This is a genomic window from Rhizobium sp. P2_G9 (assembly GCF_056403475.1).
The window spans coordinates 1-54,968 of record NZ_JBFUFK010000021.1 but is presented as its reverse complement, the minus strand read 5'-3'; the positions used below and the strand labels follow the sequence as shown (position 1 = coordinate 54,968).

Here is a 54,968-nt window from a genome sequence, read left to right as displayed (position 1 = left end):
ATTGTGCAGAACGGCAGGACTTTTCGCATGCGCGAGCAAATCCTAGCGCGTTGCAGCAAGAAGCGCAATTTCGAATTTTGTCAGAATTGTGAATCCGCCTTCCGTCAGGAGATCAGGCCCTGACGGAGAGCCAGCGCCACCGCATGATTACGGTTGCGCGCCTTGAGCTTGGTTTGCAGGCTGGTCACGTACCAGTCGACCGTATTGGACGAAACATCGAGGATCGAGGCGATTTCCGGCGAGGTGCGGCCTTCGGCGAGATTGTTGAGCGCCTGGATCTCACGATGGGTCATGGTGATTTCCATGCCTGCGGCAACGCTGTCGGCATGCTTTTCGCCCATGAATTCCAGATAGCGGAGATAGGAACTGCGGAAGGCGGTTTCGAGCAGCGCGATTTCGACGGGGGCCAATTCGACTTCGGTCGGGCCGCCCACGGTCGTGGCGCCGATCAGGCCGTTGCGGCTGAAGACGGGGAAGATATAGCCCGATGTCAGCCCATGCGCCTTGCCATCGGCCATCATCGCCTTCATCCGGCGATAATGCGGGTTGTTGCGGTAGGCTTCGACGGCCTGCGCCCAGGAGAAACTGCGATTGGCGCGCAGGAGAAAACGGATCGTCGGGTCCATGACGATATATTTCTTCTCCACGTAACGCGCGACCCATTCCGGCGGCCAGTTGGCGGCGACGATCAGTTCGGCTGCGTTCTCGATCGGCTTGGGCTGATGAAAGACACAATAATATTTGAACCCGAACTCGTTGAGCAGGCGCTCGAGTTCGCTCGTCAGCACCTCTGTGGAAGGTGCTTCGCCAACGGCGACGAGAAAATGCATAATATCTTTGAAACGCAAATGTTGTCCCCACGACGCGAATATGGCGCCATACTGGCCCCTCGCAAATGGCGCGTCAATAACAACTTTTCATCTGACAAAATGAACTCCGGATTGCAGATTTAAAGCAACATCAGAGCATGCTCAGGACTTATTACAATTTTAACGGAATTCCAAGTTGTCGCTACGACTTGGACCTGGCTTTCCGTAAATATCGTGTTTTGCTGCGAGAAATTTAATTCACGATTCAAGATGTAAGCTTTGGATGTATATATTTATTCTGCGCTGCGATAGGAATTGCTGCAGAGATCGGGCCGCTCGCTTGCGGCGAAGCGGCCCGTTTTGAATGTCAGCCCATGCGCTCGGAGGCGTAGGAGCCGGGGCTCGCCGGGAAGACGATCGTCTTGTTGCCGTTCATGAAGACGCGATTGTGGATGTGCGCGTGGACGGCACGGGCGAGCACCTGGCTCTCGACATCACGGCCGATCGAGACATAGTCGCCGGCGGACTGGGCATGGGTGATGCGGGCGACGTCCTGTTCGATGATCGGGCCTTCGTCGAGGTCGGCGGTAACATAGTGCGCCGTGGCACCGATCAGCTTCACGCCGCGCTCATAGGCCTGCTTGTAGGGATTGGCGCCCTTGAACGACGGCAGGAAGGAGTGGTGGATGTTGATGATCTTGCCCGACATTTTCTTGCAGACTTCGTCCGACAGGACCTGCATGTAGCGGGCCAGCACGATCAGTTCGGCGCCGGAGCTGACGACGACGTCCATCAGGCGCGCCTCGGCCTCAGGCTTGTTGGCCTTGGTCACATTGATGTGGTGGAATGGAATGTCGGCATTGACCACCTGCTTCTGGTAGTCGAAATGGTTGGAAACGACGCCGACGATGTCGATCGGCAGCGCGCCGATCTTCCAACGGTAGAGCAGATCGTTGAGGCAGTGGCCGAAGCGCGACACCATCAGCAGCACTTTCATCCGATGGTCGCCATCATGGAATTGGCAATCCATGTCGAAGCGCTTCTTGACCGGTTCGAAAGCCTTGGTGATCTCTTCAAGGCTGGCCCCTTCCTGGCTGGTGAAGGTGACGCGCATGAAGAACAGGCCGGTTTCAAGGTCGTCGAACTGCGAGCTGTCGATAATGTAACAACCCTTCTCCGCCAGGACCCCGGAGATGGCGGCGACGATGCCGCGCGTGGATGTGCAGGAGACGGTCAGGACATAGCTTTTCATAGGGCGCCTGTTTCTGTTGCGTTGCAATGGGATCTCCGCCCGGCATTAGACCGCGCCGCGACATCTGACAAGTGGATGTCAACGAGGCTCATGAGGGGCGATCAATGTCTTGGAGAGCCCGGATCGAGCGACATCATAGGAAAATCCGCGTGTCGTTATTTTCTGATTGCGACATGACTTTGTGCGCAGCGGCTTTTATCTTGGCCCGGAGCAACGGCGGACAGGTCAACTCATTTGTTCGATCCGAAAGCGGACTGCTTCGACCGGGTCGGGTGGGTCCATCGGATAATGCAGCGATTCATAGGTTTCGATAAGGGTCGCAAGAGCATCGAGCCGGTCGCCGTCTGGCGTACTGATCGGTGCTCCCCATAGAAGGCCGAGCTCTGCAAGTGATGCCTGATACCCCGCCTCTGTGTGGATCGGCTTCAGATCGGTCGTCATGACATCACTCTCTCATCTCAACCCGGTTTGTCCCCATAGGCCTGGATTGCGGCGGCCAGCGTGCTGAAGTTTTCCCTCAGCCGCCGGTCGATGGCAATGGCCACCTCCGGGTATTCTTCCAGCATGCGTCGGAAAAGCAGGCGGCTGATGCGGATGACCTCGCTCTCGTCGACGGCGGTTGCGGTGAAATGCCGCTCCGCGTCGGCAATCATGGCGATCTCGGTGAGGATCGAACCAGGACCAGCCTCGCCCATCGTCCGCTCGCCGCCTGAGGGCGAATGCATGGTCAGTCGCAACCGCCCCATCGTCACGACGAAGGCGGAATCGGCTGCGGCGCCCTGGCGGAAGAGCACATGGCCCTTCTCCAGCCGGCGGCGTTCGGCCCCGAAAGCAAGCAGACGCAAATGCTCTTCCGAAAGGCCCTCGAAGATCGAAAGCTGCATGAAGAGCGTAATATCGTCCTTTAGGGCCATCTAGTCGCTTTCAGGGTATGATCTTGTAGCCGCCATTTTCGGTCACAAGGATTTCGGCGCTGGATGGGTCCTTCTCGATCTTCTGGCGAAGGCGGTAGACATGGGTTTCGAGCGTATGCGTGGTGACACCGGAATTGTAGCCCCAGACTTCTTCCAGGAGTTCGTCGCGGGTCACCGCCTTCTGGCCGGCGCGGAAGAGATAGCGGATGATGGCCGCTTCCTTCTCGGTCAACCGGATCTTCTTGCCTTCGGCATCGGTCAGGAGTTTTTGCGCCGGCTTGAACAGATAGGGGCCGACATTGAAGGTAGCGTCCTCGCTCTGCTCATATTGACGGAGCTGCGCGCGGATGCGGGCCAGCAGCACGGCAAAGCGGAACGGCTTGGTGACATAGTCATTGGCGCCGGCTTCGAGGCCAAGGATGGTGTCGGCATCGGTGTCATGGCCGGTCAGCATGATCACCGGGCTCTTGAAGCCGCCCTTGCGCAAAAGTTTTACCGCTTCGCGGCCGTCCATATCCGGCAGGCCGACATCCATGATCAGGAGGTCGATCTGGCCGCCGCGCGCCGCCTGTATGCCCTTCGTCGCGTTCGCCTCCTCGATCACCGAAAATTCTTCGTAAAGTCCGAGCTGTTCGACAAGGGTTTCGCGCAGGTCCTGATCGTCGTCGACCAGGAGGATTGTCCGGGCTGTCATGATGTTATTCTTCCCGTTCACATGGTGTGATGGTGATTGGTATGCCAGAATCGCCAATAAGAGCAAGGGCGTGGGCAGGTTCGGCCCCGGCTCATCAGGAAAAACGATCACATGCAAGGCAAAAGGCTGTGAAAACATGGCACTCACCGAAATTCTCGTTCGCGCAGCACCTGGAAATCCCCGCCAGGCGATCGTTCAGGCCGGCCCGTTGACATTCCGGGCGGCGCTCGGCCGTAGCGGCCGAGCAAGCCTCAAACGGGAAGGCGATGGCGCCACACCGATCGCGGCGATGCGGCTGATGTCAGGCTATTATCGCCGCGACCGAGGCGTCGCTGCCTTGATGGCCGGGCTGGCGATGCGGCCGATCCGTGAGAACATGCTGTGGTGTGACGAGAGCGGCAACGCCAACTACAATCGCCCGGTCGAGGCACCTTTTGCCCGGAGCCATGAGAAGATGATGCGCAAGGATCATCTCTACGACATCTGCCTCGTCATGGACTGGAACATATCCAGCCGGCGGCAGGGTTGCGGTTCGGCCATCTTCTTTCATCTCGCCAAGGCCGGCTATCAGTCGACGGAGGGCTGCGTGGCGATCCGCAAGCGAGACATGTTGCGGCTTCTGCCGCTTGTGGGTCCGAAGACGATCGTGAGGGTCCTGTAGGGCGCACTATTTCGCGCCAAATAAACAGACAAAAATTCGGGAACCTTTTGAGCGGATCTGCATCCAATGGCCAGTTCCGGTGCAAAGCGCGCCAGGAGCCCCCTCTGGAGGATAGGAGATCCGTCATGTTGAAAAAATTTCTCACCGCGACCGCCATGGTGGCTTCGCTGGCGACCGCAGCAATCGCCGCCGATAAGCCGACCGACCCGCAGATCGCCCATATCGCCTATACGGCCGGCGAAATTGACATTGCCGCCGCCAGGCAGGCGCTCAAGAAGAGCAAGAATGCCGAAGTGCGGGATTTTGCCAAGACCATGGAGCGTGACCACAAGGCGGTGAACGAACAGGCGCTCGCGCTGCTGAAGAAGCTGAAGGTCAAGCCGGAAGACAACGATACCAGCAAGTCTCTGTCGGCCGCTGCCAAGGCTGAACTGTCAAAGCTCGCCAAGCTTCACGGCGCCGCCTTCGACAAGGCCTATGTCGACAATGAAGTCGCCTATCACAAGCAGGTCAACGGTGCGCTGGAAACGCTTCTGATCCCTTCGGCTCAGAATACCGATTTGAAATCGTTGCTGCAGACCGGTCTGACGCTGTTCAGGGAGCACCAGCAGCATGCCGAACATCTGGCATCCATGGTCAAGTAGGTTTGCCATGCGCGCCCTCTTCCGCATCCTTCCGGCGCTGGTACTTGCGGGGCTCGTGGTTGGCGACCCGGTCGGTGCGCTGGCCGCCAGTTACGACATCACGATCGCCAAGATGAAATTCGGCCCGGTGCCGGCATTGCATGTCGGCGACGTGATCGTCTGGCACAATGATGATATATTCCGTCATACCGCGACCGCGCGCGACAAGAGTTTCGATGTCGACCTGCCGCCGAAATCGCAACACAGCATGACGGTCAAGCAGGCTGGAAAGGTGGACTTTTACTGCCGTTTTCATCCGATGATGAAGGGTACGCTGGATGTTCAGCCCTAAGCCGCCGCGACGGCGCATAAATGTGTGGAGTGATCATGGTTGCTAGCCCCGTCTCTGCATCGAGGCTCATGCCGGACATGGCGGCATTGCCTGATATCGATCTCGTCGTTCACGCCAGAACGGGCGATGAACTGGCGGTGCGCACGATCATTCGCCGGCACAATCAGCGGCTCTTCCGCTCGGCGCGCGCCATTGTCCGCAATGATACGGAGGCGGAGGATGTGGTCCAGGCGACCTATGTGCATGCCTTCACCCATCTCGCTGCCTTCCGCGGTGAGGCGCAGCTCTCCACCTGGCTCACCCGGATCGCGCTCAACGAGGCGCTGGCGCGCGTGCGACGCCGCCGCCCGACGACAGGACTTGAGGAAATCGATATGCAGGCGAAGCCGGGACATGGCGAAGTGTTGCAATTTCCCTCGTCGCTGTCGGTCGCCGATCCGGAAACCGAGCTGTCGCGCAGCGAGACGCGGCGGATGCTCGAAAACGCCGTCGATGAACTGCCGGACGATTTTCGTTCGATCTTCGTGCTGCGCGACGTCGAGGGCATGAGCACGGAAGAGGCCGCCTCGCATTTGGGCATCAAGCCGGAAACCGCCAAGACGCGGTTGCACCGTGCCCGCAAAATGATGCGGCTCGCGATCCAGAAGCAGCTTTCAGGCACTTTCTCGTCGTTGTTTCCTTTCGACGGCGCGCGATGTGTCGCCATGGCGGATCGTGTCATCGCACAGTTGCACGATAGAGGTATTTTAGCCGAGTGATTTCGGCGTCACGAAGCGATCGAGCGAACCGGTCTGCGGCGTGACGTCCTGCCAGCTGTCGACCTCGAAAGATAGCACCGCAATCGCTGCGGTGGGGAATTTCTCCCGCATCCGTGTGCCGGCTTCGCCGCCCAGATCCTTCATCAGCTTTTTCGCCAGTTCCTCCAGGCCGGGATTGTGGCCGACGACGATCAGTGTCCGGACCTCGGGGGCGGTGCTTTTGATGGCGTCAAGAATCTTATCCGGCTCAGCTTCATAGATATTGCGGGTGCTCAGGACAGGGACTGTTGCCTGCAGCGCCTTCGATGTCCGGGTCCAGGTCTCCTGGGCGCGGCGGGCGGTCGATACCAGAGCGAGGTCCGGCACCAGCTTCTGCTTCTGGAGGTAGACACCCATGACGGGCGCCGCCTTCCTGCCGCGATCGGACAGTGGCCGCTCATGATCGGCCACGCCATCAGGCCATTCCGACTTGGCATGCCGGAAGAGGATGAGGCGCTTGCGCCGTTTGAGCCTGTCTGCAATCAAGGAATCCGAGCTCCCAGAAGAATATGTGCCGAATTGGCGGAATTTGTCGACCCGAAGGTAAAAACCGCTCCGGCCTGCCCTATATGCGAAACGGGCGTTGCCGGTCGGCACCCACTCGCCGATAGTTTTCGTCCGCTTCCTTTCTGGCGCAGCTTGTGCGCTTTCGTCAACACCTGGAGAGTTTCCCGTGGCAGATCAACCGCAAATCCGCTTTCACGACGGTCATTCCATCCCGCAGGTCGGACTTGGCGTCTGGCAGACACCCAATGATGTGGCGGTGGTCGCCGTCGAGGCGGCGCTTGCAGCCGGTTATCGGCATATCGATACCGCTGCCGCCTATCGCAACGAAGACGGTGTCGGTCGCGGCATCAAAAATTCCGGCGTCGACCGCCGCGACATCTACATCACCACCAAGCTCTGGAACGAGGACCAGGGTTTCGATTCGACGCTCAGGGCTTTCGACCGCAGCCTGAAGGAACTCGGCACCGACTATATCGATCTCTATCTCATCCATTGGCCATCGCCGCACCGCAACCTCTATCTCGAAAGCTGGAAGGCCTTTCTGCGCATCAAGGAAGAGGGCAGGGCGCGCTCGATCGGCGTATCGAACTTCAATGCCGAACATCTGGAGCGGATCATCGGCGAAACCGGCGTCGTGCCCGTCATCAACCAGGTGGAACTGCATCCGGATTTCCAGCAGAAGGCGCTGCGGGCCGCGCATGAAAAACACGATATCCGCACCGAATCCTGGAGCCCTCTCGGCCAGGGCCATCTGCTGACCCATCCGGCGATCGATGAGATCGCCAAGCGGACCGGCCGCACGCCGGCACAGGTGATCATCCGCTGGCATATGCAGAACGGCCTTGTGGTGATCCCGAAATCGGTGACGCCGAGCCGGATCGCGGAGAATTTCCAGGTGTTCGATTTTGCGCTCGACGACGCCGATCTGAAGGCCCTGGACGCGCTCGATGCCGATGCCAACCGCATTGGCCCGAATCCAGCGACGGCGACGTTCTAACTTCGTCTCTACGGGATCGCGGTCACGAAATGTGCCCGGATCTTGCCTTCGATCGCACCGGAGCCGAAGTGCTTTTCCAGCGCTTCGGCTGCTTTCTCGGTGATTTCCCGCAACCGCCCCGGTGCTCGAGCTTCGATCTCGCCGCTGAGCGGGCTGCCTATGCAGTAGCCTATGGCCGCATCCGAAGCCGACGCGGCGCGGCTGAGATGATCGACGGTTTCGAACTCGACAGAGGAGAAGCCGGCCGCCGTTACGTCCGCGCTGATCTTTTCGAAATCGCAATAGCCATGCGGGGTCCGCTCCATGAAACGCGGCGGATTGTCCGGGAAAAGCTCGGCCAGCTTTGCGCCGAGGACCGAGACAAATTCATTGGTTTCAATTCTGTCCCAAACGGCGAAGACATAGCGCCCGTCCGGTCGAAGCACACGGCGGGCCTGGCCGAAACCCTTGACCTTGTCGGGGAAGAACATAACACCGAACTGGCAGACCACCACGTCGAACAGGCTGTCGCCGAAGGGCAGAGCCAGCCCATCGGCCTGCTTCCAGCTGACGCGGTCATCCACGCCCTCGCGTGCGATCGCTGTGTCCAGCATGGGCTGGCTAAGATCGGTGGCGGTGATCCGGGCATTGGGTCCGAGGACGGCGGCCATGGCGCGGGTAACGACCCCAGTTCCTGCAGCGATCTCCAGCACGTCCTTCGGGTTCAGCTGCGCTACGCGTTGCGCCACATCCTCGGCATAGGGCACGAAGATCATCGGCACCATATATCGCTCATAATTCGCCGGCGTGTTGCCGGCGAAAGTATTGTCTGCCATGGGTCCCTCCCAGGATCGGCGCGGATTGCACCGATCCTATAGCACGGGGGACAGAAGCTTGGCTCTGCTTTTCGCTCAGCGCAGCGGCGGACCGGTGAATTCTGCAAGATCTTTAGGCAGTTTGCTGTTGCGCTTGGCGACGACAGGGAAGAACGCCTCGAAACCGTCTGGCGTTACGATGCCCAGCAAACGGAGGCCAGCGCGTTGCCCAATTGTCTTGACGTTGTGTTTCCCGAATGGGTAGGCGCGTCCAACAAAAATGGCCGCTCTCGCGAGCGGCCATCCCGGTTCCAACTTGTCAGCAGGCTTATTGCCAGCTGCGGATATCGACGAAATGACCCGCGATCGCCGCCGCCGCCGCCATGGCCGGCGAGACCAGATGGGTGCGGCCCTTGAAGCCCTGGCGTCCTTCGAAATTGCGGTTCGAGGTCGAGGCGCAGCGTTCGCCCGGCTTCAGGCGGTCGTCATTCATGGCAAGGCACATGGAGCAGCCCGGCTCGCGCCAGTCGAAGCCGGCGGCCTTGAAAATCTTATCGAGGCCTTCGGCTTCCGCTTGTTCCTTGACGAGGCCGGAGCCCGGCACGATCATGGCCGAGACGGTCGAGGCGACCTGCTTGCCTTCGACGACCTTGGCGACTTCGCGCAGATCCTCGATACGGCCATTGGTGCAGGAGCCGATGAAGACGCGGTCGATATTGATCTCGGTGATCGGCGTGCCCGGCTTCAGGCCCATATAATCGAGCGCGCGCCATTTCGACGTCCGCTTGTTGTCGTCCTTGATGTCGTCCGGGTTCGGCACGGCGCCCTGCACGGAGATGACGTCTTCCGGCGATGAGCCCCAGGAGACGATCGGCGGCAGGCTGGCAGCGTCGAGCACGACGACGCGGTCGTAATGGGCGCCTTCGTCGGACTTCAGCGTCTGCCAATATTCGAGGGCGCGGTCCCAGGCCTCGCCCTTCGGGGCGCGCGGCTTGTCCTTGATATAGTCGAAGGTGGTGTCGTCCGGGGCGATCAGGCCGGCGCGGGCGCCGCCCTCGATCGTCATGTTGCAGACCGTCATGCGGCCTTCCATGGAGAGCGAGCGGATCGCTTCACCGGCGAATTCGATGACATGGCCGGTGCCGCCGGCAGTGCCGATCTCGCCGATGATTGCCAGGATGATATCCTTGGCGGTGACATGCGGCGGCAATTTGCCGTCGACGCGCACCAGCATGTTCTTGGCTTTTTTCTGGATCAGGGTCTGGGTAGCGAGCACATGCTCAACTTCCGACGTGCCGATGCCATGCGCCAGTGCGCCAAAGGCGCCGTGCGTGGACGTGTGACTATCGCCGCAGACGATGGTCATGCCCGGCAAGGTAAACCCCTGTTCAGGGCCGACGATGTGGACGATGCCCTGGCGCTTGTCGTGCTCGGAATAATATTCGACGCCGAAATCGGCGGCATTCTTGGCCAACGCCTCGACCTGGATGCGGCTTTCCTCGTTCTTGATGCCCTGATAGCGGTCGGGCGAGGTCGGCACGTTGTGGTCGACGACGGCCAGCGTCTTTTCCGGCGCGCGGACCTTGCGGTGGGTGACGCGCAGGCCTTCGAAGGCCTGCGGGCTGGTCACTTCGTGGACGAGGTGACGGTCGATATAGAGGAGACAGGTGCCATCGGCCTGCTGGTCGACCAGATGGTCGTCCCAGATCTTGTCATAGAGAGTACGCGGTGCGCTCATGGTCTTCACCCGGATATTGCGAAGGGATTTCTAAAAAACGACAGGAAACGGCGGGCCGCCGCAAACGAACGGTCAGCGAAGCTGCGCAGTCGCCAGGCCGGAAAGCTCGGCAAAAAACCGGGCCGGCAGGCGCTTGCGGTCCTGCAGCACGAAGATGTGGTTTTTTGCCGTTTCCTCAGTCATGCGGCGGGGATTAGCATTTTTTTGATGGGGCGGCAATGGCAGTCATTGAAGCTGCGAAAGCGGATTTAAGCAGGGGATGCCGACGACGGTCGCAGCGCCCAGCATGGCAAGATCCAGGGTACAAAGCATAAAACCGCGCGCCTCGATCTTTGCGAGATGCAGGGCGTCCCCGGCGCGGAGTTTCAGCTCTTCCCTTCCCGCTAACTGAGCGGCTCTCAAAAAGTCTGACCGCTCGACGGCGATGATCGCGAAATTTTCCTCGACATAACGCTTGAAAAGCGCTTCAGCCCCTCTTCGAAGATCAGCGGAAATCTGACCCGTGCGCAGCTTAAATGCAATTGCTGAATGAAATTCCGTGATGTTCCAGTCACTGGCGACGAGGTTTTGCGGATCCTGTTGGGAAAACCAGGTTGTGATTTGCGGTGTGGCGACTTCGTTCGTGACAAGGGAAACAAAGACCGATGTGTCGAAGTATAGTTTCAATACCGGTCCTCGTCTCGCATGCGCCTGATGAATTCACCTGCCGATTCTTTTTGCAGCGGCTGCGATTGCGTGAATTCCCTTAGGGCCGTCACGTCGATCTTTGTCGGCCTCGACTGGGAGGGCTCCGCCATCATCGGCACAATCCGCGCCACCGTCTGCCCATCCCTCTCAATCAGGATTGTTTCACCCGCCTGGACTCGGGTGACCAGTTCCTCGACCTGATCCTTGATGTCGTTGATCTTGACGATGCTCATGGCGATGACCTTTCCGTTGTCGGAAAGATAGCATGTCGCCGACAGGCGCTCAATTGCTCGGCAAAGGCTGCGGCGGCGCGGGGCGCTTGATCTGTTTCGACGCCTCGATCACCAGCGGCATCAGGCCCTCGCCGCCATGATCCACGATCTCGAAGAATTCGCGGCGCATGCGCGGTTCCCAGAACTTATTGATGTGGCCGGCAACGCCCTTCACTCGGTCGGCCTCAGGTTGCGAGATGAAGAAAGTGGCGATCTGGTTCGCCATGCGTATGATCTTGCTGCCGTCATGCTGCATCGGCTGCGTCTCCTGTGTCGATCCGGTCGAAACCGGTAAAAATTTCAAAATCCTCGCCGCGCGCCAGCGCAATGAGGGTCATGCCGGCGCGATTGGCCATGTCTATCGCCAGTGCCGTCGGCGCCGAAATGCCGATCAACACGGCACTGCCGAGCTTGGCGGTCTTCTGGATCAGTTCGACCGAGAGCCGCGACGTCATGATCATCGCGCCCTCGGAACCGACAACGCCGTTGCGGGCCAGATGGCCGATCAGTTTGTCGAGTGCATTGTGGCGGCCAACATCCTCGCGGACGGCGATCAGGCCTTGGCCAGGGATATAGAAGCCGGCGGCATGCACGGCGCGGGTCTCGGCATTCAGCGGCTGGCTGGCCGATAGCGACTGCATCGCCTGCGATATATCGCCGGCAGTGAGATGCAAGCTGATCCCTGAAACGTCGGCGGCCGGCTTCAGCGCTTCTTCGATCGATTCGACGCCGCAGAGGCCACAGCCAACGGGACCGGCCTTGGCGCGGCGGCGGACGCGTAGCGCCCGATCGACATTGTCTGTGAGGCTGATCTGCAGGTCGACGCCATCAAAGGCTTCCAATACTTCGATGCCGGTGACTTCATCAAGGTTTTCGACGATACCTTCGGAGAGGGAGAAGCCGATGGCGAAATCCTCGAGATCGGCCGGAGTCGCCATCATCACGGCTTCGGTCGAGCCGCCATAGGAAAGCGCAATCGCGGCTTCCTCCGCGACCACGCGATGTGTGGAGGAGAGAACGCGATTGCGGAATGAGATTTCCGGGACGCGGCGGGAGATTGAGGTCATAGCGACCTCACTCCGCCGCTTCCAGCTTGCCCATGATCCGGCGCGAGCGCTTCGCCAGCTCGTTATAATCTTCCTGCCATTCGGACGGCCCGTTCGACGGTGAAATCTGCACCGCCGTCACCTTGTATTCCGGGCAATTGGTCGCCCAGTCGGAGAAATCCGTGGTAATGACATTGGCTTGCGTGTCCGGATGGTGGAAGGTCGTGTAGACCACGCCGGTTGCGACCCTGTCAGTGAGCAGTGCACGCAGCGAGGTTTCGCCGGCACGGGATTGCAGCCGCACCCAGCTGCCGTCGCGGATGCCGCGCTGCTCAGCGTCGTGCGGATGGATTTCCAGCCGGTCTTCCGGATGCCAGGCGACATTGCCGGTGCGGCGTGTCTGGGCGCCGACATTATATTGGCTGAGCACGCGGCCGGTGGTGAGCAGCAGCGGGAAACGCGGGCCGGTCTTCTCGTCGGTGGCGACATATTCGGTGCGGATGAACTTGCCTTTGCCGCGCACGAAGCCGTCGATATGCATGATCGGCGAGCCTTCGGGATGCGCTTCGTTGCAGGGCCATTGCACCGAACCCATCTTTTCAAGGTAGTCGTAGCTTACCTTGGCGAAGCTCGGCGTGGTGGCGGCGATCTCGTCCATGATCTCTGACGGATGGGCGTAGTTCCAATCGAGGCCGAAGGCGCGCGCCAGTTCCTGCGTCACTTCCCAGTCGGCATAGCCGTTCTTCGGGGTCATGACCTTGCGGACGCGGTTGATGCGGCGCTCGGCATTGGTGAACGTACCGTCCTTTTCGAGGAAGGTCGAGCCGGGCAGGAAGACATGGGCGTAGTTCGCGGTCTCGTTGAGGAACAGGTCCTGGACGACGACGCATTCCATGGCTGCGAGACCGGCCGAAACATGCTTGGTGTCCGGGTCGGACTGCAGGATGTCTTCGCCCTGGACGTAGAGCGCCTTGAACGAGCCGTCGACGGCGGCATCCAGCATGTTGGGGATGCGCAGGCCCGGCTCGTTGTTGAGCTCGACGCCCCAGAGCTTTTCGAAGATGGCGCGGGTGGCGTCGTCGGAAATGTGGCGGTAGCCCGGCAGTTCGTGCGGGAAGGAGCCCATGTCGCAGGAGCCCTGGACATTGTTCTGGCCGCGCAGCGGGTTCACGCCGACACCGCGGCGGCCGATATTGCCGGTCGCCATGGCAAGGTTGGCGATGGCGATGACGGTGGTCGAACCCTGGCTGTGCTCGGTGACGCCGAGACCGTAATAGATCGAACCATTGCCGCCACGGGCGAAGAGGCGGGCGGCACCGCGGATCAGTTCGGGATCGACGCTGGTGTACTGCTGGATCGCTTCCGGGCTGTGACGCTCTTCGGAGACGAATTCCGCCCAGTCCTGGAATTCGCTCCAGTCGCAACGCTCGCGGATGAACGCTTCGTCATAGAGGCCTTCGGTGACAATGACATGGGCAAGTGCGGTGACGACGGCGACATTTGTGCCCGGCTTCAGCGGCAGGTGATAGTCGGCCTTCACATGCGCCGTCGAGACGATCTCGGTCTTGCGCGGGTCGACGACGATCAGCTTGGCGCCTTGGCGCAGCCGCTTCTTGAGACGCGAGGCGAAGACCGGGTGGCCCTCGGTGGGGTTGGCGCCGATGATGATGACGACATCCGTGTCCTCGACCGAATCGAAATCCTGCGTACCGGCGGAGGTGCCAAAGGTCTGGCCGAGGCCGTAGCCCGTCGGCGAATGGCAGACGCGGGCGCAGGTGTCGACATTGTTGTTGCGGAAGCCGGCGCGGATCAGCTTCTGCACCAGATAGGTTTCCTCATTGGTGCAGCGTGACGAGGTGATGCCGCCGACAGAGTCGCGGCCATATTGATACTGGATGCGGCGGAATTCGTTGGCCGTGTAAGTCAGCGCCTCTTCCCACGACACTTCCCGCCACGGATCTGAGATCTTTTCGCGGATCATCGGGTTGAGGATGCGATCCTTGTGGGTGGCATAGCCCCAGGCGAAGCGGCCCTTGACGCAGGAATGGCCGCGGTTGGCCTTGCCATCCTTCCATGGCACCATGCGCACCAGTTCCTCGCCGCGCATTTCTGCCTTGAACGAGCAGCCGACGCCGCAATAGGCGCAGGTGGTGACCGCGGAATGTTCCGGCTGGCCGATTTCGATCACCGATTTTTCCGTCAGTGTCGCAGTCGGGCAGGCCTGTACGCAGGCGCCGCAGGAGACGCATTCGGAAGCCAGGAACTCTTCATGCATGCCGGCCGAGACGCGCGAATCAAAGCCGCGGCCTTCGATCGTCAGCGCGAACGTGCCCTGCACTTCTTCGCAGGCGCGGACGCAACGCGAGCAGACGATGCACTTCGACGGATCATAGGTGAAGTACGGGTTGGACTCGTCCTTCGGTGCCCATTTGAGATTGGCTTCGCCATTGCTGCGCGCCTTGACGTGATTGTCGCCCTCATAGCCATAGCGCACGTCGCGCAGGCCGACGGCGCCGGCCATGTCCTGCAATTCGCAATCGCCATTGGCAGCGCAGGTCAGGCAGTCGAGCGGGTGGTCGGAGATATAGAGCTCCATCACGCCCTTGCGGATATCCTTGAGGCGACTTGTCTGGGTATGGACCTTGAGCCCTGCAGCGACCGGCGTGGTGCACGAGGCGGGCGTGCCGTTGCGGCCCTCGATCTCCACCAGACAGAGGCGGCAGGAGCCGAAGGCATCCATCATATCGGTGGCGCAGAGTTTCGGCACTTCGATGCCGGCTTCCATTGACGCACGCATGATCGACGTACCCTCCGGCACGGTGATCTCATTGCCGTCGATGGTGAGTGTCACCATTTTCTCGGATTTCGAAGCGGGCGTGCCGTAGTCGATTTCATGAATGAGAGACATGGGTTTACTCCGCTGCCTGAAGGGTGGCTGCCGGACGGAAATCATCCGGGAAGTGGGTGACGGCGCTCATGACCGGATAGGGCGTGAAACCACCCAGCGCACAGAGCGAGCCGAATTTCATCGTGTTCGACAGGTCCTTGACCAGCGCCAGATTCTTCTCCGGCTCGACGCCTTGCGAGATCTTGTCGATGGTCTCGACGCCGCGGATCGAGCCGATGCGGCAGGGCGTGCACTTGCCGCAGGATTCGACGGCGCAGAATTCGAAGGCAAACCGCGCCTGGGCCAGCATGTCGGCGGTGTCGTCGAACACGGTGATGCCGGCATGGCCGATCAGGCCGTCTTTGGCCGCGAAGGCCTCATAGTCGAACGGCGTATCGAACAGCGAGGTCGGGAAATAGGCACCAAGCGGCCCACCGACTTGAACGGCCTTGACCGGCCGGCCACTGGCAGTGCCGCCGCCGATATCGTTGACGATCTCGCCGAGCGTCAGACCAAAGGCCACTTCATAGAGGCCGGAATATCTGACATTGCCGGCGATCTGGATGGGGATCGTGCCGCGTGAGCGGCCCATGCCGAAATTCTTGTAGAACTCGGCACCCTTTTCCATAATCACGGGCACGGAGGCGAGCGAAATGACATTGTTGACCACAGTCGGCCGGCCGAGGAAGCCTTCCAGTGCCGGCAGCGGCGGCTTGGCGCGGACGATGCCGCGCTTGCCTTCGAGCGAATTGAGCAGCGAGGTTTCCTCGCCGCAGACATAGGCGCCGGCGCCGGAGCGGATTTCCATGTCGAAGGCCTTGCCCGACCCCAGCACGGAGGTGCCGAGCACGCCGGCTCGGCGCGCGACCTCGACCGCCTCGTTCATGATCAGAATGGCGTTCGGATATTCCGAGCGCAGGTAGACATAGCCCTTAGTCGCGCCAACCGCGATGCCGGYGATGGCCATGCCCTCGATCAGCACGAAGGGATCACCTTCCATGATCATCCGGTCGGCAAAGGTTGCCGAGTCGCCCTCATCGGCATTGCATACGATATATTTCTGCGGGCCAGCGGCATCGTGAACCGTCTTCCACTTAATGCCGGTCGGGAAGCCCGCGCCGCCGCGGCCGCGCAAGCCGGAATCGGTGACCTGCTTGACCACATCGACAGGCACCATGGCCAGCGCGGTTTCAAGACCTTTGAGCCCACCATACGCTCTGTAATCCTCGATCGATAGTGGATCGGTGATGCCGCAGCGGGCGAAGGTCAGGCGCGTCTGGTTCTTGAGCCAGCTGATTTCCTCAGTCGCACCATGACAGAGCGGATGGCTTTTGCCGTCGATAAAGCCGGCATCGAGCAGGCCGGCGATATCCTTCGCCTTGACCGGGCCATAGGCGACACGGCTTTGCGGTGTTTCCACCTCGACCAGCGTTTCCAGCCAATGCAGGCCGCGCGAGCCATTGCGGATGACTTTGGCATCGAGCTTGCGGGCGGCGATTTCCTGTTCGAAGGCCGCGGCCACCTTGTCGGCGCCGACGGAAAGGGCGGCGGAATCGCGCGGGACAAAAATCCTGACGGTCACTGGCGCACCTCCTTGATGAGAGCGGTCAGTTCCTCGGCGTCAAGGCGGCCATGCAACTGCCCGTCGATTTCAGCCGAGGGAGCGACGGAACAAAGGCCGAGGCAATAGACTGGCTCCAGTGTCACGCGGCCGTCCGGCGTCGTCTCGTTCCAGTCGAGGTCGAGCAACTTGCGGGCATGGTCGGCAATCTCGCGGCCTCCTCTGGACTGGCAGGCCTCGGCACGACAGAGGCGCACGACATGCTGACCGGCCGGATGTTCGCGGAATTCGTGGTAAAAGGTGACGACACCATGGACCTCGGCGCGCGACAGGTTGAGCTCGCGAGCGATCAGTGGCAGTGCAGCTTGCGGCACATGACCATATTCATGCTGGATCGCGTGCAGGATCGGCAGAAGCGGGCCTTCGAGGTTTTTCAATTCGGAAACGATGGCCAGCGTCCGCTCGGCGACATCGTCTTTCACATGGACATTCATCCGGGTCTCCACCCTTGTCTCCGGCATGACCTCCGCGTAACAGGCAAATTGCCGGCCATCCGCATCATACCGGATTTTTCCAGGAAATTTATGGCAAAATCGGAACCCTGTCGATTTCGCATCTGCGCCGGATGATGACGTTTGGCCGAAAGAAGGTCAATAAGGGGCGTTTTGTGGAGCGATAGGAAATTTCTATCAAACGCTGAACGCAGATATGCTGTTGTCGCTGTCGCCTGCAACCGGTATAATTCGAATTATTCGAAACTTTCGAGGATTTCGACCATGAAAGTCTCATCGGCAGAATTCATCAAGAACTACGGCACGCTGGCTGACAAGGCACTGCAGGAGCCGGTTACCATCACCCGAAATGGCCGCGATCGGCTCGTGCTGATTTCGAGCGAGGAATATGGAAGGTTGAGGGCAAGTTATCGCAGGGCTTTCCTGGCCGAGGAAATGTCCGACGAGGATCTCGCCTTGCTCGCCCAACAGCGCGTCCCAGAGGAATATGCTTACCTTGACGATCTGATTAAAGATTGGAAGCCTGAAAAATGAGGATCCCGGCACCGAAGGCGGGTATGGTGATCAGCTATTCCTATCTTTGGGCTCGAGAGGCCCGTGTTGGACGGGAAGAGGGTGCCAAGGATCGACCTTGCGCCATCATCCTTACGACCGAAAGCGGCGACAGAGGAACGCGGGTGCAGATAGTCCCCGTCACGCACTCGCCGCCTTCCAGGAATGATCTTGCCGTTGAAATACCKGCGGAAATCAAACGTTATTTGAAACTCGATGACGAACGGTCTTGGATCCTTATCAACGAATACAATCAATTTCTCTGGCCGGGATATGACCTGCGGGAAGCAAGCAACTCGGAGAGCCCGGTATATGGCTTCCTGCCACAGCGGTTCTTCCAGCATCTGATCGAGTGCTTTCGCTCTCAGGCCCGCCCCACGCAAGTGGATCGCACCTGAACTCAGGCCACATTGCGTGCCGCATTCAACAACGCCGACACCAGTGGCGTGTTCGGATCGCGTTCCAGCGCCACAACGCCAACCGAATGGCTGGCTTCCGGCTCAACGAGGGGGATGACAGCCACCTCCTCAGCGAAACCGAAGGAGCGCGCCGCATCAAGCGGCATGATCGAGGCCCAGCGGCCGGTCAGCACATGGGTGAAGAGCACGATCATCGAATTGGATTCGAGCCGTGGCTCGATTTTGGCACCGGCTTCGCTGATATGCCGGTTGATGATGCGTCGGTTCTGCATGTCGGCGGTCAGCAGACAGAGCGGCATACGGCTAGCTTCCGCCCAGGTGATCGAACTGCGCTCAGTTGGTACGGCACGCTTGGCGGTGACCAGGTAATAGCGTTCTTCGATCAGCGGCACGCTGACGACGCGGCCGAGCGGTTCGTTGTCGAGATAGGTGATGCCGATATCGGTCTCGAGGTTTTCGAGCTGGCTCATCACCTGCAGTGAAGTGGTGGACTGGATGGAGAAGGTGACGTTCGGATGCTTCTCCTGGAAAGGCGCGGTGATCTTCGGGATCAGCGACAACGCGGTCGGGATGGCGGCGATGCGTACATGCCCCGACAGGCCCGAGCGCGCGGCGCGCATCTCCTCCTTCATCGTGCGCGCGTCGCCGACGATGCGGCGAGCCCATTCCAGCACCCGCTGCCCTTCTGGCGTCAGGCCCTGGTAGCGCGAGCCGCGATTGACCAGCATCACCCCGAGCTCGCCTTCGAGCTGGCGGATCGCGGCGGAAAGCGTCGGCTGGGTGATGCCGCACTCTTCCGCCGCGCGACCGAAGTGTTTTTCGCGCGCCAGGGTCAGGAAGAATTGCAGTTTGTCGATCATCAGTGTGTGCCTGGCCTCTTCATGCGCCTGATCTTGGCATCAAACTGGCGGAATTGCACTCCAACGGCGTCATGTCGTCATAGGCAAAACGAATGCCTGACGCCGTGCTCACGACGACGCGATGCGGCGTGCGAAGAAAATCGTGCCATCACGCCAGCATGGGTGCTGTCCGCGATAATCCGGCAGAAGATTCCCCTTCATTTCTCGGCTGTCTTGGAGTAAACCGCAGCCCGCACGAAAAATCCGAAAGGTTGATCCATGGACAAGTTCACCACGCTGACCGGCATCGCCGCTCCGTATCCCGTCGTCAATATCGACACGGACATGATCATTCCGAAGGATTACCTCAAGACCATTAAGCGGACCGGTCTCGGCACGGGTCTGTTCGCCGAGGCGCGCTACAAGGAAGACGGCAGCGAAAATCCCGATTTCGTGCTCAACAAGCCGGCCTACCGGCATGCGCAGGTTCTTGTCGCCGGCGACAATTTCGGCTGTGGTTCCTCGCGCGAGCATGCGCCCTGGGCACTGCTTGATTTCGGCATCCGCTGCGTGATCTCAACCAGCTTTGCCGACATCTTCTACAACAACTGCTTCAAGAACGGCATCCTGCCGATCGTCGTGACACCGGACGAACTGGATAAGCTGCTCGACGACGCGAGCCGCGGCGCCAATGCGACGCTGACCATCGATCTCGAAGCACAGGAAATCCGCGGTCCCGACGGCGGCGTCATCAAGTTCGATCTCGATGCCTTCCGCAAGTATTGCCTGCTGAACGGCCTCGACGATATCGGCCTGACGCTGGAAAAGTCCGCGGCGATCGACGCTTTCGAGAAGACTGCGGCCGGCACTCGTCCCTGGGCCTGATCACAACTGCTTCCGGATCGGATGGTCATGGGCCATTCGATCCGCGCTCACCGTCACGGCGATCCGTTGCCGGAGAGGATTTGCGTAGCGCCATTGAGCGCAACCCTGAAGGCTTCGTCGAAATTGACGCCGCGCACGGTCCAGGCATAGGTCTTGCCATTTTCGGCCAGCCGCCATGTCGCGACCCAGCCGAGATCCTGGTCGCTCCAGGTGAGCGTTCCCGCCAAAGCTCTATCGCCCCCGGCTTTCCGAGCCACATCGGCGAGCTTGGGGGATGGGACATCCCCGTTCACATCAAGTTTGTCAACGATATCGGCAGTTGGAAATGCCAGCGCTAGCGCAAGCGGCGTTGCGGCAGTCGCAAAGGCTTCCCGCATTGCTTCATCGCGCGGATTGTCAGAAGACAGCCTAAATTTCTGTCCATTGCGCTCAACGGTGAGGAAAATGGTGAAGCGTGGACGCTTGCCAAGCCAGGGGCGACTGCCGAGTTGGGCGAGCGCCCCGTTGATCACTTGCGGGTCGTAGCGGCAGGTGAGGTCATGCGGGCGGTCATAGGTGCCCTGCTCGTCATGGATGGGGCGGCCGGCCAGACGGTCATGGTAGGAAAAGCTCCTGACGAAATCGCCGGCGTGACTGCGCAGCTTCGCCGCAGCCGGCAAGCCCGGCAGGCGGGGATCACCGGAAACACGGACAAGGACACGATCGAGGCAATCGCGGAAGCCCGGTTGCCGGTTCTCAACACCCTGGCCGGTGACGATGGCGACGGAGCTGTAGAGATCTTCGGTCTGCTCAGCCGCCGCCAGCCGCTCTGCCGGCAGCGAAAGCGCGGCGAACGCAATAAGAAACCTCAGCAAAACCATCGACACCTCCAGGATGACTGCTTGTCAAACAGTTTCGTAACCTGTTAATAGGTTACATGAAGATTTCGAGCAATTCAATCGATGAAGTCCGTGCCTATTTTTCCCATCTCGGCCGGATGCGGATGCTGGCCGGCGATCCGGCGCTCGATTTCGCCAATACTTTTCATTGGCGCGAGGGACGGCAGGCGGATTTCATTGGAGACTACCGATCACTGGTCGAGTGGTCCTTGCCAGCGGGTTTGCTGACACAGGCCGAGGTCGCGGCACTGCTTGCGGCTGCGGGGCCGGTGCCAGAAGCGGCAGAGGCCGTTCATGCCGAAGCGATTGCATTGAGGACGAGCTGGCGAGATTGCCTGTCCAGTCGCATGGTTCATCAGGAGACCAGGGGGAGAGAAGACGATTTGGAGCGCCGGCTTGCCAAGGCGCTTGCTGATCCGGTCCTATTGATCAATGGGCTGGAAACAATGCACGTCGCTCTGGCACGTTTGGTGTCGTTGCCTTTGGCCCGGATTGCACTGTCGATCGCGAGCCTTCAGCTGATTCCGGCCGAGCGCAGGATCGGTCGATGCGAGGGTGATCCCTGTGGTGGCTTTTTCCTCGACAACAGCCGCTCCAAGCCGAGGCGCTGGTGCTCGATGGATACCTGCGGCAACCGGGCAAAGGTGCGTGGTTTCCGCAGCCGGATGCAGGCTGAAGAGGTGAGCGCGAAGGGATGATGATCAGGCGGCGACGGTCGCTTCGATCGCCTCGATATCGTCGTCGGACAGGCCGAAATGATGGCCGATCTCGTGGATCAGCACATGGGTGATGATGTCGCCCAAAGTCTCTTCGTTTTCGGCCCAGTAGTCGAGGATCGGCCGGCGATAGAGCGAGACGCGGTTGGGCAGCTCTCCGTTCTCGACAGAGAACCGTTCGGTCACGCCACGCCCCTCGAACAGGCCGAGCAGGTCGAAAGGCGTTTCGAGCGCCATGTCCTCAAACACGTCGTCAGAAGGGAAGTCAGAGATCTCGATGATCAGGTCTTGGCAAAGTGCCCGAAAATCCTCGGGCAGATGTCCATAGGCCTCGCGCGCCAGCTGCTCAATCGCTTCCAGCGATGGCGAGAAGACGTCCCGCCACTTGTCTGTCTGGTCTATGCTCGCCATGGTCTCTCCTGTCGGGGCTTATATAAAGTGTCCGGGCGGGATTTGCGAGTGAATTTCAAGGCGTTTTCGGCAGGATGTTGAAATCGAACATCGTGCCGGCGAAAGGCTGGCGGGCATAAGTGAAGTGCCACCATTCGCGGCGATAGTTCTTGAAACCATGCACTTTCATAGCTGCGACGAGCCGTCGGCGGTTCGCCCCGGCAGCGGCGGAAACAGCGCGGGCATTGGTGAAGGCGAGTGGATCGAAGAGATCGAAGCCGGTGCCCATATCGACCGGCACGCCTTTATAGGTCATCGTCAGGTCGACCGTACTGCCGGCCGAATGCTCCGATTTGCGGCCGATATAGCCGTCGGCGATCAGGCGGTTACGCGCGACATGCGGATAGTGCGCCGGATCGGCCGGGCCGGCCTGCGACGCCCATTGAACGAAATGGCTGACCGCTTTTGCCGGGCGGTAACAATCATAGACAACGAGGCCATAACCCTCTGGCGCGAGGTCGGCCTGAACCGCCGCGAGTGCCCGCGCCGCTTTCTCGGTCAGCACGCATTCTGCGGCCTGATAGCCGGGCACAGGCGCATGGGTGAAGTTGTCGGGGCCGGCATAGCGGATGTCCTGGCGGATCGTCGGATCGATACCGGAGAGATAGACGAAGCCTTCATGCAGCTCCGCCGCGCTCGCATTCCAGACGAGCACGGCGGAAAATGTGAATGCGGTGGCCGTCCGAAGACACGCCATTACACTCTTCTGACAAGCCTTATCAGCAGGAGCAATATGATTGCGCCGATGGCGGCCGAAATAATGGAGCCGAGAATGCCGCCTCCCAGTGAAAGGCCGATGCGCGGGAAAAGAAATCCGGCGATGAAGGCGCCGACAATGCCGATGACGATATTGCCGATCAGGCCAAAGCCGTAGCCGCTCACGATCACACCGGCCAGCCAGCCGGCGATCGCACCAATGATGAGAAAGATGATAATGGCCTCAATGCCCATGATATGCTCCCTTTGCATGCCGCTCTCTTGATGCGGCGACTCCTAATGCAGGAATGGATTGTCCGTTCCCAAGCGGAAGACTACGCCAAACCGAATTGACCTGAAAGCTGGAATCCAGCGGCAATCTTATGTGCTGGTGGACACTCTTCAATCAATTGTGCCATGCCCCTGGGCCGCGCTATAGAGGATGAAGCGAAGCGGGATGCATGGGCATGGATGCGGAAAACATGAAGACGCTGGTCGTAAAGGGCCAGGAATTCGAATATTTCGAGGCCGGCACGGGCCGGCCGGTGATCTTCCTGCACGGTGCATTGGGCGATGCGCGGACGTTTGCGCCGCATGCCCAGATGCTGTCGCCGCATTATCGGGCGATCAGCTATACGCAGCGCCATTTCGGCACGCGGCCCTGGCCGGAGGCTGGTCCCTCGTTTGGAATCGAGACGCATGCCGAGGACCTGGTCGGCTTTGTCGAGGCGCTCGGCGCTGGTGCGGTTTTTCTCATCGCCTGGTCCTATGCAGGCCATGCGGCGCTGAGGGCCGCACAGCTGCGACCGGATCTCTTCCGGGCGATGTTCATCTACGAAACCGGCGTGCAGACCTTCCTGGCTGCCCCGACCGAGGTCGCCGCCTTCAAGGCTGATTCCGATGCGTTGATGGGCCCGGTGTTTGCGGCGGCTAGCGCCGGCCAGCTTGATGAGGCTGCCCGGTTGCTCGTCAATGGTTCGGCGCTGGACGACTGGTATTTCGACAGCCGCACCGAGCTGCAGATGCAGACCGAGCGCGAAAACGCGGCGATGCTGCCGAAGCTGATGGCGCAGATGCCGCCGCCCAGGATTTCCGCCGAGGACCTGGAGGCTTTGCAGGTGCCGATCACCATTGCCTGCGGCGCCAAGACCCGGCCGGCCTACAAGCTGGTCTCGGAGGTGGCAATGCGGCATGTGCCTGGCCAGCATTTCATGATACCCGGCGTCAACCATTTCTGGCCGGACGCCGAGCCGAGCGCATTCACGGATTTCCTCCGTGAATGGCTGAATGCGCAATAATCAGACGATGCCGCCGCCGAGGCCGGTAACGGCCGGYCGTTCGGCGCCAACCTTGCCGCGATAACCGGCGGCACGGTAGGTGGCGACCGGCTTGATCGCGCCGCCGCGCTCGTAGCGTGCCATGGCGAGGATCGGCTCGACATCGGTGCGGAAAGCCGTCTTCAGCGTCTCATAGGCCATCAGCGCGTCGCCGCCATTCTGGTAGCCGTCGAGCGCGCTTCTGTCGACGATCAAGGCCTGGGCATAGGCGCGGCAGACTTCCATGGCCGAGGTCATCAGGCTTTCGATCGGGTCGGTGACATTGTGGCTCTGGTCGAGCATATGGGCCGGATTGAAGCCATCCGCCTTCGACAGTTCGGCGTCTGCCAGTTCGTTGAAGACCAGGAACAGGCGGTAGGGATCGATCGAGCCGGTGTCGAGGTCGTCGTCGCCATATTTCGAATCGTTGAAATGGAAGCCGCCCAGCTTCTTGAACTGGATGAGGCGGGCGACGATCATCTCGATATTGACGTTCGGTGCATGGTGCCCGAGGTCGACAAGGCAGAAGGCTTTCGGACCGAGTTCCTGGGCAATCAGGTAGTTGCTGCCCCAGTCCTGTACCACGGTGGAATAGAAGGCCGGCTCATACATCTTGTGTTCGGTGAAGATACGCCAGTCATCCGGCAGGTGCTTGTAGATCGATTTCATCGCGTCGAGATAGCGCTCGAAGGCGCGGGCGAAATGGCTCTGGCCGGGGAAATTCGAACCGTCGCCGATCCACACCGTCAGTGCCTTGGAGCCCAGGACCTGGCCGATTTCGATGCATTCGATATTGTGGTCGATCGCCTGGCTGCGGGTGGCGCCATCGGCATGCGACAGCGAGCCGTTCTTATAGGAAAGGCGCTGCTGCGGCTGGTCCTGGAAGGTGTTGGAGTTCATGGCGTCGAAGCCGAGGCCGAGATCGTCGCCCTTCTGCTTCAGTTCCTTGAGGTCGTCGACCTTGTCCCAGGGAATGTGGAGGGAGACGGTCGGGGTGGCGCGGGTCAATTGCTGGATGACGGCGCAGTCTTCGAGCTTGTCGAAAATGTTGCGCGGTTCGCCCTGGCCGGGGAATCTCGCAAAGCGCGTGCCGCCGGTGCCGACACCCCAGGAGGGAACGGCGACGCCATAGGCCGCGACCTTGTTCTTCACCCAGTCGATATCGACGCCGCGGCGGGAGAGGACGTCGCCAAGATGGGCATAGTCGCTTTTGAGCGCCGCGATGGATTTTTCATTCTCGTCGTTGACGACGCTCTCGGAAATCATGGTCATGGTGTCCCTCCCAAATTTCTAATCGGCGCTCGGCGCCTCAACGTTGACACTCGCGTTCGGGATACCCTCTCTGGCCTGTCGGCCATCTCCCCCACAAGGGGGGAGAAGACTCGCGGCACCGCTCCTTACCTCAATTGGGGCGTAGCGGAGCGGCAAGTTAAGCCCCTCCCCCTTGTGGGGAGGAGTTGGGGAAGGGTGTTTCCCGCGCTCACTTACCGCGTAAACGCCTGCGCATTGCCCGCATCGACATTCAGAATATTACCCGTCGACTTCGCCGAGGCAGGCGAGGCGAAGAAGAAGATGCCTTCGGCGATATCTTCTGGATAGACCGACAGTTTCAGCATCGAGCGCGAACGGTAGTGTTCCTCGAGCTCGTCGGTCGACATCTTGTAGGCCGCGGCCCGCTGTTCCTTCCACTCGCCCGTCCAGATTTTCGAGCCGCGCAGCACGGCGTCCGGATTGACGGTGTTGACGCGGATGCCCTTTTCCGCGCCTTCGAGCGCCAGGCAGCGGGCGAGATGGATTTCTGCGGCCTTGCCGGTGCAATAGGCGGCGGCATTCGGCGAGGCGGCGAGGCCGTTCTTGGAGGCGACGAAGACGATGTTGCCGCCGATCTTCTGGGTCTCGAAGACGCGGAAGGCTTCGCGCGACACAAGGAAATAGCCTTTGGCAAGGATATCGATATTCTTGTCCCAGAGCGCCAGCGTCGTCTCGGTGACCGAGGCGGATGAGGCGAGGCCGGCATTGGAGACGAGGATGTCGAGGCCGCCAAATTCGACGACTGAATCGGCGAAACCGGCAATCACCGCATCCTCGCTGGTGACGTTGATCAGTGCTGTGCGCACCTGATCGGTGCCATAGCGCTTGGCGAAATCGCCGCTTGCCGCTTCGAGCGCGCCGGTGTCGATGTCGGCCAGCACGACGCAGGCGCCTTCCCTGAGGAAACGCTCGGCAGTGGCCTTGCCGATGCCGCCGGCGCCGCCGGTGATCAGCGCAACCTTGCCGGCCAATGTCTTCGGCTTCGGCATGCGCTGCAGTTTCGCCTCTTCGAGCAGCCAGTATTCGATGTCGAAGGCTTCCTGCTCCGGCAGGCCCATATAGGTAGAGACGGAGGAGGAGCCGCGCATGACGTTGATGGCGTTGATGTAGAATTCGCCGGAGATGCGGGCGGTGGCCTTGTCCTTGGCGAAGGTGATCATGCCGACGCCGGGGATCAGGTAAACGACGGCGTTAGGGTCGCGGATCGCGGGCGAATTCGAATGTTTGCAGCGCTCATAGTACGCAGCATAGTCGTCTCGATAGGCGGAGATCGCCGCGTCGAGCCCGGCAAGCGTGCCGGCGAGATCCGGATTGGCCGGGTCGAAGTCGACCACCAGCGGCCGGATCTTGGTGCGCAGGAAGTGGTCGGGGCAGGACGTGCCAAGTGCTGCCAGCGGCGCAAGATTGTTGGAGGAGACGAATTCCAGCACCGCGCTGCTGTCGTCGAAATGGCCGATCTTCGGTTCTGAGGCAGAAATCTTGCCGCGGATCACCGGCATCAGCGCGCCGGCAATGCGGCGGCGCTCGGCGGCGTCGAGCGGACGATGTTTTTCGCCGCCGAAAACCGGACCCTTGATGTTCTTTTCGAACCAGTCGATCGCCTTGTTGATGATCTCGACCGTCGTCAGATAGCTCTCTTCCGCCGTGTCGCCCCAGGTGAACAGACCGTGGCTTTCCAGCACGACGCCGCGCGCGGTCGGATTTTCCTCGCAGAACTTGCCGAGCCAGAGGCCCAATTCATAGCCGGGGCGCTTCCATGGCAGCCAGCCGATCTCGCCGCCGAAGATCTGCTGGGTCAATTCCTTGGAATTCTTGGAGGCAGCAATGGCAATGATCGCATCGGGATGCATGTGATCGACATGCGTCTTCGGCACATAGGCATGCAGCGGTGTGTCGATCGAGGCGGCGCGGGGATTGAGGTTGAACGTGCAGTGCGGCAGGTAATCGACCATCTCGTCTTCGAATTCGACGCCGCGATAGACATTCTTCAACGCTCGAAGCTTGTCCATGTAGAGGGTGGCGAAACCGTCGCGCTTGATCGAGCCGACATCGCCGCCCGAACCCTTGACCCACATGACCTCGACCGTCTGCCCGGTCAGCGGGTCCTTTTCCATGATCTTGGCCGAGGTGTTGCCGCCGCCGTAATTGGTGATGCGCTTGTCGGAGCCGAGCAGATTGGAGCGGTAGATCAGTCGCTCGGCCTCGCTCATGCTCTCGGCTTTCGTCCTGTCCCATAGGTTTGCGAGGCGCGAGCCCTTCGTTTCTTCCGCCATGATGTCCTCCCGGCACGTTCTCGTCTGCGCGATCAGCGCAATAGCATATTTGCGGCCAGATCACACGGATTAACCGCCTCTGTCAATCATAAATGATCATTTCCGATCATATTGCGCCGCACAATGAAATATTTTGATTAAACATGATTGACACTGCGCGAGTTTGATGGAAGCATGAAGGGCATTGGGAGGGATCATGCACGAGAAAGAGCGCCATCGGATCATCATGTCAGCGGTTCAGGAGAAGCCGGTCGTCACCGTGCCTGAACTTGTCGAGCTGACGGACAGTTCGGAAGCCACAATAAGGCGAGATATTGCCGCACTTCACGTGCAGAAGAAGTTGCGCCGGGTGCGCGGCGGCGCCGAGGCGCTGCATCCGCCGCAATTCGTCGGTCTGGCCGGCCGGCCGTTCTCGGTCAACGAAACGATCAATATCCGTCAGAAACAATCGATTGCGCGTGAAGCGGTGAAGCTCTGCAGCGATGGCGACGCGATCATCGTCAATGGCGGCACGACGACCTACCAGATGGTGCATTTCCTGGTGAACCGGCGCCTGCAGGTATTCACCAATTCATTCCCGATCGCCGAGCATTTGCTCAAGCACTCCAAGAACACGGTGATGCTGTCGGGCGGGGTGATCTATCGCGAGCAGAACATCATTCTGTCGCCGTTCGAAAACGACGTGACGCGCAATTTCTACGCCCAACGGATGTTCATGGGCGCGCAGGGCATCGGCGCGCTCGGCCTGATGGAGGCCGATCCGTTGTTGATCCAGGCCGAGCAGAAGCTGATCGACCAGGCCGACGACCTCGTCGTGCTGGTCGATTCGTCGAAATTCGCCAAGCGCTCCAGCCTCATTCTCTGCGGGCTGAAGCGCATTGCCACCATCATCACCGATTCCGGCATCGAGGACAGACATGCCTCGATGCTCGAAGCCGCCGGCGTCAACCTGATTGTCGCAGGCGTGGAAGACATGAAAAGCGAGAAATCGTCCGCCTGAACCTCGAGGGGAGGGGCGGGGAGTTTGTTTTACCCAAGGGAGGAAATCATGGGTGTTGCGAAGAAACTACTGTTTACAGCTGCAGTGTCGGTGGCGTTGATCGCCAACGTCGCGCATGCAGAGCACAAGAAGATCGCGCTGGTGGTCAAGGCGCTCGGCATCGGCTTCTTCGATGCAGCCCATAAGGGTGCCGAAGAAGCTGCCAAGCAACTCGGCGATGTCGACATCATCTATACCGGCCCGACCGACACGACGGCCGAAGGCCAGATCGAAGTGATCAATTCGCTGATCGCGCAGAAGGTCGACGCCATCGAAATCTCGGCCAATGACAAGGATGCGCTGGTGCCGGTGCTGAAGAAGGCGATGCAGCGCGGCATCATCGTCATCTCCTTCGACTCCGGCGTCGCCCCGGGCGGGCGGCTGATGCAGCTTAATCCGTCGTCGAACTCGCTGATCGGCAATATGTGCGTCAAGATGGCCGCCGATAACCTGCCGGGTGGTAAGGGCGATGTCGCCATTCTTTCGGCGACTGCGACCGCGACGAACCAGAACACCTGGATCGGGGAAATGAAGAAGGTTCTGYCGAAATATCCGGGCGTCAACATCGTCACGACCGTCTATGGCGACGACAAAACCGACAAGTCCTACACGGAAACGCAAGGCCTGATCAAAGCCTACCCGAACCTCAAGGCGATCATCGCGCCGACCTCCGTCGGTGTCGTGGCCGCGGCCCAGGCGGTTGAAGACGCCGGCCTGGTCGGCAAGATCAACGTCACCGGCCTCGGCCTGCCGTCCGAAATGGCCGGCCATGTGAAGACCGGTGCGTCCAAGTCGTTCGCTATCTGGAACCCGATCGACCTCGGCTATGCCGCGACGATGATCTCCTATAACCTGATGTCGAAGAAGGCCGAAGCCAAGCCGGGCGCCGAGATCGACATGGGCCGCATGGGCAAGGTCAAGCTTGACGACAATACCGAAGGCGCCATGGCCGATCCGTTCGTCTACGACAAGTCCAATGTCGAGAAGTTCGCCAAGATCTTCTGATCTGCTGGATCCGGCCATCGCCATGCCGCGGGGCCGGATCACTGTAACCTAGCACCCCCCTCTGCCCTACAGGGCATCTCCCCTCAAGGGGGGGAGATTGGCAAGACGCACGCTTCCCGCCTTACTTGAAACGTTGAGGTTGGAGCGAGCGGTTGCCACGATCCGATCTCCCCCCTTGAGGGGGAGATGGCTGGCAGGCCAGAGGGGGGTAGCCACACGCACAGGCTCTAAAGAACACCCATGGACGCAATGACCACCGAACAGGCATCCACGATCAGGCTCGAGGGGATTTCGAAATCCTTCCCCGGCGTGAAAGCGCTGTCGGGGGTCGCGCTCGGCCTTTATCCCGGCCAAGTGACGGCGCTTGTCGGTGAAAACGGCGCCGGCAAGTCGACGCTGGTCAAGGTGCTGACCGGCATCTACCAGCCTGATGAAGGCGCCATCTATCTCGGCCGTGAGCAGACTATATTTCCGAGCGCTTATGCGGCTCTGAAAGCCGGCATCACCGCCATCCATCAGGAAACTGTGCTGTTCGATGAGCTTTCGGTCGCCGAAAACATCTTTATCGGCCATGCGCCACGCGGCCGTTTTGGACTGATCGACTGGAACGTGATGTATGCCAAGGCGCGCGAGCTGCTGAAGCGTGCCGGCGCCGACATCGATCCGAAAATGCGGCTGCGTGATCTGTCGATCGCCTCGCGCCATCTCGTCGCCATCGCCAGGGCGCTGTCGGTCGACGCGCGCGTGGTGATCATGGACGAGCCGACGGCGGCTCTGTCGCACAAGGAAATCGGCGAACTCTATGAACTGGTCGAGCGCCTGAAGGCCGATGGCAAGGCGATCCTGTTCATCTCCCACAAATTCGATGAAATTTTCCGTATCGCCGACCGCTACACCGTGTTTCGCGACGGCCAGATGATTGGCGAAGGCCTGATCGCAGAGACCGGCCGTGATGCGTTGGTGCGGATGATGGTCGGCCGCGATATCGGCCAGGTTTTTCCGAAGAAGGAGGTCACGCCCGGCCCGCCGGTGCTGACCGTTTCCGGCTATTGCCATCCGACCGAATTCGACTCCATCGGCTTCGAATTGCRGCAAGGCGAAATTCTCGGCTTTTATGGGCTGATCGGCGCCGGCCGCTCGGAATTCATGCAGGCGCTGTTCGGCATTACCAAGCCGTCCAAGGGCGCGATCAAGATCGATGGCGAAGTGGCGGTGATCCGCACGCCGTCCGAAGCGGTGGCCAAGGGCATCGTCTATGTGCCGGAAGAGCGCGGCCGGCAGGGCGCGATCACAGCTATGCCGATCTTCCAGAACGTCACCCTGCCGTCGCTGCCGAAGACGTCGCGCTCCGGCTTTCTGCGGCTGGCGGAAGAATTCAAGCTGGCGCGTGAATATACATCGCGGCTCGACCTGCGCGCCGCCTCGCTCGACCAGCCGGTCGGCACGCTGTCCGGCGGCAACCAGCAGAAGGTGGTCATCGCCAAATGGCTGGCGACCAAGCCGAAGGTGATCATCCTCGATGAGCCGACCAAGGGCATCGACATCGGCTCGAAAGCCGCCGTGCACGAATTCATGAGCGAACTGGCTGCCCAGGGCCTGTCGGTGATCATGGTCTCCTCGGAAATCCCAGAAATTCTCGGCATGTCGGATCGCGTCATCGTCATGCGCGAGGGCCGCATCGTCGGCGAATTTTTACGCGCGGGCCTGACGGCGGAGACCCTGGTGCGTGCCGCCGCCGGCATTGGAGACGCGGCATGAAGACATTGTTCCGACATCGCGAGATCCAGCTGCTCGCGGCAATCGTTGCGTTGACGCTGATCATCGCCGCGCGTTTTCCAATCTTCCTCACGCCCTCCAGTCTTGGCAGCGTCTACACCGACACGTCGATCCTGATCATCCTGGCCCTCGGCCAGATGACGGTGATCCTGACGAAATGCGTCGATCTCTCGACATCCGCCGTGCTGGCGCTCTGCGGCATGATCGCAGCGATGCTCAACAGCATGTATCCGGATATTCCGGTGATCCTGCTGGTGCTGTTCGTCGTCGTGGTTGGCGGCCTGCTCGGCGCGATCAACGGCCTGCTGGTCTGGAAACTGGATATGCCGCCGATCGTCGTCACGCTCGGCACGATGACGGTATTCCGTGGCGTCATCTTCCTGCTTACCAACGGCAAGTGGATCAATGCGCATCAGATGAGCGACGCGTTCAAGGCACTGCCGCGCGACACTTTTATTGGCATTCCGGTGCTGAGCTGGGCGTCGATCATCGTCATCGCTATCATGTTCACAGCCCTTGGCCGTACGGCGCTCGGCCGCTCCTTCTTTGCTGTCGGGGGCAATTCCAATGCCGCTGTTTATGCCGGCATCGATCCGGGCCGGACGCGCTTCGTCGCCTTCGTGATCTCCGGCGCGCTCTCGGGTCTCGCCGGCTATCTCTGGATTTCGCGCTATGCCGTCGCCTATGTCGATATCGCGCTCGGCTTCGAACTCGACGTCGTCGCGGCCTGTGTCATCGGCGGCGTGTCGATCGCCGGCGGTATCGGCTCGGTGCCCGGGGCGGTGCTCGGTGCGCTCTTCCTCGGCATCATCAAGAATGCGCTGCCGGTAATCAATGTCTCGCCTTTCTGGCAACTTGCCATCTCCGGCACGGTGATCATCATCGCCGTGGCCTTCAATGCCCGGGCCGAGCGCAAGAAGGGCCGCGTAATCCTCAAACGGGCCGAGGTGACGGCATGAGCACGGTGACCACACGTCAGATTCCCGATCGCCTGCGCGGCGGCTTCGAACGAGCGCTGAAGAGCTGGGAAAGCCTGCTCCTCGCCGTCGCCGTGGTGATCTTCATCGTCAACTCCTTCGCCTCGCCCTATTTCCTCGACCCGTACAACCTCTCAGACGCGACCTATAATTTCACCGAGAAGGCGCTCGTGGCGCTCGCCATGGCGCTGGTGATCATTTCCGGCGAGATCGATCTCTCCGTCGCCTCGATCATCGCACTCTCCTCGACGCTGATGGGTGCGGCACTGAAGATGGGCGCCGGGCCCTATGAGCTGGTTGTCGTCGGCATCGTCGTCGGCGCGCTTTGCGGCATGGTCAATGGCTGGCTGGTAACTGGTCTCGGTCTGCCGTCGATCGTCGTCACCATCGGCACGATGAGCCTGTTTCGCGGCATCTCCTACATCATCCTCGGCGACCAGGCTTTTACCGGCTATCCGGACGATTTTTCCTGGTTCGGCCAGGGCTATGTCTGGTACGTCTTCACCTTCGAACTGGTGCTGTTCATTGTGATGGCGATCCTGTTCCATATCCTGCTCCATCGCACGAGTTTCGGCCGGCTGGTCTTCTCCATCGGCAACAACCAGACGGCGGCTTTGTTTTCCGGCGTCAAGGTTGGGCGGATCAAGTTCATCCTGTTCATGCTGACAGGACTGATGTCCGGGGTTGCCGCCGTCTGCCTGACGGCCCGGCTCGGTTCGACGCGGCCGTCGATCGCGACTGGCTTGGAACTGGAGGCGATCACCATGGTCGTGCTCGGCGGTGTCAACATCAATGGCGGCTCGGGCAGCATTCTCGGCGTGGTGCTGGCGGCGCTGATTGTCGGCCTCGTCACCTTCGGGCTTGGCCTGCTCAATGTGCCGGGCATCGTCATGTCGATCTTCACCGGCCTGCTGCTGATCCTGGTGATTGCAATCCCCGTCATTCTCGGCAAGATCAGCCGCAAGAGAAGAATGGCGTGAGGGGAGGACGCATGCCCGAGATCCGCACTATCGCGGTGATCGATATCGGCAAGACCAATGCCAAGGTCACCCGATTCGACATGACGACGCATCATGAGGCCGATGCCTTCACCTTCGCCAATGAGGTCATCCGCACGCCGCCCTATCCGCACTACGATATCGAGGGCATGTGGGCGTTCATTCTCGATTCGCTGAGCCGGATTCAAGCGTCCACGCCCATCGATGCCATTTCGATCACCGCCCATGGCGCGTCGATCACACTCGTCGATGCGGAGGGCAATCTGGCATTGCCGGTGCTGGATTACGAGTTTGATGGGCCGGATTCTCTCACGGCCGACTATGACGCGGTGCGTCCGCACTTCGACGAAACCGGTTCGCCGCGGCTGGTTTGCGGGCTCAATGTCGGCGCGCAGCTGTTCTGGCAGCAGAAGACATTTCCGACTGAGTTCGCCCGCACGACCTCGATCATTCCCTATCCGCAATATTGGGCCTTCCGGTTGACAGGCGTGCGAGCGACGGAAATGACCTCGATCGGCGCGCATACCGATCTCTGGAATCCATGGAAGCGTGATTATACTTCGCTGGTCGGGCAAATGGGCTGGAGTAGCCTGATGCCGCCGATGTCGAGCGCCTTCGATGCGCTTGGCACGCTGAAACCGGAACTCGCTGCCAAGACCGGCCTGTCGCCCGAAACACTGGTGTTCGGCGGACTGCACGATTCCAATGCCTCGCTGCTGACGCATCTCAAATCCCGCGCCGCACCGTTCTCGGTCGTCTCGACCGGCACATGGGTGATCTGCTTTTCTGTCGGCGGCAAGAGCGTGAAGCTCGACGAGGCGCGCGACACGCTGGTCAATGTCAACGCCTATGGCGATCCCGTCCCCTCCGCCCGCTTCATGGGCGGCCGCCTGTTCCAGATGCTGAAGGCCGATGGCAAGGCCGAGATTTCACCCGCCGATCGCGACCGGGTGTTCGGCGAAGGCATCATGCTCCTGCCATCGATCCCGGAAGATTCGGGACCGTTCACCGGCCGCAAGGGCGGCTGGGCGGGTGATCCGGAGACGCTCTCGCCCGGAGGCTATCTGCTGGCCGTGTCGCTGCATCTCGGCATGATGACCGCAACATCGCTCGAACTGATCGGCGCCGATGGGCCTGTGATCGTCGAGGGACCGTTTGCGCAGAACCAGACTTTCCTGGAAACGCTGGCGGTGATGACCGGCCGCGAGATCGTCACCGGGGGCGCGGGGCTGACGGGCACGAGCTCCGGCGCCGCCTGCCTGACGCTCGGCCGCGATGCCCGGATCGACACAGGTGCAGACGTCGTGACGCTGTCGCCCGATCCGCGGATCATGGATTATGTCGTCCGCTGGCAAGCGGCAATCGCAGCGTGCCGAGGGAAATAGATACCAACCCCGGCCTCATCCCCGTTCCACTTGCTCCTCCGATTCCAGCTTCGCTCGGAGTGACAGCAGCACGCGTTGCGCTGCTTCAATGTCCTCAAGGGAAAGCTCCTCCGCCAGTGCATTGACCTTCGGCTCATAGAGGCGAATGGCAGCATCGAATGTCTGCCGCCCCTTCTCCGTCAGCACGACGAGCTGCGCCCGCCGATGATGCGGATTGGGCTCGAACGCGACCAACCCCTCCTCTGCCAGATCATTGACGATGCGCTGGACGTTCTGGCGGTTGGCGCCGAGGTCACGCGCGAGCCAGGCAACGGGTTGTGGACGCTCTGTGGCCGAGATGGCGCCGAGGATCTGCCAGCGGGCGCTGGTCAGCCCAAGTGGTGCAACAAGCCTGTCACCCCAGGTCAAAGTGAGATTGTTGGCCCGGAAGAGGGAGAGAATAAGGGCGGTCAAGGCATCGCTTGCGGGCGTTCGCATCACATTGTCCAATTGTCATCAAGAAATCCAATTGACATTATAATGTCAATTATCTATGTACTCATCATACCCGATTGACATCATAATGCCATAGCGAACGGAGATCCCATGTCTCAAATGCATCCCCTCGACCCAGCCTTCCCGATCGACCGCCAGTTAGAGGTCGAAGCGACCAACGTCGTGCTCGTCAATGTCTTCACTCTCGATGCGGCAGATGAACAAGCTTTCCTGCTGGCCTGGCAGGATGATGCAGCGCTGATGAAGCGGCAGCCCGGCTTCATCTCGACGCAATTGCATCGCGCGATCGGCCCGAGCCCGACCTATCTCAACAATGCTGTCTGGCAATCGACGGCCGATTTTCGTGCTGCCTTCACCAGTCCGGAGTTCAGGGCAAAACTCTCAGCCTATCCGGCTTCGGCCAAGGCCTCTCCCCACCTGTTCCAAAAGGCTGCGGTTCCCGGCATCTGCGTCGCCTGATCAAAAGGTTGTGGGCACTATGACCAAGCTCATCCACCCGATTGCGGGCGCAATCGCGCTACTGACGATTGTGATTTTCTGGCTGTCGACCGCGGTCAGTGAGTTGTTCGGTTCCGAGGCCGATATTATCACCGTCAAGACAGCCCTGCCCTGGGGTTTCCTCATCCTGGTTCCGGCAATGGCGGCGGTCGGAGGCACGGGCTTTGCCCTCGCCAAGGGTCGGCAAGCCGGGCTGGTCGGCGTCAAAGTCCGACGCATGCCGTTGATTGTGCTCAATGGTGCCTTGATCCTTATTCCGGCGGCGCTCTTCCTTGCATCGAAGGCGCAAGCCGCGCAATTCGACCCTGCCTTTTATGCGGTCCAGACGATCGAACTCTTGGCTGGTGCCACGAACATCGTCCTGCTTGGGCTTAACATGCGCGATGGCCTGAAGATGAAGGGCCGGCTCCGCCGCCGGCCGGCTTGATCCGGATCGTCGCGATGGGCTGTTTCGCGATGGTGAACGGCTGATCGGGAGCCGGCCGTTCGATAGGCTCTATTGCTCCGAAAGCTTCATCTCCGGATCATAGTCCTTCCCCACAACCTCTTTCACCACAGCCTGTCCAGCCATCATCAGCTTGGTGTCGGCATTATAGGCATAGGTCGGCGACCCCTCTAATACCCAGCCTTTGTTGAGCGCAGCGGAGACCTTGTGGCAGAAGGAAGCGTCGTCCGGGCCGGTGAGGAAGCGGTAGAGTTTCATGCGTTTGTCCTTGCTTTGATTGCCTCGACCCTGGCCATCAGCGCCAGGGCTTGTTGGTAATGCAGCCGCTCGACCATCTTGCCGTCGATCGATGTGGCATTCAGCCCCGCAGCTTCGGGGCTGGAGAAGGCGGCGATGATTGCTTCCGCTTCCGCGACTTCTTCAGGCGACGGCCGGAAATGCCGGTTGGCTGCCTCGATCTGCGCCGGATGGATCAGCATCTTGCCGTCGAAGCCCATGGCGCGGCCTTGGGCGCATTCGGCCTCGAAGGGGGCAAGGTCGCGGAAATCATTGGAGACGGAATCGAGCACCGTCAGCCCGAAGGCGCCGGCGGCGAGCACTGTCTGCATCAGCCAGGGCATGACGAAGCGGCGTTCCGGGTCCGGCGGGACGCCCGTGTCTTTCCGGAGATCGTTGAGGCCGACCACGAGGCAATCAAGCCGACCGCCGGCTGTCCTGCCGGTTTCGGCGATCGGTCCCGCATTGAGGATGGCGAGCGGTGTCTCCATCATCGCCCAGATGCGCAGGCTCTCCGGTGCTTCGCTATCGGCAAGGACGCCGGCGAGTTCGAGGATATCGTCTGCCGTCTTGACCTTGGGCAGCAGCACGGCATCCGGCTGGCAATCCATGACCAGGCTGAGGTCGTCCGTATAGTGCGGCGATGAGATGTCATTGACGCGGATGATGATCTCGCGATCCCTCAGCGGCCTTTCGGCGAGGAAATTGCGGATGTTGCGGCGCCCGTCTTCCTTGGCGCTCTCGGCGACAGAGTCCTCAAGGTCTAGGATCACCCCGTCCATCGCCAGCGACGGCAGTTTGGCGATGGCTCTTTCGTTGGAAGCGGGCAGGCTGAGGATGGAGCGGTGCAGCAGTGTCATTTTCGGGTCATAGCATTGTTTTGGAGCCGTTATGGCGCGACTTTCGCCTTATTTCAAGAATATGTGAAACTCTGTATCGAGGTATGCCTTGCATTTGAGGGGAAACTGCCCCACATTAAAAATGTTAAAAAATGGTGGTTGCCATGAGAAGTGTACGTTCTTTTCTACTGACACTCGCCGGCCTGACCTTCGTGGCCGTGGCCGCGCTGTTTACCGCTTCGATCGGCCTGGCGATTGCCGGCGCGGTTTCGGTGCTGCTGCTCGGCCAGTGGCTGTCGAGCCTGCTCTCGGACAAACCGGCGCCGGTGCGTGCCTATGCCCGCGCACGGACACGCCGCGAACAGGACCAGATGCGCGTCTGGAACGACGGCAAGGGCACGATTATCGACATGTGATGAGGCGGCCGGGCGTGAGCCTTGGCCGATCGGAAGGCGGACGATTCGTTCCGCCTTTTTTGTTGCCCTGAATTTCCTCCGACAGTATCGTCACCGCGCATTTCCCGAAGAGCAGGCCGCATGCAGTTTACCGGTACCGAGCACTATATCGCCGACAAGGACCTGATGATCGCTGTCAACGCCGCGATCCGGCTGGAGCGGCCGCTTCTGGTCAAGGGCGAACCGGGTACCGGCAAGACGGAACTGGCGCGGCAGGTGGCGGCCGGTCTTGGGTTGAAGCTGATCGAATGGAACATCAAGTCCACCACCAAGGCGCAGCAGGGGCTTTACGAATATGACGCCGTCTCGCGCCTGCGTGACAGTCAGCTGGGCGATGAGCGCGTGCATGACATTTCCAACTATATCCGCCGCGGCAAACTCTGGGATGCCTTCGAAGCCGACGAGAAAATCGTTCTTCTGATCGACGAGATCGACAAGGCGGACATCGAATTCCCCAACGACCTGCTGCAGGAACTCGACCGCATGGAGTTCCATGTCTACGAGACCGGCAAGATGGTCCGGGCCAAGGTGCGGCCGATCGTCATCATTACCTCCAACAATGAGAAAGAACTGCCGGACGCCTTCCTGCGCCGCTGTTTCTTCCACTATATCCGCTTCCCCGACGCCGAGATGCTAGGCCGGATTGTCGAGGTGCATTATCCCGGCATCAAGCAGCGGCTGTTGTCGCAGGCGCTGACCCGCTTCTTCGAGATCCGCGAGACGCCTGGGCTGAAGAAGAAGCCCTCGACCTCGGAAGCACTCGATTGGATCCGTTTGCTGGTCGCCGACGATGTCGAACCGGAGACGCTGGCCGCGAGCGACAAGAACGCACTGCCCAAACTGCACGGCGCGCTGCTGAAGAACGAGCAGGATGTGCATCTCTTCGAACGCCTGGCCTTCATGGCGCGCAGGGAGATGCGATAGGGCGCGGTGCCCTAAGCAAGCTTCGCGTCCGTAACCGCCTGCTTTCCACCCGATTGATATTTTCCCTCACCCGGTATAAGAGAAAGACCGTGGTGATTTGCCGGCCGGCTTGCAGCCACGTTAAACAACTCGCTAAATGGGCCACCGCGTATACGGGGACCGGCGAATTGTATTTCGAGCCGGTGTTATGGAGTTCCCCGATGCCGATCAAGATTCCTGATCAATTGCCTGCATTCCAGACCCTGCTGTCCGAAGGCGTTTCGGTGATGACCGATTCCGTCGCCATCCGGCAGGATATCCGTCCGTTGCAGATCGGCCTGCTCAATCTCATGCCCAACAAGATCAAGACCGAGATCCAGATCGCCCGGCTGGTCGGCGCCTCGCCGCTGCAGGTCGAGCTGACGCTGGTGCGCATCGGCGGACACAAGTCCAAGAACACGTCGGAAGAACATCTGCTGTCCTTCTACAAGACCTGGGACGAGGTGAAGGATCGCAAGTTCGACGGCTTCATCATCACTGGCGCGCCGGTCGAGATGCTGGATTATGAGGACGTCACTTATTGGGACGAGCTGACGCAGATTTTTGAATGGACGACGACCAATGTCCATTCGACGCTCAACATTTGTTGGGGCGCGATGGCGGCGGTCTATCACTTCCACAATGTGCCGAAATATACGCTGTCGGAAAAGGCTTTCGGGGTCTATCAGCACCGCAATCTCAACCCGACCTCGCCCTATCTGCTCGGTTTCTCCGACGATTTCGCCGTGCCGGTATCGCGTTGGACCGAGGTGCTGCGCAAGGACATCGACCCGGGATCGGGTCTCGAAGTGCTGATGACCTCGGCCGATACCGGCCTCTGCCTCATCGCCGAGAAGAAGGGCAACCGGCTCTATATGTTCAATCATGTCGAATATGACTCGACCTCGTTGGCCGACGAATATTTCCGCGACCAGTCGGCCGGCGTGCCGATCAAGATGCCGGCGAATTATTTCCCGCACAATGACGAGACCCAGATTCCGCTGAACCGCTGGCGCAGCCATGCGCATCTGTTGTTCGGCAACTGGATCAACCAGGTCTACCAGACGACGCCGTTCGTGCTGGAAAAGATCGGCGAAGAGGAGCGGCTGCAAGAGCGCAGGGTGGCATAGGCGATGTTCCTCCCCTTCTTCCTCGAACTCAAGGCAGCAAAGGTCCCGGTGACGCTCCGGGAATTTTTGACGCTGATGGAGGGGATGGAAGCACATATCGCAGACTACGATGTCGAGGCTTTCTACTATCTGGCGCGGGCATCATTGGTGAAAGACGAGCGGTTCATCGACCGTTTCGACCAGGTTTTCGCGCACTATTTCAAGGGTGTTTCGGCGGTCTCGGGTGCGACCGAGATCGTCGACATCGCCGAAATCCCCGTCGAATGGCTGATGCGGCTCGCGGAAAAACATCTGAGCGAGGAAGAGAAGCGGCTGGTCGAAAGCCTTGGCGGCTTCGAAAAACTGATGGAGACGCTGAAGCAGCGGCTCGCCGAACAGACGGGCCGTCATCAGGGCGGTAATAAGTGGATCGGCACCGGCGGCACCTCGCCCTTTGGCGCCTATGGCTATAATCCCGAAGGTGTCCGTATCGGCCAACCGGAATCGCGTCATCGGCGCGCGGTGAAAGTCTGGGACGAGCGTAATTTCAAAAATCTCGACGATTCGGTCGAGCTTGGCACGCGCAACATCAAAGTCGCATTGAAGCGGTTGCGCCGCTGGGTGCGCGATGGCGCCGACGACGAGCTCGACCTCGACAACACAATTCGCGCGACAGCCGAGCATGGGTGGCTGGACGTGCAGACGCGGCCCGAGCGTCGCAATCGGGTGAAGCTCCTGATGTTCTTCGACATCGGCGGCTCGATGGACGATCACCTGAAGATCGCTGAAGAACTGTTTTCGGCGGCGCGGGCGGAATTCCGTCAGCTCGAATATTTCTATTTCCACAATTGCCTCTATGAAGGTGTCTGGAAGGACAATCTCAGGCGCAAGTCGTCGATGATCCCGACGGAAGACGTGATCCGCACCTATGGTCCCGACTATAAGGTGATCTTTGCCGGCGATGCGTCGATGAGCCCTTATGAGATCAGCATGGCCGGCGGCTCGGTCGAGCATTGGAACAAGGAGCCGGGCGCGGTCTGGCTCAACCGCATCACCGGTCATTTCCGCAAATGGGTCTGGTTGAATCCGGTGGCGGAGAGCTATTGGGGCCATACGCATTCGATCGGCATGATCCGCAGCCTGTTCGGGGGCAAAATGTATCCGCTGACGCTTGGCGGGCTGGAAGCCGCGGCAAAAGAATTGTCGCGATAGGGCGATCGACCCTATATAGGTCGTGCCGAAAGGGAGCATGACAATGACCGAAGCCGCCAAGACCAGCATAGACCAGTCGCAAGTCGACCTTTTCTCGGCCATGGCGGCGGAGTGGTGGAGCCCGACGGGAAAATTCAAGCCGCTGCACAAGTTCAACCCTGTGCGGCTTGCCTATATCCGCGACAAGGTATCGGAAAAATTCGGCCGAGATCCGAAATCGCATAGGCCGCTCGAAGGGCTGCGGGTGCTCGATATCGGCTGCGGTGGCGGCCTGCTCTCCGAGCCGATTGCCCGCATGGGCGCCAATGTGCTGGGTGCCGACGCGTCGGAAAAGAACATTGCCATCGCCCGCATCCATTCGGAGCAGAGCGGCGTGCCGGTCGACTACCGCGCCGTGACCGCTGAGGCACTGGCCGCCGATGACGAAAAATTCGATATCGTGCTCAATATGGAAGTGGTCGAGCATGTCGCCGACGTGCCCTTCTTCATCGAGACCTGCGCCACCATGGTCAAGCCCGGCGGCCTGATGTTCGTCGCCACCATCAATCGCACCTTCAAGGCGGCGGCACTTGCCATCGTGGCGGCGGAAAACATCCTGCGCTGGCTGCCGCGCGGCACGCATCAATATGAAAAGCTGGTGCGGCCGGAAGAGATCGAGAAGCCGCTGAATGCAGCGGGGATGAATGTGATCGACAGGACGGGCGTGTTCTTCAGCCCGTTTACCAATCAGTGGAATCTGTCGAAGGACATGGATGTGAATTACATGCTGTTGGCGGAACGGCAATAGGAGTGTTCCAGCCATGCCCTCGCCCTATGTTCTTTTTTGCTGCGATCCCGAGAATCCGCGAACAGTCGAGCCTTATTTCGCGGTCGAGGTCGAGATTGCGCGGAAATTCGGCTTTACCCCGATAGTGATTGATCATGACGTGGTAGATTGGCGAATGGACCCGGTCGCTGCTCTACGCGAAGCGCGGTTCGATTCTGATGGCTCTGCCGTTTGTTGCGGCCTGTGGCTTCTGCCGGAGGACTATGCCGGGCTCTTCGATGCTTTATCAAGTCGCGGCATCGGCCTGCTCACCTCTCCAGCAAACCATGCGGCTTGCCATTATACACCCAGTTGGTATCCGCCCCTGGCGAAATGGTTGCCTCTGACGAAGTGGTTGCCAGTTTCGCAGATCGACGACCGAGCCGCTATCGAGGCAACACTCTCGGCATTCGGGCCGATCCCGGTTACGGTTGAGGATTGGGTGGAGTATGACGGGGCAAGTGATCCCTCGGACGGGGACCTCCATATTTTGGATGCTTCCGATTTCGACGAAGCACTAAAGACCATCGCACATTTTCGCGAAATGAAGGGCGAGAGGCTGATGGGCGGCTTGGTGTTCAGGGCTTATTTTCGGCTCCAACCTATGGCGGGCCCTCCGTTTGTATACTGTGCCTTCGTCGTCAACGGCAGCGTTGTGGGCTGTTGGCCTTGTGGAGAGTGGGCGGGAGACCCCGGGCCGCCTCCTGCAAAATTGCTGGCGGATGTGGCGGCACATGTTCCGAGCCCGTTTGCCTGGGTCAGTTTCGGCATCGATATGAATGGAAAGTGGTGGCCGCGTTATGTCGGGGACGGGCAGGCGTGTGCGTTGGTGGATGGTAACGCTGATGATGTCGCTCCGGCAGTCTTTTCGGCTTTGAGTTTGGCGATGCGCTGAACAGCGCCTTTCGGCCAGGCGCTGGGAAACATCTTCATTGGAAGGCCCCAAACGCCGGGCATGAAAACGCCGCCCGGAGGCGGCGCTGTTCATCTCAACTGTGGCGGCCTCAAGCCGTCTGATAGGCCCCGTGGCAATGCTTGAACTTCTTGCCTGAGCCGCAGGGGCAGGGTTCGTTGCGGCCGACTTCGCCCCAGGTGGCGGGGTTGTTCGGGTCGCGGTGGATCTCGTTGGCCGAAAAGCCCTGGGCGCTATGGCCGCCAGAGTTGAAGTCGTCCTCGCCAGTCGTGGCGTCGATGTGGTGGCCTTGCATGAACGGCAGTTCCTCGCCTTCCATGTCGGGGGCGTTCTGCACCAGTTCGACACGCATCAGCTGGCCGGTGACCGTGTTGCGCAGGTTGGCGAGCAGGGCCTGGAAGAGTTCGAAGGCTTCCTGCTTGTATTCCTGCAGCGGGTCGCGCTGGGCGTAGCCGCGGAAGCCGATGACAGAGCGCAAATGTTCGAGGTTGACGATGTGCTCGCGCCAGAGGTTATCGAGCGTCTGCAGCACGACGGAACGCTCGACATAGGTCATGAGTTCGGCGCCAAAACGCTCGGCCTTTTCCTTCATTTCCTTGTCGGCGGCGTCCTTGATGCGCGTGAACACATCGTCTTCGGCAATGCCTTCCTCGGCCGCCCAGGCTTCGATCGGCAGGTCGAGGTTGAGATATTCAAGCGCTTCGGCGCGCAGGTCCTTGACGTTCCATTGCTCGGCATAGGCCTTTTCCGGCATGTGCTTCTTGGTGATCACCTCGATCACCTCGTCGCGCATGTCCTCGACCGTCTCGGTCATGCTCTCTGCTTCCATCAGCTCGAGGCGTTGTGAGTAGATCACCTTGCGCTGGTCGTTGAGCACGTCGTCATATTTGAGCAGGTTCTTGCGGATGTCGAAGTTGCGGGCCTCGACCTTCTTCTGGGCGCGTTCCAGGGCCTTGTTGATCCACGGATGGATGATCGCCTCGCCTTCTTTGAGGCCGAGCTTGACCAGCATCGAATCCATACGGTCGGAACCGAAGATGCGCATCAGGTCGTCCTGCAAAGACAGGAAGAATTTTGAGCGGCCCGGGTCACCCTGACGGCCGGAGCGGCCGCGCAACTGGTTGTCGATGCGGCGGCTTTCATGGCGCTCGGTGGCGAGAACATAAAGGCCGCCGGCGGCCAGCGCCTGTTGCTTGAGCGTCTTGACCTCATCGCGGATCGCGGCTTCGCGCGACTGGCGCTCCTGACCCGGCTCAAGATCGGTCAGTTCCTGTTCGATGCGCATGTCCGGGTTGCCGCCGAGCTGGATGTCGGTGCCGCGGCCGGCCATGTTGGTGGCAATGGTGACGGCACCCGGCACGCCGGCCTGGGCGACGATATAGGCTTCCTGCTCGTGATAGCGGGCGTTCAGCACCTGGAAATTGGAAAAACCCTGCTTTCTCAGGCGGTCGGCGAGCTGTTCGGACTTTTCGATCGAGGTCGTACCGACCAGCACCGGTTGGCCGCGCTTGTGGCTGTCGAGAATGTCGGCGATGATCGCCTTGTACTTCTCCTCGACTGTTCGGTAGACCTCGTCATCTTCGTCGAGACGCTTGATCGGCAGGTTGGTCGGCACTTCAACGACTTCGAGGCCATAGATGTTGCCGAATTCTTCAGCTTCGGTCGATGCCGTACCGGTCATGCCGGCCAGCTTGTCATACATGCGGAAATAGTTCTGGAACGTGATCGAGGCCAGCGTCTGGTTTTCAGGCTGGATCGACACCTTCTCCTTGGCTTCGAGCGCCTGGTGCAGGCCCTCCGAAAAGCGGCGGCCGGGCATCATGCGGCCGGTGAATTCGTCGATGATCACGACTTCGTCGTTGCGGACGATGTAATCCTTGTCGCGCTGGAACATTTTGTGCGCTTTGAGCGCGTTGTTGACGTGGTGGACGACGGCGACGTTCTCGACGTCGTAAAGCGACTCGCCCTTCAGGTGGCCGGCGGCGCGCAGCAGATTTTCGAGTTTCTCGGTGCCGACTTCGGAAAAGTTGACCGACTTCTGCTTCTCGTCGAGCTCATAGTCATCCTTGTTGAGCATCGGGATGAAGGCGTCGATCGTATTATAGAAGTCGGAACGGTCGTCGAGCGGGCCGGAAATGATCAGCGGCGTGCGCGCCTCGTCGACCAGGATCGAGTCGACTTCGTCGACGATGGCGAAATAGTGGTCGCGCTGGACCATCTGGCTTTTCTCGTACTTCATATTGTCGCGCAGATAATCGAAGCCGAGTTCGTTGTTGGTGGCGTAGGTGACGTCGCAGGCATAAGCCGCGCGGCGCTGGTCGTCGTCGAGACCATGGACGATGACGCCGGTTGTCAGGCCGAGGAAGCCGTAGATCTTGCCCATCATCTGCGCGTCGCGCTGGGCGAGGTAGTCATTGACGGTCACGAGGTGCACGCCCCTGCCGGCGAGCGCGTTGAGATAGATGGGCAGCGTGGCGACCAGCGTCTTGCCTTCGCCGGTCTTCATTTCGGCGATGCCCTTCTCATGCAGGATCATGCCGCCGGTCAGCTGGACGTCGAAAGGTCTCAAGCCAAGCACGCGCCGGGCTGCTTCACGGGCGACCGCAAAAGCCGGAGCCAGAATGTCGTCCAGCGTCTTGCCGGCGGCAAGCTGCTGCTTGAATTCGGCCGTCTTAGCCCTGAGCTGGTCATCCGTCAGCGCCTTTATCTGCGGCTCAAGCGCGTTGATCTCGCTGACGCGAGTGGAATATGAGCGAATGCGGCGTTCGTTGGAGGAGCCGAACAATTTGCGGGCCAGGCCGCCGAGACTGACCATCGTCATGGTCCTTTCTGAACTCAATCTTTGTTGCCGGAACGTATCGTCGACCGAAGTAAATCTGCCGGAAAACGTTCCACCGCACACTTCTATTCAAGCGCGCAAATCTGCGAGACAGATAAGAGGGGGCGTCTGGCATGTCAACTCAATGCGGTCGGACTCCCGCTTTTCCATTTGCCTTTTGGCCGGAAAAATGCAAATCCCGGGGCCACCTTTCGTAAATGCTCTAAAATGGTGAAAAAATGTTCCGCAAAGGCCTGCTCGCAGCCACTGCTCTGACCGCCCTCCTGGCCGTAGGCCCCATCGCCAACGCCGCAGATGCCAAGGATCCGGTCGTCGCCAAGATCGATGGCGTCGAGATCACCAAATCCGGCCTTGAACTTGCCGAGGGCTTCATCGATCCGCAGACGGCGCAGCAGCTGCCGCCGGACAAGAAGCAGATCGCAGCGCTGACGGCATTGATCGACGCCAAGGTCGTCGCCGAAAAGGCCAAGACCGAGAAGCTCGATGATGACGTCGATTTCAAGACGCGCGTCCAGTTCATTGTCGATCGCGAGCTGCACAACGAATATTTCAAGAAGCATATTGTCGACGCGATCACCGATGCCGATCTCAAGGCGCGCTATGATGCCGAAGTCGCCAAGATGCCGAAGGAAGAAGAGATTCATGCCCGCCACATCCTGGTGAAGACCGAGGATGAGGCCAAGGCGATCATCAAGGAACTCGACGCCGGCAAGGATTTCGCCAAGCTCGCCAAGGAAAAGTCGACCGATCCGAACAAATCCGATGGCGGCGATCTCGGCTTTTTCAAGAAGGGCCAGATGGTGCCGGAATTCGAAGCTGCGGCTTTCGCGCTCGAAAAGGGCAAGCACAGCGAAACCCCGATCAAGACCCAATTCGGCTACCATGTGATCCTGGTCGAGGATAAGCGCACTGCCGCTCCGCCGTCCTTCGATCAGGTCAAGGACCAGGTGCGGCAGCTCGTCATCCGCGAAAAGTATGTGGCGCTGCTCACCGCCGCCAAGGCGAGTGCCGCGCCTGCACGATGCAGGCGCCTTCTCGTTTTGAGCCATCACGCTTCTGCGTCTGTGCGTTGCCCTGGGACAGGCGTCCCAAATCGAGGTTCAGGGTCATGTCCCACGCTGTCTCCCCGCTCGCGCCGAAAAATTTTCCCGTCATGCCGGTGATCGACGGTGTCCGCATGGCCACCGCCGAAGCCGGCATCAAGTACAAGAACCGCACCGACGTGCTGATGATGGTGTTCGACGAACCGGCGAGCGTCGCTGGCGTCTTCACCCGCTCGAACTGCCCCTCGGCGCCGGTGGATTTCTGCCGCGCCAACCTGAAGGGCGGCCAGGCTCGCGCTGTCGTGGTCAATTCCGGCAATGCCAACGCTTTTACCGGCAAGAAGGGCAAGGCTGCGACGGAACTGACGGCCAAGTCGGCCTCCGAAGCGGTGGGCTGTTCGGTGGGTGAGGTTTTCCTTGCCTCGACCGGCGTGATTGGCGAGCCGCTCGATGCTACGAAATTTGCCGGCGTGCTGGGCGATATGAACGTGCGCGCGACGGGCGATTTCTGGCTGGAAGCCGCCAAGGCGATCATGACCACGGATACCTATCCGAAGGTCGCGACCCGGACGGCGCAGATTTCCGGCACCACCGTCACAATCAACGGCATTGCCAAGGGTGCGGGCATGATCGCGCCTGACATGGCGACGATGCTGTCTTTCGTCGTCACCGATGCGAATATCGCCCCGAACGTGCTGCAGAGCCTGCTTTCGCGGGGGGTCGGCCCGAGCTTCAACTCGGTCACTGTCGATAGCGACACCTCGACCTCCGACACGCTGATGCTGTTCGCCACTGGCGCAGCTGCCCGGCACGGCCAGAAGCGGGTCGAGATCGATGGTGGCGAGGTCGCCGGTTTCGCTGAGGCGCTCAACAGCCTGCTGCTCGACCTCGCCCACCAGGTCGTCTGCGATGGCGAAGGCGCTCGCAAGATGGTCGAGGTCACTGTCACCGGCGCTGTCAGCCACGAGAGCGCCAAGAAGATCGCGCTTTCGATCGCCAATTCACCGCTGGTCAAGACCGCGATCGCCGGCGAGGATGCCAATTGGGGCCGTGTCGTCATGGCTGTCGGCAAGGCCGGCGAGCCCGCAGACCGCGATCTGCTCGAAATTCGCTTCGGCGATATTCGCGTTGCGGTCGAGGGCGAGCGTGACCCTGATTATTCCGAGGCGGCTGCTTCGGCGGTCATGAAGAACCAGAAAATCCCTGTCAGAGTCGATCTCGGCCTCGGCCTGGGCAAGGCGACGGTGTGGACGTGCGACCTCACCAAGGAATATGTCGAAATCAATGGCGACTACCGTAGCTGATATGAGCCGTGTCCGGCTGCCGTTGGTGCGACGGCTGGAGGCGGCAGGATTCCGGGCATGGCCTGCGGCGAAGGTAACGTTCGACGGCAGCTGGCAATTGCGCCTGACGCCCGGCCATCCTTCCAAGCGCCTGAATTCGCTCGTGCCGCTCGACCCGTTCGACGGTTCGGACATGGCCGCGCGTATCCGCGCCGCCGAGGAAGCCTTCGCGTCCAATGGCCTGACGGCGTCGATCCGGCAATCGCCGCTTTGCCCACCAGGCCTCCCGGATTTGCTGGCGCATGAAGGCTGGGTACCGAAGTCGCGGACATTGGTCATGGCCGCCGATCTCGACGCGGTCGATACCGACCATGGCATGGATCACCTGCCGACCCACGACATACAGCGCTTTTCCGAAGCCTGCGTGAAGATCGACGATGGCCGCGAGACGACCGCGCCTGTGCTCGGCGGCATTATCGGCTCGATCGAGCCGACTGCCGGCCTGTTCCTGATGGAAGATTCCGAAGGCCCGAAGGCGGTCGGCATCTGTGTGCAGGACAATGAGCTCGCCGGCCTGCAGCAGATCGTGGTCGCAAAAAGCGCGCGCCGCCGGGGGCTCGGTCTCGAACTGGTTTCGGCGGCGCTGCGCTGGGCGCGGCTCCGCGGCGCCCGGCATGGTTGGCTGCAGGTGATCGCCGACAATCACCCGGCCCGGACGCTTTACGAACGGATCGGTTTCAAACCGGTCTACGACTACTGCTACTGGCAGAAAGAGGCCTGACATGGCGGATGGCGGCAATCGCATCGTGCTGGTCGCGGCCTGCGCGCTGATCGATGCGGATGGCCGCGTGCTGCTTGCCCAGCGTCCGGAAGGCAAATCGATGGCCGGGCTCTGGGAATTTCCGGGCGGCAAGGTCGAGAAGGGCGAGACGCCGGAGGAGACGCTGGTTCGCGAGCTCCGGGAAGAACTCGGCATCGAAACCAAGATCCCCTGCCTCGCGCCGCTGACCTTTGCCAGCCACGCCTATGACGATTTCCACCTGCTGATGCCTCTTTATATATGCAGGCGCTATGAGGGCATCGCGCGCGGAMTTGAAGGCCAGGCGATCAAATGGGTGCGGGCGAAGGATCTTCGGAGCTTCCCGATGCCGCCCGCCGACGACCCGCTCGTGCCGTTCCTCACCGATCTCCTGCCCTGATCGCTTGTACTCCCTACCGGCAAAAGGTCGGACATGTCCCGGTTTATAACGATCTGTTAAGACTTCGTTTAGCACTGGCCATTATCATTCCGGTAACCACGATCTGGAATGATAACAGGGCGCTGAACCATGGATGACGAGTTCTCGAAACCGCAGGAGCGGGAATTTTCGCGCGAGAGATCGGGTCCCATCGGTGCGCTCAACGTCGCCCTCCTGTTCGGCACGGCAATCATTGCGCTGACGCTGATCGTCACGCCGCTCGTGTCGCAGCAAAAGGACAGGATGGAGGCGAGCACCTTGGGCTATGACGACATCAAGACGGGATCGATCCCCTCGCATGATGGCAAGGTAAAGCATTACACGATCCGCCGGTCGGTCCTGCAGAGCGATCCGAGCGAGGTCTGCATTATCGATGACAATGGCAACAAGTCGGGGTGCTGAAGCGCCTCGACATGCCCACCGCATTGGTGGAGCAGTTTTCGGAGATCAACCTGCAGAATGTTGTCGAATTCGGGCGCAGTTGAGCCTCTCGGACCGCTTCTGCTTGACGATTCGCAAACCGCTGAAATCGCCCAAAAATCTCGCCTATCCGCCCTTTTCTTTCCCGAAATCCACACCATATTCGCGTCAACGGCTTGCCGATACGGGAGCTGAATCCTGATACTTCGGTCCGTGCCTTAGGGGCGGGGCGAGAAACGGAGACATTATGAATTTAGAGAAATATTCCGAACGCGTTCGCGGTTTCCTGCAGAACGCGCAGACTTATGCGGTCGGTGAAGGCAATCCGCAATTCACCGCCGAACATGTGCTCAAGGCACTGCTCGATGACAATCAGGGCATGGCTGCGTCGCTGATCGATCGCGCCGGAGGCGATTCCAAAGTCGCCCGGCTGGCGAATGACGAGGCGTTGAAGAAGCTGCCCAAGACATCCGGCGGCAATGGCCAGCTTTCGCTTGCCCAGCCCTTGGCGCGCATCTTCAACAATGCCGAGGAACAGGCCAAGAAGGCCGGTGACAGCTTTGTCACCGTCGAACGGCTGCTGATTGCCCTCGCCATGGAGCCGAGTGCCACGACGGCGGACTCGCTGAAGAAGGCCGGCGTCAATCCGCAGGCGCTGAACCAGGTGATCAACGAGATCCGCAAGGGCCGCACGGCAAACAGCGCCAATGCGGAGGCTGGTTTTGACGCGCTGAAGAAATATGCCCGTGACCTCACTGCCGAGGCTCGCGAGGGCAGGCTTGATCCGGTGATCGGCCGGGACGACGAAATCCGCCGCACGATCCAGGTCCTTTCCCGCCGCACCAAGAACAATCCGGTGCTGATCGGTGAGCCCGGCGTCGGAAAGACCGCCATTGCCGAAGGCCTGGCGCTCCGGATCGTCAATGGCGACGTGCCGGAATCGCTGAAGGACAAGAAGCTGATGGCGCTCGATATGGGCGCCTTGATTGCCGGCGCCAAATTCCGCGGTGAATTCGAGGAGCGGCTGAAATCCGTGCTCAGCGAGGTCCAGGCGGAGAATGGCGAAGTCATCCTGTTCATCGACGAGATGCATACGCTGGTCGGCGCGGGCAAGGCGGATGGCGCTATGGATGCGTCCAACCTCTTGAAGCCGGCGCTGGCGCGTGGCGAATTGCATTGCGTGGGTGCCACGACGCTCGACGAATATCGCAAGCATGTCGAGAAGGACGCGGCACTTGCCCGGCGTTTCCAGCCGGTCTTCGTCGACGAGCCGAAGGTCGACGACACGATCTCGATCCTGCGCGGCCTCAAGGAAAAGTACGAGCAGCATCATAAGGTACGGATTTCAGACTCTGCACTGGTGGCCGCGGCCACGCTGTCCAACCGTTACATTGCCGACCGGTTCCTGCCGGACAAGGCGATCGACCTGATGGACGAGGCCGCCTCGCGGCTGCGCATGCAGGTCGATTCCAAGCCGGAAGAGCTCGACGAACTCGATCGCCGCATCATCCAGCTGAAGATCGAGCGCGAGGCGCTGAAGAAGGAAACCGACACGGCGTCCAGAGATCGGCTCGAAAAGCTCGAAGCCGACCTCGCCTCGTTCGAGGAGCAGGCGGATGCGCTGACGGCCCGCTGGCAGGCGGAAAAGCAGAAGCTCGGCCTCGCCGCGGATTTGAAGAAGATGCTCGACGACGCCCGCAACGAGTTGGCGATCGCGCAGCGCAAGGGTGAATACCAAAGGGCCGGCGAACTGGCCTATGGCACGATCCCGGCTTTGGAAAAGCAGCTCACCGACGCGGAATCGAGCGATGGCCGAGGCGCCGCCATGGTGCAGGAAGTGGTCACGCCTGACCATATCGCCCATATCGTCTCGCGCTGGACCGGCATTCCGGTCGACAAGATGCTCGAAGGCGAACGCGACAAGCTGCTGCGGATGGAAGACGAGTTGGCGAAGTCGGTCGTCGGTCAGGGTGATGCGGTTCAGGCCGTGTCGCGCGCCGTCCGCCGCGCCCGCGCCGGCCTGCAGGATCCGAACCGGCCGATCGGCTCGTTCATCTTCCTCGGCCCGACCGGTGTCGGCAAGACGGAGTTGACCAAGGCGCTGGCTCGCTTCCTGTTCGATGACGAGCAGGCGATCACGCGCATGGACATGTCGGAATATATGGAGAAGCACTCCGTTTCGCGGCTGATCGGCGCCCCTCCGGGCTATGTCGGTTATGACGAGGGCGGGGCGCTCACCGAGGCAGTTCGGCGCCGGCCCTACCAGATCGTGCTGTTCGACGAAGTCGAGAAGGCGCATCCGGATGTGTTCAACGTGCTCCTGCAGGTTCTCGATGACGGCCGCCTGACCGATGGCCAGGGCCGTACGGTGGACTTCAAGAACACCCTGATCGTCATGACCTCCAATCTCGGTGCCGAATATCTGGTCCGGCTCGCCGATGACGAGGACAGCGACAAGGTGCGCGACCAGGTGATGGATGTGGTGAAGGCGGCCTTCCGGCCGGAATTCCTCAACCGCGTCGACGAGATCATCCTGTTCCATCGCCTGCGGCGCAGCGAGATGGGCGCGATCGTCGATATTCAGCTGACGCGCCTCGCAAAGCTTTTGGCCGATCGCAAGATCGAGCTCGAACTTGGCGAAGATGCCCGCAGCTGGCTGGCCGACAAGGGCTATGATCCTGTCTATGGCGCCCGGCCGCTGAAGCGGGCGATCCAGCGCTACGTGCAGGATCCGCTGTCGGAGCGTATTCTTTCCGGCGATTTCCCGGATGGATCGCGCATCCATGTCTCGTCCGGCTCCGACCGGCTGCTGTTCAAGGCGCGCAGCACCGAGAAGCAGGCGGCGTAGGCAAGCGCTATCGAATACGAACGGCGGCCTTTGGCCGCCGGTTTCGTCTGAGCTTCAATGGTGAACTACTGGCTGGCGACCCTGGTTTCGCCCTTGTCGATCAGGTCGTCGATGCGCTTGCGCTCCTGCTCGAATTTGGCGAGCTCGTCACCCTTCAATGCCTTGCCGGCCGGCAGGCGGATGCGCTGCGGATCGACGCGGTTGCCGTTGACGATCACCTCGTAATGCAGGTGCGGGCCAGTTGATTCGCCCGTCGTGCCGACCCAGCCGATGATCTGTCCCTGGTGGACATGGGCGCCGGGCACCACTTCCTTGGCGATCGCTGCCTGGTGATTATAGGACGTGACATAGCCGTTCGGATGCTGGATCAGCGTCTGGTTGCCATAGCCACCCTTGTCCCAGCCGGCCTTGATGACCGTGCCGTCGCCGGCCGCGATGATCGGCGAGCCCTTCGGGGCAGCCCAGTCGACGCCGGTATGCATGCGCATATAGCCAAGGATCGGATGCCGGCGCATGCCGAAACCGGACCTGAACACCGCGCCGGGCACCGGGTTACGTATCAGGAACTGCTTCAGGCTCTTGCCGTTCTGGTCATAATAATCGACCGACATGTCGGTCTGGTCTTGGAAACGGTAGAGCTTCGTGTCGGTATCGCCGAACTTGGCGTGGATGTAGAGCAGTTCGGAATCCTTGGTCGCCTCGCCGGTCTCGTCTTCGACGGAATAGAAGGCTTCGAGCTTGTCGGTCGGTTTCAGCTGCGCCTGGAAGTCGACATTGCTGGAAAGCAGCCGGATCACATTGGCGATCATATCCTTGCTCATGCCGTAGGAAAGACTGGCGCGATAAATGCCGTCATAGACCCGTGGCAGATCGTCATTGTCGGCAACCTGAGCGGAACTGTCATCGAAGGCAGTCTGGACGGCGGCGAGCGCCGGCGGTTCGGTGCCCGTCACCAGCTTTCCCTTGTCGTCGGCCGCCACGGTCAACTGGTGGACGCCGTGCGAATAGAGGCTGACGCGGACGATGCGCGCCTTCTCGCCTTCCTGGACGACGCCGACGCGCACCACGTCGCCTTCGGCGAGTTGGTCCTTTTGCAGAGCGGACGAGAGATAATCCTCGATATCCTTGACCGGCCCCTTGGCATAACCGGCGGCGACCAGCACCGAGCTTAGCGTTGCCGCCGTCCGCACGGGAATGACATCATCGGCATATTCCGGCGTTTTCGGCGTCACGAAGCTCGGCATAGCGACCGTGGTGTTCTCTTCGACCACCTTGGCCGAGAGCTTGCCCAGAACGTCGATCGTGTCGGTGTCGGAAGCGAAGCGCTGCGGGTCGACATAGGAGAGCGTCGCGACCTGGCTGTCGTCGGAGGTCAGAAGCGATCCGTTGGTTCGGACATTCTCCTCGACCTCGTCATAGGTCATCGATGGTCCAAGCGGGAAGGGGGAGGTGGTCGCTGGGAAATCGATCACCTTCAACGACACCTCCGATTCGACGTCGGAGCCGTAGAAGACGGGGGAGGGGGCTGCGGCGCCCGGCTTGTCGGCCTCGGAGGAGACGATATTCAGCGGGTCGAAGGCCGGATAATCGGTTTCACTCGAATAGTTGGCGGCGAGCGCCATCTTCACCAGAGCAAAGGGCTGCTTGCGCACCACCTGCTTGTCGCCATCGGCGACGACAGTCGGCACATCCATGACCTGCCTGTCGGACGGCTTGGCGGCGACGGTGGAGGTGATCAACCTGCCACCCTTCTGCACGGTGTCGATCGCATCATCCTTGGTATCCGCGCGGCCCATGGCGGACGCTTCGGCCGGAATGGTCAGCAGTTCGCGGCCTTCGAGCGCGGCAAAAAGTGCGACGCCCATAAGAATGGAACTGGTGATGCCGGTAAGAAATGTGCCTGAGAGCCAGCGCAGCGAAACCTCGCGCCGGTCAGGCGTGCGCCGTCCTTCTGCCAGGATCGGTGGCTTTTCTCCGAGTGACCGGATGATTCTCGCGTCATGCATGGATCAATTGTCCGGTCCCGAATGTCCGCCCCTCAAGAGCCGCCATGAGTGCAATATAATCGCGCGTGAGTCAAACTTGCCTGGCCGGCGCGATCCGATCCGGATGGATTCGGCTCTAAATGTGAAAAACTGGCGGCAGATCGGCAATTTTGTGCGTCGCAAACCGACCCTTTTCAAAATATCGCACCGCAACCGATTGGAAATCTCGGGCTTTCAAAAAAACTTCACAAAACTCGAAAAAAGCGTTTGACACTCTGAGGCCTCCCCCTTATAACCCGCTTCAAGACGAGGGCGGCGGTTGCTTCTGGCGGCCAACGAGCTCGCTCCTGCAAAACGGTTAAGACTGTGGCGCTGGAGGTTACATTAAGAGCAGACTACCAAGACATTGGTGAGCATGCTTTGACCGGGGATAGCAGGGATGTTGTTTCTGGGGACGGGGTTTTTTCGTCTGATCTTTGACATTGTTGGTTAAGAAGAAAGAGAGACGTGGACGGCGGGTGTCTGCGGTGGCGGAAGGGACTTTAGGGTTCTGGATGTTACCGAAAGAGACTTTGGCCAGTCTACGTTTTGAAATGAGAAGACGAAAGCTCGATTTTGGTTGGTGTTTTGCACTGATTGGGATTTTGAGTTTTTGAACTCTCGTCAATTTCGAGCGATGATGAAGGCTAATGATCAATTCTCAAC

The 54,968-nt window shown here is 60.4% G+C and carries 57 protein-coding genes and 1 riboswitch; of the genes, 30 read left to right on the top strand and 27 right to left on the bottom strand.

Annotated elements, in window-relative coordinates; all coding sequences use genetic code 11:
* Positions 1-104 precede the first annotated feature (104 nt).
* The 5 genes from AC1DYF_RS18630 to AC1DYF_RS18610 all read right to left on the bottom strand — a co-directional run bounded on the left by AC1DYF_RS18630 (position 105) and on the right by AC1DYF_RS18610 (position 3,669).
* Positions 105-848 carry a helix-turn-helix transcriptional regulator gene (locus AC1DYF_RS18630; protein ID WP_477878241.1) on the bottom strand — a complete coding sequence of 248 codons (744 nt, stop codon included), beginning with the start codon at positions 846-848 and terminating at the stop codon, positions 105-107.
* 328 nt (positions 849-1,176) lie between these two features.
* Positions 1,177-2,061 carry a formyltetrahydrofolate deformylase gene (gene purU, locus AC1DYF_RS18625; RefSeq protein WP_477878240.1) on the bottom strand — a complete coding sequence of 295 codons (885 nt, stop codon included), beginning with the start codon at positions 2,059-2,061 and terminating at the stop codon, positions 1,177-1,179.
* A 225-nt stretch (positions 2,062-2,286) separates the two neighbouring features.
* Positions 2,287-2,502, bottom strand: a complete 216-nt coding sequence (locus tag AC1DYF_RS18620; RefSeq protein WP_477878239.1) for a helix-turn-helix domain-containing protein — start codon at positions 2,500-2,502, stop codon at positions 2,287-2,289.
* A 17-nt stretch (positions 2,503-2,519) separates the two neighbouring features.
* The gene (locus AC1DYF_RS18615; protein WP_477878238.1) at positions 2,520-2,975 is read right to left on the bottom strand and encodes a cyclic nucleotide-binding domain-containing protein; all 456 of its coding nucleotides are present in this window, start codon (positions 2,973-2,975) and stop codon (positions 2,520-2,522) included.
* A gap of 10 nt (positions 2,976-2,985) precedes the next feature.
* On the bottom strand, positions 2,986-3,669 hold the full coding sequence (locus AC1DYF_RS18610; RefSeq protein ID WP_477878237.1) for a response regulator transcription factor: 684 nt from the start codon (positions 3,667-3,669) through the stop codon (positions 2,986-2,988).
* Between the two features lie 136 nt (positions 3,670-3,805).
* On the opposite strand from AC1DYF_RS18610, the gene AC1DYF_RS18605 reads away from it, so the two are divergent.
* The 4 genes from AC1DYF_RS18605 to AC1DYF_RS18590 all read left to right on the top strand — a co-directional run bounded on the left by AC1DYF_RS18605 (position 3,806) and on the right by AC1DYF_RS18590 (position 6,063).
* Positions 3,806-4,330, top strand: a complete 525-nt coding sequence (locus AC1DYF_RS18605; RefSeq protein ID WP_477878236.1) for a L,D-transpeptidase family protein — start codon at positions 3,806-3,808, stop codon at positions 4,328-4,330.
* A gap of 125 nt (positions 4,331-4,455) precedes the next feature.
* A complete protein-coding gene (locus AC1DYF_RS18600) occupies positions 4,456-4,974 on the top strand; it encodes a DUF4142 domain-containing protein (protein WP_477878235.1) in 519 nt (172 codons plus the stop codon).
* A gap of 7 nt (positions 4,975-4,981) precedes the next feature.
* Positions 4,982-5,305, top strand: a complete 324-nt coding sequence (locus AC1DYF_RS18595; protein WP_477878234.1) for a cupredoxin domain-containing protein — start codon at positions 4,982-4,984, stop codon at positions 5,303-5,305.
* A gap of 35 nt (positions 5,306-5,340) precedes the next feature.
* Positions 5,341-6,063, top strand: coding sequence for an RNA polymerase sigma factor (locus tag AC1DYF_RS18590; protein ID WP_477878233.1), 723 nt, complete (start codon positions 5,341-5,343; stop codon positions 6,061-6,063).
* Here AC1DYF_RS18590 and AC1DYF_RS18585 read toward each other — a convergent pair.
* Positions 6,052-6,588, bottom strand: a complete 537-nt coding sequence (locus AC1DYF_RS18585; protein ID WP_477878232.1) for a SixA phosphatase family protein — start codon at positions 6,586-6,588, stop codon at positions 6,052-6,054. The genes AC1DYF_RS18590 and AC1DYF_RS18585 overlap by 12 nt on opposite strands.
* Positions 6,589-6,775: 187 nt before the next feature.
* Between AC1DYF_RS18585 and AC1DYF_RS18580 the strand changes: the two genes are divergently transcribed.
* On the top strand, positions 6,776-7,606 hold the full coding sequence (locus AC1DYF_RS18580; RefSeq protein ID WP_477878231.1) for an aldo/keto reductase: 831 nt from the start codon (positions 6,776-6,778) through the stop codon (positions 7,604-7,606).
* 8 nt (positions 7,607-7,614) lie between these two features.
* Here the strand turns inward: AC1DYF_RS18580 and AC1DYF_RS18575 are convergent, their stop codons facing one another.
* The 9 genes from AC1DYF_RS18575 to AC1DYF_RS18535 form a co-directional block, all read right to left on the bottom strand.
* Positions 7,615-8,421, bottom strand: a complete 807-nt coding sequence (locus tag AC1DYF_RS18575; RefSeq protein ID WP_477878230.1) for a class I SAM-dependent methyltransferase — start codon at positions 8,419-8,421, stop codon at positions 7,615-7,617.
* Positions 8,422-8,728: 307 nt separating this feature from the next.
* Entirely contained in the window at positions 8,729-10,138 is a 1,410-nt protein-coding gene (gene leuC, locus AC1DYF_RS18570) for a 3-isopropylmalate dehydratase large subunit (protein ID WP_477878229.1), read from the bottom strand.
* Positions 10,139-10,363: 225 nt separating this feature from the next.
* Positions 10,364-10,804 carry a type II toxin-antitoxin system VapC family toxin gene (locus AC1DYF_RS18565; protein WP_477878228.1) on the bottom strand — a complete coding sequence of 147 codons (441 nt, stop codon included), beginning with the start codon at positions 10,802-10,804 and terminating at the stop codon, positions 10,364-10,366.
* Complete coding sequence (locus AC1DYF_RS18560; RefSeq protein WP_477878227.1) at positions 10,801-11,058, bottom strand: type II toxin-antitoxin system Phd/YefM family antitoxin; 258 nt, start codon at positions 11,056-11,058, stop codon at positions 10,801-10,803. The genes AC1DYF_RS18565 and AC1DYF_RS18560 overlap by 4 nt, the downstream gene beginning before the upstream one ends.
* 49 nt (positions 11,059-11,107) lie before the next feature.
* On the bottom strand, positions 11,108-11,353 hold the full coding sequence (locus tag AC1DYF_RS18555; protein WP_477878226.1) for a formate dehydrogenase subunit delta: 246 nt from the start codon (positions 11,351-11,353) through the stop codon (positions 11,108-11,110).
* A complete protein-coding gene (gene fdhD / locus AC1DYF_RS18550) occupies positions 11,343-12,164 on the bottom strand; it encodes a formate dehydrogenase accessory sulfurtransferase FdhD (protein WP_477878225.1) in 822 nt (273 codons plus the stop codon). The genes AC1DYF_RS18555 and fdhD overlap by 11 nt, the downstream gene beginning before the upstream one ends.
* Before the next feature lie 7 nt (positions 12,165-12,171).
* Positions 12,172-15,051: a formate dehydrogenase subunit alpha gene (gene fdhF / locus AC1DYF_RS18545; RefSeq protein WP_477878224.1), complete on the bottom strand. Its 2,880-nt coding sequence runs from the start codon at positions 15,049-15,051 to the stop codon at positions 12,172-12,174.
* Between the two features lie 4 nt (positions 15,052-15,055).
* Entirely contained in the window at positions 15,056-16,612 is a 1,557-nt protein-coding gene (locus AC1DYF_RS18540) for a formate dehydrogenase beta subunit (protein WP_477878223.1), read from the bottom strand.
* The gene (locus AC1DYF_RS18535) at positions 16,609-17,085 is read right to left on the bottom strand and encodes a formate dehydrogenase subunit gamma (protein ID WP_477878222.1); all 477 of its coding nucleotides are present in this window, start codon (positions 17,083-17,085) and stop codon (positions 16,609-16,611) included. The genes AC1DYF_RS18540 and AC1DYF_RS18535 overlap by 4 nt, the downstream gene beginning before the upstream one ends.
* Before the next feature lie 282 nt (positions 17,086-17,367).
* On the opposite strand from AC1DYF_RS18535, the gene AC1DYF_RS18530 reads away from it, so the two are divergent.
* Both AC1DYF_RS18530 and AC1DYF_RS18525 read left to right on the top strand, forming a co-directional pair.
* On the top strand, positions 17,368-17,637 hold the full coding sequence (locus tag AC1DYF_RS18530) for a type II toxin-antitoxin system Phd/YefM family antitoxin (protein WP_477878221.1): 270 nt from the start codon (positions 17,368-17,370) through the stop codon (positions 17,635-17,637).
* Positions 17,638-17,660: 23 nt separating this feature from the next.
* Complete coding sequence (locus AC1DYF_RS18525; protein WP_477878220.1) at positions 17,661-18,053, top strand: hypothetical protein; 393 nt, start codon at positions 17,661-17,663, stop codon at positions 18,051-18,053.
* 2 nt (positions 18,054-18,055) lie between these two features.
* Here AC1DYF_RS18525 and AC1DYF_RS18520 read toward each other — a convergent pair whose 3' ends face one another.
* On the bottom strand, positions 18,056-18,934 hold the full coding sequence (locus AC1DYF_RS18520) for a LysR family transcriptional regulator (RefSeq protein WP_477878219.1): 879 nt from the start codon (positions 18,932-18,934) through the stop codon (positions 18,056-18,058).
* 258 nt (positions 18,935-19,192) lie between these two features.
* Between AC1DYF_RS18520 and leuD the strand changes: the two genes are divergently transcribed.
* Entirely contained in the window at positions 19,193-19,798 is a 606-nt protein-coding gene (gene leuD / locus AC1DYF_RS18515; protein WP_477878218.1) for a 3-isopropylmalate dehydratase small subunit, read from the top strand.
* Between the two features lie 53 nt (positions 19,799-19,851).
* On the opposite strand, the gene AC1DYF_RS18510 is transcribed toward leuD, so the two are convergent.
* Complete coding sequence (locus tag AC1DYF_RS18510; protein WP_477878217.1) at positions 19,852-20,658, bottom strand: DUF2066 domain-containing protein; 807 nt, start codon at positions 20,656-20,658, stop codon at positions 19,852-19,854.
* A gap of 122 nt (positions 20,659-20,780) precedes the next feature.
* Between AC1DYF_RS18510 and AC1DYF_RS18505 the strand changes: the two genes are divergently transcribed.
* Positions 20,781-21,374, top strand: a complete 594-nt coding sequence (locus AC1DYF_RS18505; RefSeq protein WP_477878216.1) for a CGNR zinc finger domain-containing protein — start codon at positions 20,781-20,783, stop codon at positions 21,372-21,374.
* Positions 21,375-21,377: 3 nt separating this feature from the next.
* Here the strand turns inward: AC1DYF_RS18505 and AC1DYF_RS18500 are convergent, their stop codons facing one another.
* From AC1DYF_RS18500 to AC1DYF_RS18490, 3 genes are read right to left on the bottom strand one after another with little or no spacing between them, the layout of a single operon-like run.
* Positions 21,378-21,803, bottom strand: a complete 426-nt coding sequence (locus AC1DYF_RS18500; RefSeq protein ID WP_477878215.1) for a metallopeptidase family protein — start codon at positions 21,801-21,803, stop codon at positions 21,378-21,380.
* 55 nt (positions 21,804-21,858) lie between these two features.
* Positions 21,859-22,539, bottom strand: a complete 681-nt coding sequence (locus AC1DYF_RS18495) for a M15 family metallopeptidase (protein WP_477878214.1) — start codon at positions 22,537-22,539, stop codon at positions 21,859-21,861.
* The gene (locus AC1DYF_RS18490; RefSeq protein ID WP_477878213.1) at positions 22,539-22,793 is read right to left on the bottom strand and encodes a GlsB/YeaQ/YmgE family stress response membrane protein; all 255 of its coding nucleotides are present in this window, start codon (positions 22,791-22,793) and stop codon (positions 22,539-22,541) included. Before AC1DYF_RS18490 ends, AC1DYF_RS18495 begins: the two co-directional genes overlap by 1 nt.
* Before the next feature lie 212 nt (positions 22,794-23,005).
* Here AC1DYF_RS18490 and AC1DYF_RS18485 point away from each other — a divergent pair, with 212 nt between their 5' ends.
* Entirely contained in the window at positions 23,006-23,836 is an 831-nt protein-coding gene (locus tag AC1DYF_RS18485) for an alpha/beta fold hydrolase (protein WP_477878212.1), read from the top strand.
* Here the strand turns inward: AC1DYF_RS18485 and rhaI are convergent, their stop codons facing one another.
* Complete coding sequence (gene rhaI, locus AC1DYF_RS18480; RefSeq protein WP_477878211.1) at positions 23,837-25,126, bottom strand: L-rhamnose catabolism isomerase; 1,290 nt, start codon at positions 25,124-25,126, stop codon at positions 23,837-23,839.
* Between the two features lie 212 nt (positions 25,127-25,338).
* Entirely contained in the window at positions 25,339-27,438 is a 2,100-nt protein-coding gene (locus AC1DYF_RS18475) for a bifunctional rhamnulose-1-phosphate aldolase/short-chain dehydrogenase (RefSeq protein WP_477878210.1), read from the bottom strand.
* Positions 27,439-27,634: 196 nt separating this feature from the next.
* Here AC1DYF_RS18475 and AC1DYF_RS18470 point away from each other — a divergent pair, with 196 nt between their 5' ends.
* The 6 genes from AC1DYF_RS18470 to AC1DYF_RS18445 all read left to right on the top strand — a co-directional run bounded on the left by AC1DYF_RS18470 (position 27,635) and on the right by AC1DYF_RS18445 (position 34,618).
* Positions 27,635-28,438, top strand: a complete 804-nt coding sequence (locus tag AC1DYF_RS18470) for a DeoR/GlpR family DNA-binding transcription regulator (protein WP_477878209.1) — start codon at positions 27,635-27,637, stop codon at positions 28,436-28,438.
* Between the two features lie 48 nt (positions 28,439-28,486).
* Entirely contained in the window at positions 28,487-29,482 is a 996-nt protein-coding gene (gene rhaS, locus AC1DYF_RS18465; RefSeq protein ID WP_477878208.1) for a rhamnose ABC transporter substrate-binding protein, read from the top strand.
* A 240-nt stretch (positions 29,483-29,722) separates the two neighbouring features.
* Entirely contained in the window at positions 29,723-31,240 is a 1,518-nt protein-coding gene (locus AC1DYF_RS18460; protein WP_477878207.1) for a sugar ABC transporter ATP-binding protein, read from the top strand.
* Positions 31,237-32,217, top strand: a complete 981-nt coding sequence (locus tag AC1DYF_RS18455) for an ABC transporter permease (protein ID WP_477878206.1) — start codon at positions 31,237-31,239, stop codon at positions 32,215-32,217. The genes AC1DYF_RS18460 and AC1DYF_RS18455 overlap by 4 nt, the downstream gene beginning before the upstream one ends.
* Complete coding sequence (locus AC1DYF_RS18450) at positions 32,214-33,215, top strand: ABC transporter permease (RefSeq protein ID WP_477878205.1); 1,002 nt, start codon at positions 32,214-32,216, stop codon at positions 33,213-33,215. Before AC1DYF_RS18455 ends, AC1DYF_RS18450 begins: the two co-directional genes overlap by 4 nt.
* A gap of 11 nt (positions 33,216-33,226) precedes the next feature.
* A complete protein-coding gene (locus AC1DYF_RS18445) occupies positions 33,227-34,618 on the top strand; it encodes an FGGY-family carbohydrate kinase (RefSeq protein ID WP_477878204.1) in 1,392 nt (463 codons plus the stop codon).
* Between the two features lie 15 nt (positions 34,619-34,633).
* On the opposite strand, the gene AC1DYF_RS18440 is transcribed toward AC1DYF_RS18445, so the two are convergent.
* Positions 34,634-35,095, bottom strand: a complete 462-nt coding sequence (locus AC1DYF_RS18440; RefSeq protein ID WP_477878203.1) for a MarR family winged helix-turn-helix transcriptional regulator — start codon at positions 35,093-35,095, stop codon at positions 34,634-34,636.
* Positions 35,096-35,203: 108 nt separating this feature from the next.
* On the opposite strand from AC1DYF_RS18440, the gene AC1DYF_RS18435 reads away from it, so the two are divergent.
* Together AC1DYF_RS18435 and AC1DYF_RS18430 are read left to right on the top strand one after the other, a co-directional pair.
* Positions 35,204-35,572 carry an antibiotic biosynthesis monooxygenase family protein gene (locus AC1DYF_RS18435; protein WP_477878202.1) on the top strand — a complete coding sequence of 123 codons (369 nt, stop codon included), beginning with the start codon at positions 35,204-35,206 and terminating at the stop codon, positions 35,570-35,572.
* A 19-nt stretch (positions 35,573-35,591) separates the two neighbouring features.
* Positions 35,592-36,038, top strand: coding sequence for a hypothetical protein (locus AC1DYF_RS18430; protein ID WP_477878201.1), 447 nt, complete (start codon positions 35,592-35,594; stop codon positions 36,036-36,038).
* Positions 36,039-36,107: 69 nt separating this feature from the next.
* On the opposite strand, the gene AC1DYF_RS18425 is transcribed toward AC1DYF_RS18430, so the two are convergent.
* On the bottom strand, positions 36,108-36,314 hold the full coding sequence (locus AC1DYF_RS18425; protein WP_477878200.1) for a DUF1737 domain-containing protein: 207 nt from the start codon (positions 36,312-36,314) through the stop codon (positions 36,108-36,110).
* Positions 36,311-37,192, bottom strand: a complete 882-nt coding sequence (locus AC1DYF_RS18420; protein WP_477878199.1) for an HpcH/HpaI aldolase/citrate lyase family protein — start codon at positions 37,190-37,192, stop codon at positions 36,311-36,313. Before AC1DYF_RS18420 ends, AC1DYF_RS18425 begins: the two co-directional genes overlap by 4 nt.
* Before the next feature lie 143 nt (positions 37,193-37,335).
* Here AC1DYF_RS18420 and AC1DYF_RS18415 point away from each other — a divergent pair, with 143 nt between their 5' ends.
* From AC1DYF_RS18415 to AC1DYF_RS18390, 6 genes are all read left to right on the top strand, one after another.
* On the top strand, positions 37,336-37,587 hold the full coding sequence (locus AC1DYF_RS18415) for a hypothetical protein (RefSeq protein WP_477878198.1): 252 nt from the start codon (positions 37,336-37,338) through the stop codon (positions 37,585-37,587).
* A 120-nt stretch (positions 37,588-37,707) separates the two neighbouring features.
* The gene (locus AC1DYF_RS18410; RefSeq protein WP_477878197.1) at positions 37,708-38,550 is read left to right on the top strand and encodes an AAA family ATPase; all 843 of its coding nucleotides are present in this window, start codon (positions 37,708-37,710) and stop codon (positions 38,548-38,550) included.
* Between the two features lie 79 nt (positions 38,551-38,629).
* A riboswitch (SAM riboswitch) is annotated at positions 38,630-38,707 on the top strand.
* A gap of 43 nt (positions 38,708-38,750) precedes the next feature.
* Positions 38,751-39,698: a homoserine O-acetyltransferase MetA gene (metA, locus tag AC1DYF_RS18405; RefSeq protein ID WP_477878196.1), complete on the top strand. Its 948-nt coding sequence runs from the start codon at positions 38,751-38,753 to the stop codon at positions 39,696-39,698.
* 3 nt (positions 39,699-39,701) lie between these two features.
* Positions 39,702-40,889 (top strand): vWA domain-containing protein, encoded by a 1,188-nt coding sequence (locus tag AC1DYF_RS18400; RefSeq protein ID WP_477878195.1) that lies wholly within the window; start codon positions 39,702-39,704, stop codon positions 40,887-40,889.
* Between the two features lie 43 nt (positions 40,890-40,932).
* Positions 40,933-41,676, top strand: coding sequence for a bifunctional 2-polyprenyl-6-hydroxyphenol methylase/3-demethylubiquinol 3-O-methyltransferase UbiG (gene ubiG, locus AC1DYF_RS18395; RefSeq protein ID WP_477878194.1), 744 nt, complete (start codon positions 40,933-40,935; stop codon positions 41,674-41,676).
* A gap of 13 nt (positions 41,677-41,689) precedes the next feature.
* Positions 41,690-42,589 carry an ATP-grasp domain-containing protein gene (locus AC1DYF_RS18390; protein ID WP_477878193.1) on the top strand — a complete coding sequence of 300 codons (900 nt, stop codon included), beginning with the start codon at positions 41,690-41,692 and terminating at the stop codon, positions 42,587-42,589.
* A 109-nt stretch (positions 42,590-42,698) separates the two neighbouring features.
* Here AC1DYF_RS18390 and secA read toward each other — a convergent pair whose 3' ends face one another.
* Positions 42,699-45,422 (bottom strand): preprotein translocase subunit SecA, encoded by a 2,724-nt coding sequence (gene secA / locus AC1DYF_RS18385; RefSeq protein ID WP_477878306.1) that lies wholly within the window; start codon positions 45,420-45,422, stop codon positions 42,699-42,701.
* 242 nt (positions 45,423-45,664) lie between these two features.
* Here secA and AC1DYF_RS18380 point away from each other — a divergent pair, with 242 nt between their 5' ends.
* The 6 genes from AC1DYF_RS18380 (at position 45,665) to clpB (ending at position 52,278) form a co-directional block, all read left to right on the top strand.
* Positions 45,665-46,609 carry a peptidylprolyl isomerase gene (locus AC1DYF_RS18380; RefSeq protein WP_477878192.1) on the top strand — a complete coding sequence of 315 codons (945 nt, stop codon included), beginning with the start codon at positions 45,665-45,667 and terminating at the stop codon, positions 46,607-46,609.
* The gene (gene argJ, locus AC1DYF_RS18375) at positions 46,555-47,793 is read left to right on the top strand and encodes a bifunctional glutamate N-acetyltransferase/amino-acid acetyltransferase ArgJ (RefSeq protein WP_477878191.1); all 1,239 of its coding nucleotides are present in this window, start codon (positions 46,555-46,557) and stop codon (positions 47,791-47,793) included. Before AC1DYF_RS18380 ends, argJ begins: the two co-directional genes overlap by 55 nt.
* Positions 47,774-48,553 carry a GNAT family N-acetyltransferase gene (locus tag AC1DYF_RS18370; protein WP_477878190.1) on the top strand — a complete coding sequence of 260 codons (780 nt, stop codon included), beginning with the start codon at positions 47,774-47,776 and terminating at the stop codon, positions 48,551-48,553. Before argJ ends, AC1DYF_RS18370 begins: the two co-directional genes overlap by 20 nt.
* 1 nt (position 48,554) lies before the next feature.
* Positions 48,555-48,971, top strand: a complete 417-nt coding sequence (locus AC1DYF_RS18365) for a (deoxy)nucleoside triphosphate pyrophosphohydrolase (protein WP_477878189.1) — start codon at positions 48,555-48,557, stop codon at positions 48,969-48,971.
* A gap of 129 nt (positions 48,972-49,100) precedes the next feature.
* Positions 49,101-49,412, top strand: coding sequence for a hypothetical protein (locus tag AC1DYF_RS18360; RefSeq protein ID WP_477878188.1), 312 nt, complete (start codon positions 49,101-49,103; stop codon positions 49,410-49,412).
* A gap of 265 nt (positions 49,413-49,677) precedes the next feature.
* Positions 49,678-52,278 carry an ATP-dependent chaperone ClpB gene (clpB, locus tag AC1DYF_RS18355; protein WP_477878187.1) on the top strand — a complete coding sequence of 867 codons (2,601 nt, stop codon included), beginning with the start codon at positions 49,678-49,680 and terminating at the stop codon, positions 52,276-52,278.
* Positions 52,279-52,343: 65 nt separating this feature from the next.
* On the opposite strand, the gene AC1DYF_RS18350 is transcribed toward clpB, so the two are convergent.
* The gene (locus AC1DYF_RS18350; protein ID WP_477878186.1) at positions 52,344-54,284 is read right to left on the bottom strand and encodes a M23 family metallopeptidase; all 1,941 of its coding nucleotides are present in this window, start codon (positions 54,282-54,284) and stop codon (positions 52,344-52,346) included.
* Between the last annotated feature and the right edge of the window lie 684 nt (positions 54,285-54,968).

Excerpts from the sequence above, each read along its gene's own strand:
- AC1DYF_RS18530 (WP_477878221.1), top strand. The coding sequence starts at position 17,368 with ATGAAAGTCTCATCGGCAGAATTCATCAAGAACTACGGCACGCTGGCT.
- AC1DYF_RS18505 (WP_477878216.1), top strand. The coding sequence starts at position 20,781 with ATGCTGGCCGGCGATCCGGCGCTCGATTTCGCCAATACTTTTCATTGG.
- AC1DYF_RS18555 (WP_477878226.1), bottom strand. The coding sequence starts at position 11,353 with ATGCAGCATGACGGCAGCAAGATCATACGCATGGCGAACCAGATCGCC.
- AC1DYF_RS18430 (WP_477878201.1), top strand. The coding sequence starts at position 35,592 with ATGACCAAGCTCATCCACCCGATTGCGGGCGCAATCGCGCTACTGACG.
- AC1DYF_RS18415 (WP_477878198.1), top strand. The coding sequence starts at position 37,336 with ATGAGAAGTGTACGTTCTTTTCTACTGACACTCGCCGGCCTGACCTTC.
- AC1DYF_RS18575 (WP_477878230.1), bottom strand. The coding sequence starts at position 8,421 with ATGGCAGACAATACTTTCGCCGGCAACACGCCGGCGAATTATGAGCGA.
- AC1DYF_RS18535 (WP_477878222.1), bottom strand. The coding sequence starts at position 17,085 with ATGAATGTCCATGTGAAAGACGATGTCGCCGAGCGGACGCTGGCCATC.
- AC1DYF_RS18590 (WP_477878233.1), top strand. The coding sequence starts at position 5,341 with ATGGTTGCTAGCCCCGTCTCTGCATCGAGGCTCATGCCGGACATGGCG.
- AC1DYF_RS18485 (WP_477878212.1), top strand. The coding sequence starts at position 23,006 with ATGGATGCGGAAAACATGAAGACGCTGGTCGTAAAGGGCCAGGAATTC.
- AC1DYF_RS18410 (WP_477878197.1), top strand. The coding sequence starts at position 37,708 with ATGCAGTTTACCGGTACCGAGCACTATATCGCCGACAAGGACCTGATG.
- metA (WP_477878196.1), top strand. The coding sequence starts at position 38,751 with ATGCCGATCAAGATTCCTGATCAATTGCCTGCATTCCAGACCCTGCTG.
- AC1DYF_RS18475 (WP_477878210.1), bottom strand. The coding sequence starts at position 27,438 with ATGGCGGAAGAAACGAAGGGCTCGCGCCTCGCAAACCTATGGGACAGG.
- AC1DYF_RS18560 (WP_477878227.1), bottom strand. The coding sequence starts at position 11,058 with ATGAGCATCGTCAAGATCAACGACATCAAGGATCAGGTCGAGGAACTG.
- AC1DYF_RS18425 (WP_477878200.1), bottom strand. The coding sequence starts at position 36,314 with ATGAAACTCTACCGCTTCCTCACCGGCCCGGACGACGCTTCCTTCTGC.
- purU (WP_477878240.1), bottom strand. The coding sequence starts at position 2,061 with ATGAAAAGCTATGTCCTGACCGTCTCCTGCACATCCACGCGCGGCATC.
- AC1DYF_RS18600 (WP_477878235.1), top strand. The coding sequence starts at position 4,456 with ATGTTGAAAAAATTTCTCACCGCGACCGCCATGGTGGCTTCGCTGGCG.
- AC1DYF_RS18610 (WP_477878237.1), bottom strand. The coding sequence starts at position 3,669 with ATGACAGCCCGGACAATCCTCCTGGTCGACGACGATCAGGACCTGCGC.
- fdhF (WP_477878224.1), bottom strand. The coding sequence starts at position 15,051 with ATGTCTCTCATTCATGAAATCGACTACGGCACGCCCGCTTCGAAATCC.
- secA (WP_477878306.1), bottom strand. The coding sequence starts at position 45,422 with ATGGTCAGTCTCGGCGGCCTGGCCCGCAAATTGTTCGGCTCCTCCAAC.
- AC1DYF_RS18620 (WP_477878239.1), bottom strand. The coding sequence starts at position 2,502 with ATGACGACCGATCTGAAGCCGATCCACACAGAGGCGGGGTATCAGGCA.
- leuD (WP_477878218.1), top strand. The coding sequence starts at position 19,193 with ATGGACAAGTTCACCACGCTGACCGGCATCGCCGCTCCGTATCCCGTC.
- AC1DYF_RS18470 (WP_477878209.1), top strand. The coding sequence starts at position 27,635 with ATGCACGAGAAAGAGCGCCATCGGATCATCATGTCAGCGGTTCAGGAG.
- AC1DYF_RS18380 (WP_477878192.1), top strand. The coding sequence starts at position 45,665 with ATGTTCCGCAAAGGCCTGCTCGCAGCCACTGCTCTGACCGCCCTCCTG.
- AC1DYF_RS18500 (WP_477878215.1), bottom strand. The coding sequence starts at position 21,803 with ATGGCGAGCATAGACCAGACAGACAAGTGGCGGGACGTCTTCTCGCCA.
- AC1DYF_RS18605 (WP_477878236.1), top strand. The coding sequence starts at position 3,806 with ATGGCACTCACCGAAATTCTCGTTCGCGCAGCACCTGGAAATCCCCGC.
- AC1DYF_RS18510 (WP_477878217.1), bottom strand. The coding sequence starts at position 20,658 with ATGGTTTTGCTGAGGTTTCTTATTGCGTTCGCCGCGCTTTCGCTGCCG.
- AC1DYF_RS18370 (WP_477878190.1), top strand. The coding sequence starts at position 47,774 with ATGGCGACTACCGTAGCTGATATGAGCCGTGTCCGGCTGCCGTTGGTG.
- argJ (WP_477878191.1), top strand. The coding sequence starts at position 46,555 with ATGTCCCACGCTGTCTCCCCGCTCGCGCCGAAAAATTTTCCCGTCATG.
- AC1DYF_RS18595 (WP_477878234.1), top strand. The coding sequence starts at position 4,982 with ATGCGCGCCCTCTTCCGCATCCTTCCGGCGCTGGTACTTGCGGGGCTC.
- AC1DYF_RS18420 (WP_477878199.1), bottom strand. The coding sequence starts at position 37,192 with ATGACACTGCTGCACCGCTCCATCCTCAGCCTGCCCGCTTCCAACGAA.
- AC1DYF_RS18490 (WP_477878213.1), bottom strand. The coding sequence starts at position 22,793 with ATGGGCATTGAGGCCATTATCATCTTTCTCATCATTGGTGCGATCGCC.
- clpB (WP_477878187.1), top strand. The coding sequence starts at position 49,678 with ATGAATTTAGAGAAATATTCCGAACGCGTTCGCGGTTTCCTGCAGAAC.
- leuC (WP_477878229.1), bottom strand. The coding sequence starts at position 10,138 with ATGAGCGCACCGCGTACTCTCTATGACAAGATCTGGGACGACCATCTG.
- AC1DYF_RS18495 (WP_477878214.1), bottom strand. The coding sequence starts at position 22,539 with ATGGCGTGTCTTCGGACGGCCACCGCATTCACATTTTCCGCCGTGCTC.
- fdhD (WP_477878225.1), bottom strand. The coding sequence starts at position 12,164 with ATGACCTCAATCTCCCGCCGCGTCCCGGAAATCTCATTCCGCAATCGC.
- ubiG (WP_477878194.1), top strand. The coding sequence starts at position 40,933 with ATGACCGAAGCCGCCAAGACCAGCATAGACCAGTCGCAAGTCGACCTT.
- AC1DYF_RS18435 (WP_477878202.1), top strand. The coding sequence starts at position 35,204 with ATGTCTCAAATGCATCCCCTCGACCCAGCCTTCCCGATCGACCGCCAG.
- AC1DYF_RS18520 (WP_477878219.1), bottom strand. The coding sequence starts at position 18,934 with ATGATCGACAAACTGCAATTCTTCCTGACCCTGGCGCGCGAAAAACAC.
- AC1DYF_RS18445 (WP_477878204.1), top strand. The coding sequence starts at position 33,227 with ATGCCCGAGATCCGCACTATCGCGGTGATCGATATCGGCAAGACCAAT.
- AC1DYF_RS18390 (WP_477878193.1), top strand. The coding sequence starts at position 41,690 with ATGCCCTCGCCCTATGTTCTTTTTTGCTGCGATCCCGAGAATCCGCGA.
- AC1DYF_RS18615 (WP_477878238.1), bottom strand. The coding sequence starts at position 2,975 with ATGGCCCTAAAGGACGATATTACGCTCTTCATGCAGCTTTCGATCTTC.
- AC1DYF_RS18455 (WP_477878206.1), top strand. The coding sequence starts at position 31,237 with ATGAAGACATTGTTCCGACATCGCGAGATCCAGCTGCTCGCGGCAATC.
- AC1DYF_RS18400 (WP_477878195.1), top strand. The coding sequence starts at position 39,702 with ATGTTCCTCCCCTTCTTCCTCGAACTCAAGGCAGCAAAGGTCCCGGTG.
- AC1DYF_RS18350 (WP_477878186.1), bottom strand. The coding sequence starts at position 54,284 with ATGCATGACGCGAGAATCATCCGGTCACTCGGAGAAAAGCCACCGATC.
- AC1DYF_RS18360 (WP_477878188.1), top strand. The coding sequence starts at position 49,101 with ATGGATGACGAGTTCTCGAAACCGCAGGAGCGGGAATTTTCGCGCGAG.
- AC1DYF_RS18450 (WP_477878205.1), top strand. The coding sequence starts at position 32,214 with ATGAGCACGGTGACCACACGTCAGATTCCCGATCGCCTGCGCGGCGGC.
- AC1DYF_RS18440 (WP_477878203.1), bottom strand. The coding sequence starts at position 35,095 with ATGCGAACGCCCGCAAGCGATGCCTTGACCGCCCTTATTCTCTCCCTC.